Origin of the sequence: Agrobacterium sp. DSM 25558 (assembly GCF_900100825.1) — a bacterium.
Taxonomy (GTDB): Bacteria; Pseudomonadota; Alphaproteobacteria; order Rhizobiales; family Rhizobiaceae; genus Agrobacterium.
On record NZ_FMUD01000001.1, the window covers coordinates 223977 to 280816 of the forward strand.

54 protein-coding genes and 3 pseudogenes (2 of these 57 cut by a window edge) are annotated in these 56840 nt (G+C 56.5%); 21 read left to right on the forward strand and 36 right to left on the reverse strand.

The window, feature by feature from the left end; genetic code table 11:
* The 12 genes from lpxA to DSM25558_RS01215 form a co-directional block, all read right to left on the reverse strand.
* A protein-coding gene (gene lpxA, locus DSM25558_RS01160; RefSeq protein WP_077100981.1) for an acyl-ACP--UDP-N-acetylglucosamine O-acyltransferase crosses the window boundary here: on the reverse strand, positions 1 to 86 show its beginning. 727 nt of this gene lie to the left of the window's left edge; 86 of the gene's 813 nt are visible here — the first part of the coding sequence; it begins with the start codon at positions 84 to 86; its stop codon lies beyond the left edge, outside the window.
* Positions 83 to 550, reverse strand: coding sequence for a 3-hydroxyacyl-ACP dehydratase FabZ (fabZ, locus tag DSM25558_RS01165; RefSeq protein WP_077100982.1), 468 nt, complete (start codon positions 548 to 550; stop codon positions 83 to 85). The genes lpxA and fabZ overlap by 4 nt, the downstream gene beginning before the upstream one ends.
* Entirely contained in the window at positions 543 to 1607 is a 1065-nt protein-coding gene (gene lpxD / locus DSM25558_RS01170; protein ID WP_077100984.1) for a UDP-3-O-(3-hydroxymyristoyl)glucosamine N-acyltransferase, read from the reverse strand. Before lpxD ends, fabZ begins: the two co-directional genes overlap by 8 nt.
* A 49-nt stretch (positions 1608 to 1656) precedes the next feature.
* Positions 1657 to 4005: an outer membrane protein assembly factor BamA gene (bamA, locus tag DSM25558_RS01175; protein WP_077100986.1), complete on the reverse strand. Its 2349-nt coding sequence runs from the start codon at positions 4003 to 4005 to the stop codon at positions 1657 to 1659.
* Positions 4006 to 4206: 201 nt separating this feature from the next.
* Entirely contained in the window at positions 4207 to 5340 is a 1134-nt protein-coding gene (gene rseP, locus DSM25558_RS01180; protein WP_077100988.1) for an RIP metalloprotease RseP, read from the reverse strand.
* Between the two features lie 30 nt (positions 5341 to 5370).
* Entirely contained in the window at positions 5371 to 6204 is an 834-nt protein-coding gene (locus DSM25558_RS01185) for a phosphatidate cytidylyltransferase (protein ID WP_077100990.1), read from the reverse strand.
* Positions 6204 to 6947: an isoprenyl transferase gene (locus DSM25558_RS01190; RefSeq protein WP_077100992.1), complete on the reverse strand. Its 744-nt coding sequence runs from the start codon at positions 6945 to 6947 to the stop codon at positions 6204 to 6206. The genes DSM25558_RS01185 and DSM25558_RS01190 overlap by 1 nt, the downstream gene beginning before the upstream one ends.
* 61 nt (positions 6948 to 7008) lie before the next feature.
* Positions 7009 to 7566, reverse strand: a complete 558-nt coding sequence (frr, locus tag DSM25558_RS01195) for a ribosome recycling factor (RefSeq protein WP_077100994.1) — start codon at positions 7564 to 7566, stop codon at positions 7009 to 7011.
* A gap of 65 nt (positions 7567 to 7631) precedes the next feature.
* A complete protein-coding gene (gene pyrH, locus DSM25558_RS01200) occupies positions 7632 to 8354 on the reverse strand; it encodes a UMP kinase (protein WP_067644183.1) in 723 nt (240 codons plus the stop codon).
* Positions 8355 to 8556: 202 nt separating this feature from the next.
* The gene (tsf, locus tag DSM25558_RS01205; RefSeq protein ID WP_077100996.1) at positions 8557 to 9483 is read right to left on the reverse strand and encodes a translation elongation factor Ts; all 927 of its coding nucleotides are present in this window, start codon (positions 9481 to 9483) and stop codon (positions 8557 to 8559) included.
* A gap of 244 nt (positions 9484 to 9727) precedes the next feature.
* Positions 9728 to 10507: a 30S ribosomal protein S2 gene (rpsB, locus tag DSM25558_RS01210; RefSeq protein WP_067643195.1), complete on the reverse strand. Its 780-nt coding sequence runs from the start codon at positions 10505 to 10507 to the stop codon at positions 9728 to 9730.
* Between the two features lie 192 nt (positions 10508 to 10699).
* Positions 10700 to 11548, reverse strand: coding sequence for a cell envelope integrity EipB family protein (locus DSM25558_RS01215; RefSeq protein ID WP_077100998.1), 849 nt, complete (start codon positions 11546 to 11548; stop codon positions 10700 to 10702).
* A gap of 115 nt (positions 11549 to 11663) precedes the next feature.
* On the opposite strand from DSM25558_RS01215, the gene DSM25558_RS01220 reads away from it, so the two are divergent.
* From DSM25558_RS01220 to DSM25558_RS01235, 4 genes are read left to right on the forward strand one after another with little or no spacing between them, the layout of a single operon-like run.
* Positions 11664 to 12134 carry a RidA family protein gene (locus DSM25558_RS01220; protein WP_077101000.1) on the forward strand — a complete coding sequence of 157 codons (471 nt, stop codon included), beginning with the start codon at positions 11664 to 11666 and terminating at the stop codon, positions 12132 to 12134.
* Complete coding sequence (locus tag DSM25558_RS01225) at positions 12131 to 12871, forward strand: glycerophosphodiester phosphodiesterase family protein (RefSeq protein WP_077101002.1); 741 nt, start codon at positions 12131 to 12133, stop codon at positions 12869 to 12871. Before DSM25558_RS01220 ends, DSM25558_RS01225 begins: the two co-directional genes overlap by 4 nt.
* Positions 12868 to 14058, forward strand: a complete 1191-nt coding sequence (locus DSM25558_RS01230) for a GNAT family N-acetyltransferase (RefSeq protein ID WP_077101004.1) — start codon at positions 12868 to 12870, stop codon at positions 14056 to 14058. Before DSM25558_RS01225 ends, DSM25558_RS01230 begins: the two co-directional genes overlap by 4 nt.
* A gap of 23 nt (positions 14059 to 14081) precedes the next feature.
* Complete coding sequence (locus DSM25558_RS01235; protein ID WP_077101006.1) at positions 14082 to 14498, forward strand: HIT family protein; 417 nt, start codon at positions 14082 to 14084, stop codon at positions 14496 to 14498.
* Positions 14499 to 14507: 9 nt separating this feature from the next.
* Here the strand turns inward: DSM25558_RS01235 and DSM25558_RS01240 are convergent, their stop codons facing one another.
* From DSM25558_RS01240 to cckA, 7 genes are all read right to left on the reverse strand, one after another.
* Positions 14508 to 15320, reverse strand: a complete 813-nt coding sequence (locus DSM25558_RS01240) for a phosphatase PAP2 family protein (protein WP_244554083.1) — start codon at positions 15318 to 15320, stop codon at positions 14508 to 14510.
* A 205-nt stretch (positions 15321 to 15525) separates the two neighbouring features.
* Positions 15526 to 15867 carry an AzlD domain-containing protein gene (locus DSM25558_RS01245; RefSeq protein WP_077101009.1) on the reverse strand — a complete coding sequence of 114 codons (342 nt, stop codon included), beginning with the start codon at positions 15865 to 15867 and terminating at the stop codon, positions 15526 to 15528.
* A complete protein-coding gene (locus DSM25558_RS01250; RefSeq protein ID WP_077101011.1) occupies positions 15864 to 16619 on the reverse strand; it encodes an AzlC family ABC transporter permease in 756 nt (251 codons plus the stop codon). Before DSM25558_RS01250 ends, DSM25558_RS01245 begins: the two co-directional genes overlap by 4 nt.
* Before the next feature lie 69 nt (positions 16620 to 16688).
* Positions 16689 to 19199: an ATP-dependent Clp protease ATP-binding subunit ClpA gene (gene clpA, locus DSM25558_RS01255; protein ID WP_077101013.1), complete on the reverse strand. Its 2511-nt coding sequence runs from the start codon at positions 19197 to 19199 to the stop codon at positions 16689 to 16691.
* A gap of 10 nt (positions 19200 to 19209) precedes the next feature.
* A complete protein-coding gene (clpS, locus tag DSM25558_RS01260; protein ID WP_077101015.1) occupies positions 19210 to 19563 on the reverse strand; it encodes an ATP-dependent Clp protease adapter ClpS in 354 nt (117 codons plus the stop codon).
* A 187-nt stretch (positions 19564 to 19750) separates the two neighbouring features.
* A complete protein-coding gene (locus tag DSM25558_RS01265; protein ID WP_159442470.1) occupies positions 19751 to 20392 on the reverse strand; it encodes a helix-turn-helix transcriptional regulator in 642 nt (213 codons plus the stop codon).
* A gap of 172 nt (positions 20393 to 20564) precedes the next feature.
* Positions 20565 to 23156 carry a cell cycle histidine kinase CckA gene (gene cckA, locus DSM25558_RS01270; protein WP_077101019.1) on the reverse strand — a complete coding sequence of 864 codons (2592 nt, stop codon included), beginning with the start codon at positions 23154 to 23156 and terminating at the stop codon, positions 20565 to 20567.
* Between the two features lie 358 nt (positions 23157 to 23514).
* Here cckA and DSM25558_RS01275 point away from each other — a divergent pair, with 358 nt between their 5' ends.
* The 3 genes from DSM25558_RS01275 (at position 23515) to DSM25558_RS01285 (ending at position 26997) form a co-directional block, all read left to right on the forward strand.
* The gene (locus tag DSM25558_RS01275; protein WP_077101021.1) at positions 23515 to 24702 is read left to right on the forward strand and encodes a flagellar biosynthetic protein FliO; all 1188 of its coding nucleotides are present in this window, start codon (positions 23515 to 23517) and stop codon (positions 24700 to 24702) included.
* Positions 24703 to 24844: 142 nt separating this feature from the next.
* A complete protein-coding gene (locus DSM25558_RS01280) occupies positions 24845 to 25783 on the forward strand; it encodes a DMT family transporter (protein ID WP_077101022.1) in 939 nt (312 codons plus the stop codon).
* Positions 25784 to 25869: 86 nt separating this feature from the next.
* On the forward strand, positions 25870 to 26997 hold the full coding sequence (locus DSM25558_RS01285) for an S-(hydroxymethyl)glutathione dehydrogenase/class III alcohol dehydrogenase (RefSeq protein WP_077101024.1): 1128 nt from the start codon (positions 25870 to 25872) through the stop codon (positions 26995 to 26997).
* Between the two features lie 258 nt (positions 26998 to 27255).
* On the opposite strand, the gene DSM25558_RS01290 is transcribed toward DSM25558_RS01285, so the two are convergent.
* From DSM25558_RS01290 to coaD, 6 genes and pseudogenes are all read right to left on the reverse strand, one after another.
* Positions 27256 to 28404: an aminodeoxychorismate synthase component I gene (locus DSM25558_RS01290; RefSeq protein WP_143239975.1), complete on the reverse strand. Its 1149-nt coding sequence runs from the start codon at positions 28402 to 28404 to the stop codon at positions 27256 to 27258.
* 22 nt (positions 28405 to 28426) lie between these two features.
* Complete coding sequence (gene tgt / locus DSM25558_RS01295; protein ID WP_077101026.1) at positions 28427 to 29557, reverse strand: tRNA guanosine(34) transglycosylase Tgt; 1131 nt, start codon at positions 29555 to 29557, stop codon at positions 28427 to 28429.
* Between the two features lie 74 nt (positions 29558 to 29631).
* Positions 29632 to 30638 (reverse strand): annotated as a pseudogene (gene queA / locus DSM25558_RS01300) (tRNA preQ1(34) S-adenosylmethionine ribosyltransferase-isomerase QueA); the annotation flags it as partial.
* Between the two features lie 257 nt (positions 30639 to 30895).
* Positions 30896 to 31405 (reverse strand): peptidylprolyl isomerase, encoded by a 510-nt coding sequence (locus tag DSM25558_RS01305; RefSeq protein WP_077101028.1) that lies wholly within the window; start codon positions 31403 to 31405, stop codon positions 30896 to 30898.
* Positions 31406 to 31440: 35 nt separating this feature from the next.
* Positions 31441 to 32010, reverse strand: coding sequence for a peptidylprolyl isomerase (locus DSM25558_RS01310; RefSeq protein ID WP_077101029.1), 570 nt, complete (start codon positions 32008 to 32010; stop codon positions 31441 to 31443).
* Between the two features lie 27 nt (positions 32011 to 32037).
* Entirely contained in the window at positions 32038 to 32532 is a 495-nt protein-coding gene (gene coaD / locus DSM25558_RS01315; RefSeq protein ID WP_077101457.1) for a pantetheine-phosphate adenylyltransferase, read from the reverse strand.
* A 431-nt stretch (positions 32533 to 32963) separates the two neighbouring features.
* Here coaD and DSM25558_RS01320 point away from each other — a divergent pair, with 431 nt between their 5' ends.
* The 8 genes from DSM25558_RS01320 (at position 32964) to DSM25558_RS01350 (ending at position 39575) form a co-directional block, all read left to right on the forward strand.
* Positions 32964 to 33143 (forward strand): hypothetical protein, encoded by a 180-nt coding sequence (locus tag DSM25558_RS01320; RefSeq protein WP_077101031.1) that lies wholly within the window; start codon positions 32964 to 32966, stop codon positions 33141 to 33143.
* A 44-nt stretch (positions 33144 to 33187) separates the two neighbouring features.
* Complete coding sequence (locus tag DSM25558_RS29620) at positions 33188 to 33322, forward strand: hypothetical protein (protein ID WP_256387042.1); 135 nt, start codon at positions 33188 to 33190, stop codon at positions 33320 to 33322.
* Between the two features lie 243 nt (positions 33323 to 33565).
* The gene (locus DSM25558_RS01325) at positions 33566 to 35461 is read left to right on the forward strand and encodes a peptidylprolyl isomerase (protein WP_077101033.1); all 1896 of its coding nucleotides are present in this window, start codon (positions 33566 to 33568) and stop codon (positions 35459 to 35461) included.
* A 25-nt stretch (positions 35462 to 35486) separates the two neighbouring features.
* Positions 35487 to 36500, forward strand: coding sequence for an anthranilate phosphoribosyltransferase (gene trpD / locus DSM25558_RS01330; protein WP_077101035.1), 1014 nt, complete (start codon positions 35487 to 35489; stop codon positions 36498 to 36500).
* Between the two features lie 10 nt (positions 36501 to 36510).
* Positions 36511 to 37326, forward strand: a complete 816-nt coding sequence (gene trpC, locus DSM25558_RS01335; protein ID WP_077101037.1) for an indole-3-glycerol phosphate synthase TrpC — start codon at positions 36511 to 36513, stop codon at positions 37324 to 37326.
* A complete protein-coding gene (moaC, locus tag DSM25558_RS01340; RefSeq protein ID WP_077101039.1) occupies positions 37323 to 37805 on the forward strand; it encodes a cyclic pyranopterin monophosphate synthase MoaC in 483 nt (160 codons plus the stop codon). Before trpC ends, moaC begins: the two co-directional genes overlap by 4 nt.
* Before the next feature lie 61 nt (positions 37806 to 37866).
* Complete coding sequence (gene glp / locus DSM25558_RS01345; protein ID WP_077101041.1) at positions 37867 to 39084, forward strand: molybdopterin molybdotransferase MoeA; 1218 nt, start codon at positions 37867 to 37869, stop codon at positions 39082 to 39084.
* Positions 39085 to 39098: 14 nt separating this feature from the next.
* Positions 39099 to 39575 carry a pyridoxamine 5'-phosphate oxidase family protein gene (locus DSM25558_RS01350; protein WP_077101043.1) on the forward strand — a complete coding sequence of 159 codons (477 nt, stop codon included), beginning with the start codon at positions 39099 to 39101 and terminating at the stop codon, positions 39573 to 39575.
* A 63-nt stretch (positions 39576 to 39638) separates the two neighbouring features.
* Here the strand turns inward: DSM25558_RS01350 and DSM25558_RS01355 are convergent, their stop codons facing one another.
* The 6 genes from DSM25558_RS01355 to DSM25558_RS01380 form a co-directional block, all read right to left on the reverse strand.
* Positions 39639 to 40352, reverse strand: coding sequence for a DNA helicase (locus DSM25558_RS01355; RefSeq protein ID WP_077101045.1), 714 nt, complete (start codon positions 40350 to 40352; stop codon positions 39639 to 39641).
* A 242-nt stretch (positions 40353 to 40594) separates the two neighbouring features.
* Positions 40595 to 41101, reverse strand: coding sequence for a hypothetical protein (locus tag DSM25558_RS01360; protein ID WP_077101047.1), 507 nt, complete (start codon positions 41099 to 41101; stop codon positions 40595 to 40597).
* Between the two features lie 115 nt (positions 41102 to 41216).
* Positions 41217 to 42845 (reverse strand): CTP synthase, encoded by a 1629-nt coding sequence (locus DSM25558_RS01365; RefSeq protein ID WP_077101049.1) that lies wholly within the window; start codon positions 42843 to 42845, stop codon positions 41217 to 41219.
* Between the two features lie 157 nt (positions 42846 to 43002).
* Positions 43003 to 43452 (reverse strand): preprotein translocase subunit SecG, encoded by a 450-nt coding sequence (gene secG, locus DSM25558_RS01370; RefSeq protein ID WP_077101459.1) that lies wholly within the window; start codon positions 43450 to 43452, stop codon positions 43003 to 43005.
* 102 nt (positions 43453 to 43554) lie between these two features.
* On the reverse strand, positions 43555 to 44325 hold the full coding sequence (gene tpiA, locus DSM25558_RS01375; RefSeq protein WP_077101051.1) for a triose-phosphate isomerase: 771 nt from the start codon (positions 44323 to 44325) through the stop codon (positions 43555 to 43557).
* Between the two features lie 184 nt (positions 44326 to 44509).
* On the reverse strand, positions 44510 to 45391 hold the full coding sequence (locus DSM25558_RS01380; RefSeq protein ID WP_077101462.1) for a phospholipase: 882 nt from the start codon (positions 45389 to 45391) through the stop codon (positions 44510 to 44512).
* Between the two features lie 172 nt (positions 45392 to 45563).
* Between DSM25558_RS01380 and parE the strand changes: the two genes are divergently transcribed.
* The 4 genes and pseudogenes from parE (at position 45564) to DSM25558_RS01400 (ending at position 49763) form a co-directional block, all read left to right on the forward strand.
* Positions 45564 to 47630 (forward strand): DNA topoisomerase IV subunit B, encoded by a 2067-nt coding sequence (gene parE / locus DSM25558_RS01385; protein ID WP_077101053.1) that lies wholly within the window; start codon positions 45564 to 45566, stop codon positions 47628 to 47630.
* Positions 47631 to 47879: 249 nt separating this feature from the next.
* Positions 47880 to 47924 (forward strand): annotated as a pseudogene (locus tag DSM25558_RS29625) (hypothetical protein); the annotation flags it as partial.
* A 159-nt stretch (positions 47925 to 48083) separates the two neighbouring features.
* On the forward strand, positions 48084 to 48419 hold the full coding sequence (grxD, locus tag DSM25558_RS01395) for a Grx4 family monothiol glutaredoxin (RefSeq protein ID WP_077101464.1): 336 nt from the start codon (positions 48084 to 48086) through the stop codon (positions 48417 to 48419).
* A gap of 135 nt (positions 48420 to 48554) precedes the next feature.
* Complete coding sequence (locus tag DSM25558_RS01400) at positions 48555 to 49763, forward strand: multidrug effflux MFS transporter (RefSeq protein ID WP_077101466.1); 1209 nt, start codon at positions 48555 to 48557, stop codon at positions 49761 to 49763.
* 66 nt (positions 49764 to 49829) lie between these two features.
* On the opposite strand, the pseudogene DSM25558_RS01405 reads toward DSM25558_RS01400, so the two are convergent.
* The 5 genes and pseudogenes from DSM25558_RS01405 to DSM25558_RS01425 all read right to left on the reverse strand — a co-directional run bounded on the left by DSM25558_RS01405 (position 49830) and on the right by DSM25558_RS01425 (position 55550).
* Positions 49830 to 50653, reverse strand: a pseudogene (locus tag DSM25558_RS01405) (inositol monophosphatase family protein).
* Between the two features lie 23 nt (positions 50654 to 50676).
* The gene (locus DSM25558_RS01410) at positions 50677 to 51504 is read right to left on the reverse strand and encodes an inositol monophosphatase family protein (protein WP_077101055.1); all 828 of its coding nucleotides are present in this window, start codon (positions 51502 to 51504) and stop codon (positions 50677 to 50679) included.
* Between the two features lie 46 nt (positions 51505 to 51550).
* Positions 51551 to 52429 (reverse strand): tRNA 2-thiocytidine(32) synthetase TtcA, encoded by an 879-nt coding sequence (gene ttcA, locus DSM25558_RS01415; protein ID WP_077101057.1) that lies wholly within the window; start codon positions 52427 to 52429, stop codon positions 51551 to 51553.
* 71 nt (positions 52430 to 52500) lie between these two features.
* Positions 52501 to 53430 carry a glutaminase gene (locus tag DSM25558_RS01420; protein ID WP_077101059.1) on the reverse strand — a complete coding sequence of 310 codons (930 nt, stop codon included), beginning with the start codon at positions 53428 to 53430 and terminating at the stop codon, positions 52501 to 52503.
* Between the two features lie 218 nt (positions 53431 to 53648).
* Entirely contained in the window at positions 53649 to 55550 is a 1902-nt protein-coding gene (locus DSM25558_RS01425; protein WP_143239988.1) for a L,D-transpeptidase family protein, read from the reverse strand.
* Between the two features lie 288 nt (positions 55551 to 55838).
* On the opposite strand from DSM25558_RS01425, the gene DSM25558_RS28745 reads away from it, so the two are divergent.
* Positions 55839 to 55976 carry a hypothetical protein gene (locus tag DSM25558_RS28745; RefSeq protein WP_159442471.1) on the forward strand — a complete coding sequence of 46 codons (138 nt, stop codon included), beginning with the start codon at positions 55839 to 55841 and terminating at the stop codon, positions 55974 to 55976.
* Positions 55976 to 56840, forward strand: the 5' portion of a protein-coding gene (fumC, locus tag DSM25558_RS01430) for a class II fumarate hydratase (protein WP_077101470.1). Its footprint extends 527 nt past the window's final position; the window shows 865 of its 1392 coding nt (coding positions 1-865); the start codon lies at positions 55976 to 55978; its stop codon lies beyond the right edge, outside the window. Before DSM25558_RS28745 ends, fumC begins: the two co-directional genes overlap by 1 nt.

Sequence of the window (56840 nt, forward strand, 5' to 3'; positions counted from 1 at the left end):
CCGACGACGACGTTTTCACCGATGACCGCACCGTCTTCAATGAAAGACATCGGGTGAATTTTGGCCGAAGCCGCAATCTTGCTCATTGCTGATCCTCGGGGATCATCATTGCTCCGATATCGGCTTCGGCAACCAGAACACCGTCAACCTTGGCATCGCAGTGGAATTTCCAGACATTGCCGCGCTGGCGCTGCTTGACGACATAAATCTCCAGGCGATCGCCTGGCACGACGGGCTTGCGGAAACGCGCATTGTCGATCGTCATGAAATAAACGAGGTTGCCACCATCACCCTGCTTGCGCGCACAAATGGCACCAGCCGTCTGCGCCATGGCTTCCACAATCAGAACGCCCGGCATGATGGGTCGATCCGGGAAGTGACCCGTGAAGTGTGGCTCGTTGACCGTCACGTTCTTGATGCCGGTTGCCGAGTTATCAGCGTCGATATCAATGATCTTGTCGATCAACAAAAATGGATAACGATGCGGCAGCAGCTTCATCACCTCGAGGATGTCAGCCGCGCCAAGCGCCGTCTTTGTCTCTTCAGACATTCTTCTCTCCTGTCTTCTTGTCTCGCTCCTCAGCACGGGCCAGCAACTCGGCCATATCGCGCAGGAAATGTTTGAGCGGCCGCGCCGGCACGCCGCCATATTTCGCGCCCGCCGGCACGTCGGCGACAACGCCGCTCATTGCCGCAATCTGCACGCCGTCTCCGATGGTGATATGGCCGTTGATACCACTGGCACCGCCAATCATCACACCGTCGCCAATGCGCGTGCTGCCTGCGATGCCGACCTTGCTGACGATGCCGCAATGACGACCGATGCGCACGTTGTGACCAATCTGAACCTGATTGTCGATTTTCGTACCTTCGCCGATCACCGTGTCATCCATCGTGCCACGATCTACCGTGGTGTTGGCACCAATCTCGACATTGTCCTGAATGATGACGCGACCGATCTGCACGATCTTAATCATACCGCGCGGTCCCGGGGCGTAACCAAAGCCATCCTGACCAATGCGCGCACCGTTGTGAATGATCACGCCATTGCCGATCAAAGCCGAAAGAATGCTGGCACCGCCGGCGATCGTACAATCGCGGCCAATCTGGACGTCTGCACCAATGACCGCACCTGGTCCAATCCGAGTTCCTGCGCCGATATGGGTATTCGCGCCGATCACAGCGAACGGCTCCACCACAACACCCGCCTCCAGCTTCGCGGATGGATCGATATGAGCGGCGGCGGAAATTTCGGTCTCCTGCCCGGCGATCGCCGATGGCTTCATCGCGGAAGGATGCAGCAACGCTCCCGCCTGCGCAAAAACCATATGGGGATTTTTGGAGATAAGAGCCGGAATATGATCAGGAATGAGCCCTTTGAGAGCCGTATCACAAATGATCGCTGCAGCCTCACACGTCAGCAACTCATCCCGGTTTCGACGCGAGAGAATGTAGCAAAGCTGATCGGACTTTGCCCGGTAAACGGGCGCAATCGAACGCACCAGGCGATCACCCGCAGCCTCATCAGACAGTTCCGCCCCAAGACGGTCTGCGATGTCTCTCAATCGCATGCCATCATGGGGCGGAAAAAAAGCATTATATTCCATCAGCCGGATACTCCAGAACGTTCAAACTCGCAGTTCTGGACTGCCGATATCAGAAAGTGTTGGACATGCCAAACCGGAAATTCTGCACTTCGTCGTAGTCTTCCTTCATGAAAGGAACTGCGTAGTCTACGCGCAGAGGACCGAACGGCGAAGCCCACATCAGACCGATACCAGCAGATGCACGGATCGAGCTATCGTCCTGCACGTTTTCACCAGCAGCAGTACGAACCTTATTGCCATAAAGCGTACCCGCATCAACGAAACCGGCAAGGCGCAGACCGAAGTCTTCAGGAACGCCAGGCATAGGAGCCGTCACTTCAGCAGAGGCCGCAAAGTATGTCGTACCGCCGATTGCGTCGTCACCGATGCGCGGGCCGATACCATCATTTTCGAAGCCACGGATTACGCGACCGCCGATTTTGAACTGGTCGAACACGAGCAGATTGTCGCCAGTCGGGGCAACATAACCAGCCTGACCCGTGATCGAACCGATAATGTCGTACTCGTCAGACAGCGTGTGGTAGTAACGAGCCTTGGCATAAATCTTGTAGTATTCGGAGTCGCCACCGAGACCAGCAAATTCGTTGGTCAAAGCACCCTGCCAGCCTTCGCGTGGCATGTTGCGGTCGTCCAAGGAATTGTAGGCGAGCGTGTTGGAAATGATCGATTGCGTCCAATTGCCGCCATTGATCAGATCGACGTACGGGCTAGCCAGGTTCACATAGTTACCCGCACCATCGACATCGTCGAAACCGGATTTTCCATCATACTTGATCTGCTTGTACGTGTACTTGAACGTCGTCGCCAGATTTTCTGTGATGGGCGCCGTTACGCGAAGCGCAAAGCCCTGCTCATCGTAATCATAGTAGTCTTCGCTCGAGCTCTGGCTTTTGAACAGATCGAAACCTGCGGCAAGGCGATAGCCGAGGAAGTAAGGCTCGGTGAACGAAAGGTTGTACGTACGCGCGTCGTCCTGGCCGGCACCAGCAGCAATACGAATGTACTGGCCGCGACCGAGGAAGTTCTTTTCTTCGATCGACGCTTCGAGCAGCGCACCATCGTTCTGGGAATAACCAGCACCGATACCGAACGAGCCGGTTGCCTGATCTTCGACGTCAACCACGATCACGACGCGGTCAGGGGCGCTGCCCTGCGATGTGCCGATGTTGACCTTGGAGAAGTAGCCGAGTGCTTCGAGACGACGCTTGGCAGCGCTGACAACCGTCTGGTTGAAAGCATCGCCTTCGCTGATGTCGAATTCTCGGCGAATAACATAATCACGCGTACGTGTGTTACCGCGGATTTCGATACGCTCGACGTATGCACGCTCGCCCTGATCGACGATGTAGGTCACACCGATGGTGTTGCCAGCCATGTCACGGTCGCCACGAGGCGTCACGCGTGCAAAAGGATAACCTTCTGCGGAGACGCGTTTGGAAATGGCTTCGATGCTCTGCTGAACTTCTTTGGCGCTGTAACCAGCACCGGACTTGGTTTCGACCAGACCCTGCAATTCAGAACCATCGACACCTGGAACGGTGGATTCAACAGCCACATTACCGAATGCGTAACGCTGACCTTCGTCAACATTGATCGTGATCGTGTATTCGTTGGTCGCCTCATCCAGAACCGCGTCCGAAGACGTTACCCGGAAGTCGGCATAGCCGCGGTTGTAATAAAACTGGCGCAGCGCTTCTTCGTCAGCGCGCAACTTGTCCTCATTGTAGACATCCTTACGCGTCAGGAAGGACAGCATGTTGGATTTCTTGGTGTTGAGAACAGCAGCAAGACGGCCATCGCTATAAGCGTTGTTACCGACGAAATCGATGCGAGCGATCTTCGTGCGTTCACCTTCGTTGATCACGAAAGCAAGGTTGACGCGACCCTGACCGACATTCACGACCTGCGTCGTAACCTGAACATCGCTACGACCGATGGCAGCATAAGCGTCCTTGATGCGCGCAATATCGGCAGTCACGAGTGTCTGGTCGTAAGGACCGAGAGACTGGGTCTGAACGATACCCTGAAGCTTGTCGTCCTTGATCTTGCGGTTGCCGTTGAAAACGACCTGGTTGACGAGATTGTTCTCGCTCACCGTCACAACGAGAGTCTTACCAGAAACGCTCATGCTGACGTTGGAAAAATAACCCGTCGCATAAAGGCGCTTGACCGATTCATCGATGTCAGCGTTGGAAAAATTCTGACCGGGAGCGATCGTGATGTTGGACCGCACAGCGTCCGCGCCGGAGCGCTCAGCGCCACGCACGTCAACTCTGCTGATGACAGCCGCATTGGCAACTCCAGAAGAGACGAGCACTCCCAGAACTGCAACCGAAGAAACACCAGCAGACAGCGCAACCGCCGACACCGCGTTCAAAAACTTTGAACCAGCCTTCATTTTTAATTCTTACCTTTTCCCGTTGTCCCTCAGCGGGCGGAACCCGACTCCGGCCATCTGTCGTCGTTTTACCTGCTTTTCCTCTACAAGCAAGCCCGACCGTTAATTTCTGTTTACTTCGCAAGCTACCGTGGCTCAATCGCCACTTTGGCATCAAAACAAGGTAAACGCCCCGTTAAAAAATTAGCTCTAAAGCCCCATTCAGCCAATCAAGCTGCTGATATCATTCCAAGTCGCAAAAACCATTAGACTGAAAATCATTACCATTCCAATACGGAAAGCAAACTCCTGAGCACCCGGTCCTAGCGGTCTGCCACGCACGGCCTCGATGGCGTAAAACACCAGATGGCCGCCGTCCAGAATCGGGACCGGCATCAGATTAAGCAGGCCAATCGAAACAGAAAGCAAGGCCGCAAGCTGAATGACAGCTGCAAAACCGAGAGATGCCATCTGACCTGATGCCTGAGCGACACGCACAGGACCGCCGAGTTGATCCGCATTCATGCGACCGGTGACGAGGTTGCCGATATAGGCAAACGTGCCGGTGACGACGTGGCCGGTCTCACGCACACCTTCAACCAGCGCCTCGGTGGGCGAATAGGTGACGTGGCGGAAATTGCCGCGGGTCTGGTCAGTGACGATGCCGATAATGCCCAGCTCCATCTTGTTGCCGAACTGATCCTTCGTCTCGGTTCTGGTCGGCACCATGGGCAGAACGATATCCTGACCGTTTCTTTCCACGGTCACGGTAATGGGGGTGCCTGGACGAACAGCAACGTAGCGACGAACATCTTCGAATGTCTTGACGGCTTCACCATCGATGGCGACCAATCTGTCACCCGCCAGAACGCCAGCGGACTGCGCCACACTGTTTTCGCGCACTTCGGAAACGATCGGATCGGAAATCATCCGGCCATAAATGGCGAAAAGCGCCGCAAAAATCAGGATTGCCAGAATGAAATTCGCGATAGGGCCAGCAGCGACGGTTGCCGCCCTTTTCCACAACTTTGCACCGGCAAGTGTCTGCGCGCGCTCTTCCAGCGTCAGGTTGACAAGGCTGTCGCTGTCCGGCTTGCTGGCGACATCCTCGTCGCCGAAGAATTTGACATAACCGCCAAGAGGAACAGCCGAAATCTTCCAGCGGGTTCCGTGTTTGTCGGTAAAGCCGATCAGCTCAGGGCCGAAACCGATGGAAAAAGCTGTGGATCGTATGCCGCACCAGCGGCCCACCAGATAATGCCCCATCTCGTGAACGAAGACGAGAAGAGAAAGCACGAGAATGAACGGCACCATATAACCGGTCAAAAATCCAACCGTCGCCGTCACCATATCCATATTTTCCAAGCCTTTCGCTCAACGCTACAATCAGAATCCGGGCAGAATTCCGCTACCTGATCCTGGCACATCACCGGTTATCGCCGCGTGAACGACAGCAATGAGGAATACGGTAAAGCAGGCAAAAACAAGACCGTCAACCCGGTCCATGAAGCCGCCATGCCCGGGGATGAGATGGCTGGAATCCTTCACCTTGAAGCGGCGCTTGATAAAGGATTCGAACAGGTCGCCAATCTGGCTGAAAACGGACAAGGCCAGCGCCAGCGCCAAGACGACGACCCCGATCCGTCCATGGTAGATTGCCGAAACCGCGCCGCCCGCCACAACGCCCGAAACCGTGCCACCGATGGCACCGGACCACGTCTTGCCGGGCGAAATCGATGGTGCCAGTTTCGGCCCGCCAATGGCACGACCGACGAAATAGGCCAGAATATCCGTTGCCCAGACAATGGCGAAGACGAACACCATGGCAACGATGCCCGTTGGTTCCTCACCACGGATGGCCGCAAGCGAGATGCCGCTGAGCCCGGAATAGATCATACCGCCGACAAGCCACCAGTTTTTGCCGCGCAGGACAGGAAACAAGGCTGCGGTCAGCGTAAAGCCAGACAGCAACGGCAGATCGAGAGAAGGTTCACCGAAGATCGTGTTGCCGCTGATCACCGCAATGGCAAACCAACCCCAGGCATAGCCAGTCGGGTTGGTATCGGACAGTTTGGTGATGGACGTCCACTCGTAATAGATCAGCAGCGACAGAACGCCGGCAAAAAGGCGGAACATCATTCCGCCATACCATGTGGCGGTCAGGATAACGGCAGCCAGTACGAGGGCGGATATGATCCGCAGCTTGAGTTCGCGGCTCATTATGCGCCCGCCAGGGCGACTTGATCCGGCAGACCGCCGAACCTGCGGTCGCGCGTCATATATTGATCGATTGCGGAAAAGAATGTCTTGCGGTCGAAGTCCGGCCAGTAATCGGGGATGAACAGAAACTCCGAATAGGCAGCCTGCCACAACAGAAAATTGGACAGACGCTCTTCGCCGCTAGTGCGGATGATGAGATCCGGGTCCGGAATTCCCGCCGTATCAAGACGCGCCGTAATGGCGTCTGGGGTAACAGCGGAGACGTCGATCTTGCCAAGGGCTACGTCCCTGGCAAGGGAGGCCGCAGCGCGCGCAATTTCATCACGAGAGCCGTAGTTGAACGCAATGACCAGCGTCAGCGCCGTGTTGTCACGCGTTGTCTGTTCGGCTTCCGTCAGCAATGCGCTGATATCATCGTTCAGGCCTTCGCGATCACCGATCACGCGAATGCGAACATTCTCCTTGTGCAGATCGGCAAGGTCCCGGCGGATGAAAGCCTTGAGAAGCCCCAGCAGATCGCTGACTTCGGTAACCGGCCTGCGCCAGTTTTCCGAGGAGAAGGCGAAGAGTGTAAGATATTTCAGCCCGCATTCGCCAGCCGCCCTCACCGTTTCGCGCACGGCCTCAACTCCGCGCCGGTGCCCCATGATACGGGGAAGACCGCGCTGCTTGGCCCAACGCCCGTTGCCATCCATGATGATGGCAACATGCTCAGGCAGTGAGGAACGTGTAATGTCCGACATCTCGATCCAGTTTAAGCAACGCGGAAGATAAAATAATACACAGGGTTGGCGATAACGCCACCTACACCTGCATGATTTCTCTTTCCTTCTCGCCAAGCAAGCGATCAATGTCCGAAATCGTATCATCGGTCATTTTCTGAACCTTTTCAGACAGCGAACGGCTTTCGTCCTGACCGATGTCACCATCTTTTTCGGCTTTTTTCAGACCGTCCATACCATCGCGGCGAACGTGGCGGATCGCGACCTTGGCCTTTTCGGCATAATCATGCGCGACCTTGACGAGCGACTTGCGGCGCTCTTCATTGAGCTCCGGCAAAGGAATACGCAGGTTCTGGCCATCAACGATCGGGTTCAGGCCAAGGTTCGATTCGCGGATTGCACGGTCGACGGCGCCAACCATCGACTTGTCCCAGATGTTCACACCTAGCATGCGGGCCTCGGGAACCGTGATATTGGCGACCTGCGACAATGGTACACGCGAGCCATAGGCATCAACCGTTACGGGGTCGAGAATGTTTGCAGAAGCGCGCCCGGTGCGAAGCGATGCGATATCGCTTTTGAAGGCATTGATCGCGCCATCCATGCGACGCTTGATATCGTTGATGTCAGTACCACTCATATTCATACTCCGTCAGTTCTGGCCTTACCGGCCCAATTTCACACCGTGGAATCAGCGCCCGGCCATCATTTGTCGTGCACGATGGTCTTGCGACCGCCGCCCGTCAATATTGCTGCAAAACCGCCCTTCTCGTGAATGGAGAAGACGATGATGGGAATGTGGTTTTCACGGGCCAGCGCAACAGCGGCGATGTCCATGACCGCAAGTCCCTTGCCCAATACTTCCGAGTGAGTCAATTCGTCAAAGCGGGTAGCCGTCGGGTCTTTCTTCGGATCGGCAGAGTAGATGCCATCAACCTGCGTACCCTTGAAGATTGCCTCGGCACCCATTTCCGCTGCGCGAAGTGCTGCAGCAGAGTCAGTCGTGAAGAACGGGTTGCCAGTGCCGCCGGCGAAAATCACGACACGGCCCTGCGCCATGTGGGACAGTGTGGCGCGCTGCGAAAAGCTTTCGCAAATTTCCGGCATGGCGATGGCCGAGAGAACGACGGTGTCGATGTCGAGCTTGCGCAGAGAGGTCGCAAGCGCCAGGGCGTTGATGACGGTCGCCAGCATGCCCATATGGTCACCGGTGACGCGGTCTCCACCCTTGGAAGCTACTGCCACGCCGCGGAAGATGTTGCCGCCGCCAACCACCACGCCAACTTCGACACCCATGGCGCGCGCCTCGGCGATATCGGAGGCAATACGATCTGCAACAGCGACGTCGATCCCGAAACCCTGATCGCCCATAAGGGCTTCGCCCGACGCCTTGAGAAGAACCCGTTTATAAAGCGGCTTGGAAGACATCATGACTCCTTAAAGCATGTCGCGCACGGTCAAATGTTTGTTTGCAATGACACATGCGAAAACCAGAGGAAGCTACACCGGCCGGACAAATCCAAAAGACTGCCCTGCCCGCGCAGGATATATATAACCGGAACGCGGATACACGAAGGGCACCGCGTTGTCACGCGATGCCCCGTAGTTTTCCCAGGTTTGGGTAAAGAGATCAGCCCTTGGCGACCGCAGCAACTTCAGCAGCGAAGTCGGTTTCTTCTTTTTCGATGCCTTCACCGAGCAGCAGGCGAGCCATGCCGACGACTTCGATCTTGGCACCGGCTTCCTTTTCGGCTTCCTTGACAGCGTCGCCAACCGTGATGTCAGGGTTGATGACGAAGGCCTGCGACAGAAGCGCGACTTCTTCGAAGAACTTGCGCATACGACCGTCAACCATCTTTTCGATGATGGCTTCTGGCTTGCCGGATTCACGAGCCTGCTCGATGAAAACGTTGCGCTCGCGCTCTGCAACGGCTGCGTCGACTTCTTCAGAACGGATGGCCAGCGGGTTGGTCGCAGCAATGTGCATGGCAATCTGACGGCCGATGGATGTCAGAACAGCCTTGTCGCCTTCGGACTGCAGCGCAACCAGAACGCCAAGCTTGCCGATGCCGTCGCCAGCAGCGTTGTGAACGTAGGTCGCAACAACGCCGTGCTTGACTTCGAGCAGAGCAGAACGACGAAGCGTCATGTTTTCGCCGATCGTGGCAATCGCGTCCTTGATGGTGTCGGCAACAGTCTTGCCGGACGCTGGGTAGGTCGCAGCAGCAACTGCGTCAACAGAACCGTCAGTCGTCAGAGCAACCGAAGCGACGCCACGAACGATGTCCTGGAAGGCATCGTTACGGGCAACGAAGTCGGTTTCGGAGTTGATTTCAACGACAACAGCCTTGTGACCGGCAGAAGCAATACCAATGAGACCTTCAGCAGCTGTACGGCCGGACTTCTTGTCAGCCTTGGCAATACCCTTGGCGCGCAGCCAGTCGATTGCAGCTTCCATGTCGCCGCCGGTTTCAGACAGCGCCTTTTTGCAATCCATCATGCCTGCGCCAGACTTCTCGCGCAGTTCCTTTACCATTGCGGCTGTAATTTCGCTCATTGTGTGCCTCTTGCGGTTCGTCGGTCACGGCGCCATTGCGGCACGACCTAAATCGGATTTTGGGAACGAATGTACCCGGAACTGTGACAGCCTGATGAAGAGGCCATCACGAAACGTTTTAATTTCACGCGTTACCATGAAGGACTGCGTGATTGAAACGAACAAGGCCGCCGAACTTTTCTAGTCCAGAACGGCCTTGTCTCGTCTCATGGAGAAAGCGGCATATCCATGCCGCCTCTAAGCTTTATTCGGCAGCGGTCTCAGCTGCTGCTTCTTCAAGTGCTGGCTCGATCGGAGCTTCTTCAGAAGCGCCGATGTCACGACCGGAAGAACCCTGCTGACGTGCGATACCGTCGATGGCTGCACGGGCAATCAGATCGCAATAGAGCGAGATTGCGCGCGACGCATCGTCGTTACCTGGGATCGGGAAGTCGATCTGGTCTGGATCGCAGTTGGAGTCGATGATCGCAACGACCGGAATGCCAAGACGCTTGGCTTCTTCGATCGCGATCTTTTCCTTGTTGGTGTCAACAATGAACATCAGGTCAGGAACGCCGCCCATATCGCGGATACCGCCGAGTGCCTTTTCAAGCTTCTCGCGTTCGCGCTCAAGGTTCAGGCGCTCTTTTTTGGAATAGCCAGATGCGTCGGAGTTGAGGATTTCGTCGACCTTGCGCAGGCGCTGGATAGAGTTCGAAATCGTCTTCCAGTTGGTCATCATGCCGCCGAGCCAACGCGAGTTGACGTAGTACTGAGCGGAGCGCTTTGCGCTGTCTGCGATGATTTCCGAAGCCTGACGCTTCGTGCCGACGAACAGAACGCGACCGCCACGGGCAACCGTGTCAGACACGACCTGAAGGGCGCGCGACAGCAAAGGAACTGTCTGAGCCAAGTCGATGATGTGGATGTTGCTGCGGTCGCCGAAGATGTACGGCTTCATCTTTGGGTTCCAGCGGTGTGTCTGGTGACCAAAGTGAACGCCAGCTTCCAGAAGCTGACGCATAGTGAAATCGGGCAATGCCATGCCTAGTTATCCTTTTCCGGTTGAACCCCCGCGAAGCAAACAGCGCCATCAAGATGGCACCACCGGGCGGAACGATCCGGATTTCTCCCGGAACATCCCAAGCTTCGCGTGTGGAATGGTGTGCCGCATACAGGCAGATTCTTCGAAAAGCAAGCTTTTATGCACAAAATTACGAAAACAGATCGACCAGTTTCAGCGGATCGGCTTGTTATCGCAGTTTTCCGCCTGGAGAATATCGAGCTTGGCAAGCTTGCCCGTCAAAACAAAATCGCCGTAATCCATCGTCAGATCACGGGTGATTCCATTTTCATAGAGCTTGAACGACATACGGTAGATCGGCAGAGAATCCGTGCCTGCCTTGTCGTTATAATAGGCAATCGTGACCGGCCAGAAGGGCGTTTTGGCGAAGTCACCGGCCATGCCGACATCTGGATCCGCGTCGCCGTCCTTCGGCGTTTGCTGCTTGCCGACCAGTGTAGACGTGATCAGGCTTTCATCGCCATCGTCAGATCCATCGAACACCCGCGATTCGAAAATGCGCTTTCCAAGCTTGGCGTTTTCGATGACCTGGAACATATGTTCCGTTGGAAACTCGCCAGCGGCGAGATCGATCTTCCTGGCGTCTGGCTTGGTCAAATCGATTTTCATGGTGCCATTGGCGTCGGCAGCCGAGCCCGTGACTTCCTTGTCCAGCTTGTCATCGGTAAACGACTTGGTCTCGAACTTGAATGTCTTCGACGCAGCATCTTCGAATGTCGTCGTCTGCTGGTCGGTCATCCGCACCGCATCGCCTGTATTGATCTGCGTAACGAAGCGGAAATCCGTCTTGTAGCCTTTGCAGGAAGAACCGGTGAATTCGTACACCATTCTGCCCGTCATGCCCTCGATGCCGGAACGGTCTGATGCGTCCTTCAACTCCAGGTCATACACGGCGCGGTGGGAAATCAGGTTCGGAATATTGGCAGGCACGGCACTTGCGACCTCGGGAGCCACGATAAAAGCACCGGAAGCAAAAGCAACTGCGAGGTTCCTAACAAACATTCAATATCTCCTGTTGGACTCACTGCTCATATTGTACAAGCAACCGCCCGGCTTTTGGACATCATGATCTGTCTGCCGGATTTTTGAAAGATTTACAACAAAAGCGGAGACGAAAATGTCGGATGCCATCGAAGCTCGCCTCAAGAACCTTGGCTACACCCTGCCTGTTGCCGCAGCACCCGCTGCAAACTACGTCCCATTCACCATCAGCGGTAATCTGCTCTATATTTCAGGCCAATTGCCGATGGAATCCGGCAAGGTTGCGGTCACGGGCCATGTGGGTCGCGATGTCGACGTGCCAACGGCCCAACGCGCCGCTGAACTGTGCGCCGTCAACATTCTCGCACAGGTAAAGGCAGCCCTCAATGGCGATCTGTCCAAAGTACGCCGCGTTTTGAAGCTCAATGGCTTTGTTGCGTCCGTCCCTGAGTTCACCGAGCAGCACCTCGTCATCAACGGCGCCTCGAACCTCATCGCCAATGTTTTGGGCGATGCCGGCAAACACGCGCGTGCAGCCGTCGGCATGGCCTCCCTGCCCTTCAATGCCGCAGTTGAAATCGACGCCATCGTGGAAATCGACGTATGACTTTGAAGCTCTCATGGTTGACGGAAACGCCAATCGCCCATCGCGGCTATCATGACCAGAACAAGCTGGTGTGGGAAAATACGCTGACCGCATTTTCCCGTGCCATCGAAGCCGGTTTCGCCATCGAATGCGACCTCCAACTGGCGTCCGATAGCGTGCCCGTCATCTTCCACGACGACGAAATGACGCGACTGACAGGCATAAAGGGCGATGTGCGGGAACGCACATCCGGCGAACTCGGTCTGCTGTCTGTCGGCCAGACGAAGGACCGGGTACCGACGCTCAAGCAGCTTTTGAAACTCTGCGCCGGCAAGGTCCCGCTCGTTCTGGAACTGAAGGGTCGCGAAGCCGCTGGCATCGATGACGGGTTCGCCGAGGCGGTTCTGGAAGTGCTGGAAGGTTATGAGGGCCATGTTGCGCTTATGAGCTTCGATCATCATTTGCTGAGAGACCTGAAAGCCGCCGGCTCGCCCTGGCCTCTTGGCTTGACCGCGGAAGGTGCCAACCCGGAAAACTTCTTCAAGCATGACGAAGCCATGCAGATCGGCCTTGATTTCATCTCCTATGCTTGGGCACATCTGCCAAACAGCTTTATCGAAGCACAAAAAAAACTCGGTCTTCCCATCATTACCTGGACGGTAAGGGATGAAAATGGTCGCGAGACATCCTATAAATATGCTGACCAGATAACGTTTGAGGGTTTTGACCCGAAAGAAAGCGTTCCAACCAGCGCATGAGCGAAGAATATTCCATTCGCGTAGAGCAATCCTTTAGGGATATTGACCCGGAAAGCTGGAACAGGCTTTCCGGCACGTCGAAATCTACGCGAACGGAAGACTACAACCCTTTCATATCACATGCTTATCTGCTATCCATGGAGGAGTCTGGATCGGCGACCTCCAAGACCGGCTGGCGCGGTCATCATCTGCTTCTGGACAAGGGTGATGGTACGCTTTCCGGCGCAATACCCGCTTATTTGAAGAGCCACAGTCGCGGCGAATATGTTTTCGATCAGGGTTGGGCAGATGCGCTGGAGCGGGCGGGTGGAAACTATTACCCCAAGCTGCAATGTTCCGTGCCTTTCACGCCAGCAACCGGGCCACGGCTGCTGACGAATGGCATCGATAGCGCTGCCTTCAAACAGGTTCTGGCGTCCGGCCTGAGACAGGTCACGGAACGTCTGGGCGTATCCTCCGCACATGTCACCTTCGCGCCGGGAGATGACGTCAGCGCGCTGGAAGACGAGGGTTTTCTGACCCGCACGGATCAGCAATTCCACTTCATCAACAATGGCTACCGCGACCACACGGATTTTCTGGATGCGTTGTCATCGCGCAAACGCAAGAGCCTGAAAAAAGAGCGCCGTTCCGCATTGGAAACCGGCATCGAAATCGACTGGCTGACCGGTAGCGACCTGACCGAAGACATCTGGGATCAGTTCTACGCCTTCTATATGGATACCGGCAGCCGCAAATGGGGTCGTCCGTACCTGACACGCGAATTCTATTCGCTGATCGGCCAGCGCATGGCTGACGATATTCTGCTGGTCATGGCCAAACGTGAAGGCCGGTATATTGCGGGTGCCATCAACTTCATCGGCGGTGACGCTCTTTATGGCCGGCACTGGGGTTGCATCGAGGACCATCCGTTTCTGCATTTCGAGGTTTGTTACCACCAGGCCATCGACTTCGCGCTGGCCAAGGGCCTGAAGCGTGTCGAGGCGGGCGCGCAGGGCGAGCACAAGCTGGCGCGCGGATATACGCCGGTGACCACCCAATCAGCCCACTTCATCACCCATCCAAGCCTGCGCAGAGCCATCGCCGACTATCTGGAACGCGAAAAGAGCGAAGTGCAGGAAATCGGCGACTATCTCGATGAACACAGCCCGTTCCGTAAGGGCGACCGGCAGGAAACCGACGAATAATCGAGCAGACACGAGGACAATCCATGACCTACGACACCAACAATATCTTCGCCAAAATCCTGCGCGATGAAATCCCTTGCGTGAAGGTCTATGAGGACGACGATACATTGGCCTTCATGGATGTGATGCCGCAAGCGCCCGGCCACGTACTGGTCATCCCCAAGACTGGCTCACGCAACATTCTGGATGCCGACCCCGAGATTTTGGCAAAAACCATCGCCGTCGTTCAAAAGCTTGCGGTCGCAGCAAAAGAGGCATTCGACGCAGATGGCGTTTACATCGCGCAGTTCAACGAACCTGCCGCAGGCCAGACGGTGTTCCATCTCCATTTCCATATCGTTCCGCGCAAGGAAGGCGAGCAGATGAAGCCTCACAGCGGCGCGATGGCTGATGTGGCATTGTTGAAGGCGCAGGCTGAGAAGATCAAAGCGGCGCTTTGATCTCGACTGTCAGTCAGCCGCGACACCCACCAGTTTTCCGGGCGCCAGGCCGGATGCTGCGGTTTTCGAAAGCGCTTTAACGATGCCACGGGAAATCGGATACACAACAGCGAAACAGGCGATACCGCCCCATATATCCGCCAGATGATGCCCGCCCTGAACTAGCACAGCTGGCAGCATCAGCACATTCAAAATGCCGATCGTGAAGACAAAAAAGACATGTCGGGGCACGAATACGACGGACATCAACGCCATAAAAATGTGGAATGACGGAAAGCCGATCAATCCAAGAATATTGGACGGCGAGAGATAACCCGCACCTTCCGCGCCCAATTGCATCAACTCACGACCATACTCCGGGCTGACTGCCAGCGGAATGGCAAGCGCCACCCACTCTGGAAGCGTGTGGTAGGCTTTCGCCCCGAATGTGGGAAAGACGACCCAGAAACAGATGCTGACGATGGCACCAATCGTGCCTGTCAGAAGAAAACAATGCAGCATCCTTTCCTCACCCGTAAAACCCAGCACGACAAGGATGACGAGCAATTGCGGAAGTGTGGTCATGTAGACGACATAAAGCGCTGTCCCCACGATGGGATAGGTCGCAGCCCACGTGACGATGGCGGGCCAGCTGTAACCGACCAAAGCGTCAATGCGCATCAACATGTCATCGATCGGTTGAAATGAGATCGGCAGAAAAACATAATTGAAGATCGACGCGAAAATCGTGAAAAGCACGTAGAGTCCGGACGCGGTAAGCACTGTCGCCAGCCGTGGATCTCTGCTGTGATAGCGGTAATATTGCCCTATGATCAGCGGCAACAGGCCGATCGCCAAGCTTACAGAATAGCCCAAAACATCGACGTCAATAGATTTCTGATAAATGAGAACCCCATCGAAACAAGCCAGCAAGAAAATGATGGCGAGTAACAAACGTTCAATCGGCAAAAGAAACATTCGGACCACGTTGCTGTTCAAAATAATATTTAAAGTAAATCATTCGATCAATCGCCGAAATTCATCACCATTATATTAAGAACAACATTCCGGCTGCCAAAACGACAAGCGGCGCGACGACACCGACAAACACTTTCTGTCCGCTGGCCAAAAACGCCGCAAACCCTAGCGCCGCAGCCCCAATCCGCAACCACATCGGCGAATGTTCCAGCACGCCGGTGGGAAACACGATCAGCTTTGCGGTGACGGCCATGACGAGAGACGTGGCAACGGCGCGGACCCAGTTCAGGACTTCCGAACCCTCTTTCAGCCGGTTACCAGCGAGTACACCCAGCCAGCGCCAGAGGTCCGTTGCGATCCAGCCTGCGATGGCGATGAAGAGATAAGGTGCCCACCACGCGTCGGTTATCATGGCTCACCCTGCGCCGTTGCAGGTTCGATTTTGCGGCGGAACCAGAAGCGGTCGATGAGATAAGCCAGCGTTCCGCCGCCGATACCGGCATAGAGAATATCGAATTCCGGCTCGATGACGGCGAATAACGGACCGCCGATCACGCCGATGACGAATGCGACCTTGACGACAGAATGTCGTGCAGACGCCCAGATGGATGACACGAAATAAACCGGCGTCAGAAAGAAGAGAACGCCTGCAACGACCGGCGGAAAAGCGGCAACTACGCCGTAGCAGATGGCAACGATCAACGCATTGATCAGCGTCAGCGTCATGCCGAAGCCCGCAAACCAGGCCACTCTCGCCTCACGCGGCACCTTGCTCAGGTTCTGTGTGGCAAAGACCCATGCGGTAATGGCGACGAAATGCGAGAGAAACAGCAGCACCCATGTCGGCGTCTTTGCGGTGCGCATTTCCGGCACGATGGACGCCACCATCGGCATCATGCGGATGGATGACAACGTCACCACCAGAAAGCAGGTCGCCAGCCCCGCGCCGCTGGTCATGGCACCAATCAGGATCATTTTGGCCGGTAGCGCCCAAATCGTCAGCGTCATGAAAACGGCTTCACCTCGGGTGACGCCCGATTCGAGTGCAAAGGCACTGAAACCCACGAATGATGTCATGAGGATGAGAGAAGGGAGCGAAAAAATCCCCCTCATTCCTCGGATAAACCAAAGATAAAGAGGTTCTGCTTCGCTTTCTAAGGGCATGTCTGCTTCCGGTATCGACATAGAAAATGCCGGGCGCAAACCCAGCACTTATCTTAATTGAAAGTCATATCACTTCTTTTTAGGAACCTTGGGCACCGTGTTGGCCTTGCGACGCGGCTTGGCCGTCTCATCCACCTTGTCGGTTTCCGCCACGACGGTTTCGGCTTCTGCTTCCTGTTCAGCCTTTGTGGCTTTTGCCTTCGCCTTGGCTTTGCCAGGAGATTTGGCTGCCTTCAGCTCAGCCTCAGGCTTTGGCTTCACGGGTGCCGTTTCCGACAGAACATTCAGCTTCAAACCTTCCGAACCATCCTCGTTCTTGCCCATGGCAACGCTGACGACACCACCCTTTTTGAGCTTTCCAAAGAGAATCTCGTTGGCAAGCGGCTTCTTGATGTATTCCTGAATGACGCGACCGAGCGGACGCGCACCCATTTTCTCATCATAGCCCTTCTCTGCCAGCCAGGCGATGGCATCCTCATGCAGATCGAAGGTGACATTGCGTTCGGAAAGCTGTGTTTCCAACTGCATGACGAACTTCTGAACCACCTTGTGGATAACGGCAGTCGGCAGCGGCGAGAACGGAATGATCGCATCCAGACGGTTGCGGAATTCCGGGGTGAACAAGCGGTTGAGCGCCTCTTCATCCTCACCAGTGCGCTTGGAAGAACCGAACCCGATAGCGGATTTGGCCATTTCCGATGCACCAGCATTGGTCGTCATGATCAGAATGACGTTGCGGAAGTCGATCTTCTTGCCGTTGTGGTCGGTCAGCGAACCGTGGTCCATGACCTGCAACAGGATATTGTAGATATCCGGATGCGCCTTCTCGATCTCATCCAGCAACACGACGGAGTGCGGATGCTGATCGACACCATCAGTCAACAGACCACCCTGGTCGAAGCCGACATAGCCTGGAGGTGCACCGAGCAGACGCGATACGGTGTGCCGCTCCATATATTCCGACATGTCGAAGCGCAGCATTTCCACGCCGAGAGATGCGGCAAGCTGCTTGGCAACTTCCGTCTTGCCGACGCCGGTCGGGCCGGAGAAGACGTAGGAGCCAATCGGCTTGTTGGGCTCGCGCAGACCGGCACGGGCAAGTTTGATCGCCGTGGACAGCGCCTCGATGGCGATATCCTGACCGTAAACCACCGAGCGCAGTTCTTTTTCCAGATTGGCGAGAACCATCTCGTCATCCTTGGATACCGTCTTGGCCGGAATACGCGCCATCGTCGCGATGGTGACTTCGATCTCCTTTTCGGTGATCAGCTTGCGGCGCTTGGATGGTGGCAGCAGCATCTGTGCGGCACCCGTCTCATCGATGACGTCGATTGCCTTATCCGGCAGCTTGCGATCAGAGATGTAACGGGCCGAAAGCTCCACCGCAGCCTTGATGGCTTCGTTGGAATAACGCAGGTGGTGGTAGCTCTCGAAATAAGGCTTCAAGCCCTTCATGATTTCGATCGCATCTTCGATGGATGGCTCGTTGACGTCGATCTTCTGGAAACGACGAACAAGCGCCCGGTCCTTCTCGAAGAACTGGCGATATTCCTTATAAGTGGTCGAGCCGATGCAACGGATCGCACCGGAGGAAAGAGCAGGCTTCAGAAGGTTGGACGCATCCATGGCACCACCAGACGTCGCGCCCGCACCGATGACGGTATGGATTTCATCGATGAACAGAACGGCACCCGGAAACTCTTCGAGTTCCTTGACGACCTGCTTCAAACGCTCTTCGAAGTCACCGCGGTAACGGGTACCAGCCAGCAATGTGCCCATGTCCAGCGAGAAGATCGTATCGTTCTTCAACGCTTCCGGCACTTTGCCTTCGACGATTCGTTTGGCCAAGCCTTCGGCAATCGCCGTTTTACCAACGCCTGGGTCCCCGACGTAAAGCGGGTTGTTCTTGGAGCGACGGCACAGAATCTGAATGGTGCGGTTCACCTCGGCATGTCTGCCGATCAGCGGATCGATCTTGCCACCGCGCGCCTTGTCGTTGAGATTGACGCAATAAGCCTTCAGCGCATCCTGCTGTTTTTTGGGTCCAGCACTATCCTCTTCGGAACCGGTGTTACGGGCCGGCTTGGCTTCGTTTTCGTTCTCTTCCGCGCCACGCGGCGTGCGGGTCTGTGATGTCCCGGGGCGCTTGCCGATGCCGTGGGAGATGTAGTTGACCGCGTCGTAGCGAGTCATCTCCTGTTCCTGAAGGAAATAGGCGGCGTGACTCTCGCGCTCGGCAAAAATCGCGACGAGAACGTTGGCACCAGTTACCTCTTCGCGTCCCGACGACTGAACGTGAATGACGGCTCTTTGGATAACGCGTTGGAAACCGGATGTCGGTTTTGAATCCTCGTCGTAACCTGTGACGAGGTTGGAAAGTTCACTGTCCACATAATCGACGACGGTCTTGCGCAGCGCGTCGATATCGACATTGCAGGCACCCATAACGGCGGCAGCGTCTGCGTCGTCTATCAAGGCCAGCAACAGATGCTCAAGCGTCGCATATTCGTGATGACGCTCATTTGCGAAGGTCAATGCCTGATGCAGCGCCTTCTCTAGACTTGGGGAAAAAGTTGGCACGTTGCGATCCTCATTTCTTTTCCATGACGCACTGTAGCGGGTGCTGGTGCTGTCGGGCGAAATCCATGACCTGACTTACTTTTGTCTCTGCGACCTCATATGTGAATATGCCGCATTCACCGACGCCGTGCTGGTGCACATGCAACATGATGCGGGTCGCTCCTTCCCTGTCCTTCTGGAAGAAACGCTCCAGAATGTGAATAACGAACTCCATGGGAGTATAATCGTCGTTCAGCAAAAGAACACGGTAAAGATTAGGCTTTTTCGTTTTTGGTTTTGTGCGGGTGATAACGGAAGTTCCGCGGTTTGTGCCGCCATCTTCCCCTTCGCTATCACCTTGCATGTAGATCGACGTCGCGATCATCTTTCATCATTCTCCAGATCAAACTCGCACCAGTTTTTCGACGGCGAGCCAGAATTTCGCTAACCTTTATTTAGGTCGTTACAGAGTGATTTTAAGCCCCCCACACCGCACTGCAATCACTAATACGTTCACTCGCGATGAAAGTGTGAAGAGAAGCATGACCCAAAGGGATTTGTGCAAGCCCATCCTAACGCGCCAATCCTCGCCTCAGCGTAACTGCGACGGCATGTTCAAAGGTCGCAACCTCCATCTTGCTGCAAATCGAAGAGACCAGATAACTTATGGTAATACTGGAAAGACCTATTTTTTCTGCAATCACATCGAAACCGTCACCGTCTAGGGCAAGAAAAAGCACCTGCTTTTCAAGACCGGAAAGAGGTTGTCTCTCTTCATTTTTCGCATGATCGATGATCCCCAGTCGAACATGCAGGTGAAACACCAACACATTCAATTGCTCGATCTCATCGATATCGAGACATGCGCGATCTCCTAAAAAACCGATGAGGCGCGGCCAGGACGAAATACCGAGCGCAGGAAAGCTAATTCCCATCGTTATGCCGGAAGCACGAAACATCTCTGCGGTTTCCGCCGTAATTTCGCCTATGGCTTGCTTCTGTATTATATTCCATGGCATCGGCCCCAAAGTTCCTGGCAAATGCTGCGAAAGCTGGGCGACGAAATTCGTCAAGCGCTCTTCTATTTTACAGGAAACAGCTGCTGGAACATTCGATGGAAAAAGAAAGGAGATAGGCTCCCCTTCGTCCAGACGCGATGTATCGAACACGCAGTAATACTGAAAGCCGAACAACTGCTGGATTTCAGTCAGCATCAGGCCGACCTCTTCCACCGTGTTCGTTTTCTGCAGTCTGATGAGAAGGTCCTCGTGAATTTTAAGCCTCTGCATCAAAAGAACTGGCCATCCGCTAAAGGCAGGATGGCCGGGCGAACGAACAAGTCAGCTTGGCGTTCCAGTGGCAGAGTATTGTGACAGGCTTTGCCTGTCAATTTTCACTATCCAGCATCTCGCGTACCGCCACAGCCAGTTGCTTCAGCGAAAACGGCTTCGGCAAAAAGCCGAATTTTGCATCGGCGGGAAGGTTCTTCGCGAAAGCGTCTTCGGCATAGCCGGACACAAAAATGAACTTCATATCGGGGTAGGTTTTGCGCAGTTCGCGCAGCAACGAAGGTCCATCCATTTCCGGCATCACGACATCCGAAACGACGATGTCGACCTTGCCCTCGAGCTCCTCCAGCACTTCCAGTGCCTCCGTGCCGGAACCAGCCTCGTGAACCGTATAACCGCGCGTTTCCAGCATGCGCTTGCCGCCGCGTCGCACCGCCTCTTCATCCTCCACCAGAAGAACGACGGCTGAATTACCCGTGAGGTCCTGCGTCTCTTCCTTGACCAAAGCCTTAGCTGCAGCATCCGCGGCGGCCTGGGCCGCCTCGCCTTCAAGTGGTGCTACCACTTCGATGATGTGGCGCGGCAGGAAGATACGGAAAGCCGTTCCTCTTCCCACTTCCGAATCCGGGTAGATATAGCCACCGGACTGCTTGACGATGCCGTAGACCATGGAAAGACCAAGACCTGTACCCTTGCCGACTTCCTTCGTCGTGAAGAAGGGCTCGAAAATCTTGTCCATGATTTCGGGTGGAATACCCGTGCCGGTATCCGCAACCTCGATCATGACAAGATCTTCGGCTGGAATATCCGAGCGTCCAAGCGCGACAACGTCGTCCACGGACATATTACGGGTGATGATCTTGATCTTGCCGCCGGTTGGCATGGCATCGCGCGCGTTGACGCAAAGGTTGATCAGAACCTGCTCGAACTGCGAAAGGTCGGTTTTGACAGGCCAGAGATCGCGGCCGTAATCCACTTCCAATTTGACGTTGGTGCCCGATATCAACCGGTCGACCAGCATGCGCAGATCGCCAATGACGTCAGTCAGGTTCAACACCGCCGGACGCATGGTCTGCTTGCGGGAAAACGCCAGAAGCTGCCGCACGAGAACGGCTGCACGGTTGGCGTTGCGCTTGATTTCCATCAGATCGGCAAAGCTGGCATCCGCAGGGCGCGCCTGCAACAGAAGATGGTCGGATGAAAGCAGGATCGCCGTCAGCACGTTGTTGAAGTCATGCGCGATACCGCCCGCCAATGTGCCGACCGCATTCATTTTCTGCGTCTGCGCCATTTGCGTTTCGAGCGCTTTCTGCTCGGTCACTTCGATGGCGTAGACGATGGCAACCTCTTCCGGCGCCTCGTCGTCCTGATCGATGACCGCATGGACGTAGAAACGGAAATGCCGCGTCTCGTCGGTTGGGTGGCGTGAATCGAATGGCGCGATATCGCCCTGACGGTCCTTGGCGGCGTCGATGGCCTGCAACAATTTCGGCTTGTCATTATCCAGCAGAACCGCGTCGAGAACGACGCCATTGTCGATATCGTCACGCCCGACGACGCCGGAGAAGAGCTTCAGGAACGGCGCGTTGGTGCGCAGAATGCGACCATCACCATCCAGCGAAGCAATTGCCATCGGCGTATTGTTGAAGAAGCGTGTAAAGCGCATGGCCGATGCCGACTCAGCGGTTTCCTTGCCCTTGGAGCGCATCAGAACGATGGTGCGGCTTTCGCCCGGTGCACCGTCTCGTGTCGCGGTAACCTGATGCACCAGCCTGGCCGGCATGCTCTGACCGTTCACCCGGCGCATATCGAGATCAAGCATTTCCGTGCGGTTGGTACCCGCATGCGGCTGGACCGACTCGATCAGCGCCATGCCCTCACCCGCAACGATATCCGAAACCGTCAACGAACCGGGAGAGAACTGCGCAAGATCGATACCCAGCCATTGCGACAGCGTGGCGTTGAGATAGACGATCTCGCCTCTCTTGCCCGCGGAGAAGAAGCCGGCCGGGGCGTGATCGAGATAGTCGATGGCGTTCTGCAATTCGCGGAAAAACCGTTCCTGATCTTCACGCTCCGTGGTGATGTCGGCGATCTGGAAAACATGAAGATCATTGCCGCTGGCATCCTTCAGCAGCCGTGCCTTCAGGCGATACCAATGCGGGCCGGACTGCGACGTGGTTTCGCTCAATGGCTTCAGAAGGCGAAACTCTTCGTAGCCGTCCTTGCCTTCGCGTAGCGCGTTGATCAGCCGGTAAAGCGCCTCGGTCGATTCCCGATCGCGGGAAAGCAACGCTTCCAGGCTCTGAATTTCGGTGGCCTTCGTCGCACCCGTCATCTGGCAATAGGTCGCGTTGGCATAGACCAGCCGACCCTTCGGATCGGTGATCAGCGTTCCATCCGGATGGGACGACAGAAACTGCCGCGCCATGCCATCGGATTGAGATTGCGGCATGACCTCGATGAAACCGATGGCCGATGACACCAGAAAGAAGATGCCGAGCATGGCCAGAACGCCGAGAATGCCGAGGACGACTTCGTTTTCCAGCGAATCCTTGAAATACACGAAAGCGACGGCTGCTGCGACGAGAACAAGTGCCAATAGCAAAATGCGCAAAAGGGTGCCCGATCTTGCCCGCCTGTCCACCAACGGGAAGTCATTGTCGCTGGCTTGGCTCACCTTGGTCATAGAGGCTCTAACCCTTGCAATTTTGCCGACCCATGGACATTCGAAGACAAATACTCCGAACGGAATCGCTTTTGTCTATCCCTTGTAGCAATTTGCCGAAATGTCAAAAAGCTCCGCCGCACCATAAACCTTTGCCAATACACAACGAATACGGCTGATTTCATGCGATATCGGTGTTTGCGTGGCCGCTTTGCCACGCCAAAAGACGCCCACCTGCCCAACACGGCAGCATTTTCATGACGGAATGCTGATAAAAACTTGTGCTGAGCGCAAAAAAATCGTCTTTTCGCATCAAACCGCTTGAAAAAATCAGGTACGGCAATCATTTGCCCTCCAAAAGACCAAAGGGACTGGCTCAATGATGGAAGAATTTATCGGCACTTATGGCAACAACCTGATTGTTGCTGTCGTCGGTGTCGGCGTAGCACTTCTGGCAATGGCCATCATCATGTGGCTCATTCGCAGACGCGGTGGTTCTTCTCCCTTCATTCGCGGCGGCAAGAACCGTCAACCCCGTTTGCAAGTGCTGGACGCCACGGCCGTCGATGCCCGCCGCAGGCTGGTTCTGGTGCGTCGCGATAATGTCGAACACCTCGTCATGATTGGCGGCCCGACCGACATCGTTATCGAAAGTGGAATCGGTGCCATCCCGATCATGCGAGACGTGCGCGATCCGCAGGACGACCTGCTTCAGGTGCCGCCTTCGGAAAAATCCATCGCTTCGAACCGCCCAAGAGCTTTGACGTCTGGCCGAGAAGAAGAGATTCGTACAACGGCACCCATCGCCACAGCTGCTCCGGCTCCGGCCGCAGCAGCTGCACCGGTCGCTCAGCCAAGGCCAGAGCCAAAACCTGCGCCGAGCGTTGCGCCACCTCGGCCAATCGCTGCAGCTCCGCCCAAGCCCATGGCTCCTCCCATTGTTGCTTCACCACCAGCTACTCCCGCCCCGCGCCCCGTTCAGCCGGCATCGCAGCCTATGCCAGAGGTCGCGCCCGCTCCAAAGCCGGTCCCCAGAGAGCCCATTTCCCCACCTCTGACTGCCGCTGTCGTTCCCGCCGTGACAGCCGCCTCCTTGCAACAAGAACCGGTCGCAAAACCCAGCGCGCCCGAACCTGTTGTCGTTCAACAACCAGCACCGCCGCCCGTCGTTGTGACGCCACCGCCCGTAGCTGCGCCGGAACCTGTCATCGATCAACATAACGCGGTCGATTTCCTCGATGCAGCGCGGGAGCGCGTGCTACCGACGTTCCGGACTGCGACCCCGCTAACCGTCACCGCCAATATCGCAAAACCGGAACCTCTGGCACCCGGCGAAAGCGGTGCGGTCTTTGGCGATCAATTGACGAGCGATTTCGAAAGCTTTCTCGAAGCCGAAATCGCCAAGAACAATGCCGCAGAAGCACCCGATGTAAGCCTGGAGCCAAGACAGCAGCGGGAGTTTACAGAACCCGTTGCCCCGCCAGCACCGGGTACATCGACCGACCAGGACGTCCAGAAGGAAATGGCGCGCATTTTCGGTGAGATGGCAGTCACCCGCGACAAATAATCCATGCCGCTATGGCATCACCTTCGAACTGCCTGACGGCCTGCCGCTCTCCTCGGCGGGCCGTCGGTTTTCGCAGTCCCCAAGCGTTGTAATTGTCCCGCGACTCTGATCAACGTCGCTGACGGGAACAAAGGGTGATCGCATGACCGCGTCGGCAACAAGCGCAACGGCATTAAAGGGCATGCTGATCATGGCGGGCTGCATGATCGTGCTACCGGTTATGGATGCCATCGCCAAATACATGGCTGTTTCCGAAGGCATGTCGCCTGCTCAGGTCACGTTCTACCGCTTCTTCTTCCAGCTCGTCTGCACTCTGCCCCTGCTGCTGATCATGTCGCCCCGTGCGCTGCTTTCTGCAAAACGGCCATGGCTCAATCTGTTGCGCGGGGTTTTGCATGCGGCGGCGAGCCTGGCCTTCTTCGCTGCGGTCAAATACATGCCGCTGGCGGACGTATTTGCTATCTACTTTGTCGAACCCTTTCTGCTGACAATGATGTCGGCGCTGTTTCTGGGCGAGAAAGTCGGTTGGATGCGCTGGAGCGCTATTGCCGTGGGTTTCGTCGGCGCGATGATCGTCATCCAACCGAGCTTTGAGGTCTTTGGGTGGACGTCGCTTCTGCCGGTCGCCTGTGCCTTTCTCTTCACGCTCTACCTCTTCCTCAACCGCGCGATGGGCGATGCGGACAGTCCGCTGGTCATGCAGACCATGGCGGGCATCGCCGGTACTGTGTTCATGGGCGCAGCGCTATTGCTCGGTCATGGACTGGGAGATGTGAACTTCGAAATGTCGCTGCCTGGCTGGGGCCACGGCCTGGTGCTTCTGGTTCTGCTCGGCTCGATATCCGGTTACATGCACCTTCTCGTCGTCAAGGCGTTTCGCCTTGCGCCGGTTTCGCTGCTGGCACCTTTTCAGTATTTCGAAATCATTTCCGCGACGGTTCTCGGTTACGTCCTGTTTTCAGACTTCCCAACCGCGTCGAAATGGCTCGGCATCGTCATCATCGTCGCGTCCGGCCTTTTCATCATCTGGCGCGAGCGCCGGGCCGCAAACAAGACGATCACCGAGGTCGCAGAAGTTTGACGAATATGGGCTCTTGCCCTTGTTCCAGCCGTTGAGGTCGGGCAAAAGTCTTCTCGACTTATATGCATACAATCATGGAGACGAAAATGGACGTTCGCGCCGCAGTCGCTGTTCAGGCAGGCAAGCCACTGGAAATCATGACGGTTCAGTTGGAAGGACCTCGCGCTGGCGAAGTGCTGATCGAGGTCAAGGCAACCGGCCTTTGCCACACGGACGATTTCACGCTCTCCGGTGCAGACCCGGAAGGTCTGTTCCCTGCCATTCTCGGCCATGAGGGCGCAGGCATCGTGGTCGATGTCGGCCCGGGCGTCACATCCGTCAAGAAGGGCGATCACGTCATTCCGCTCTACACGCCGGAATGCCGCGAATGCCCATCATGCCTGTCGCGCAAGACCAACCTCTGCACCGCCATCCGCTCTACCCAGGGTCAGGGCGTGATGCCAGATGGAACCAGCCGCTTTTCCATCGGCAAGGACAAAATCCACCATTACATGGGTTGCTCGACCTTCGCGAATTATACGGTTCTGCCGGAAATCGCCGTCGCCAAGATCAACCCGGACGCGCCATTCGACAAGGTCTGCTACATCGGCTGCGGCGTAACCACCGGTATCGGTGCCGTCATCAACACAGCCAAGGTCGAGATCGGCTCCACGGCCATCGTGTTCGGTCTGGGTGGCATCGGCCTCAACGTCATTCAGGGCCTGAAGATCGCCGGTGCCGACATGATCATCGGTGTCGATCTCAACAACGACAAGAAGGCCTGGGGTGAACGCTTCGGCATGACGCACTTCGTCAACCCGAAGGATGCGGGCGACGATATCGTGCCTTACCTCGTCAATCTGACGAAGCGCGGCGCAGACCAGATCGGCGGCGCAGACTATACATTCGATTGCACCGGCAACACCAAGGTCATGCGTCAGGCGCTGGAATCCTCACATCGCGGTTGGGGAAAGTCGGTCGTCATTGGCGTCGCCGGTGCCGGTCAGGAAATCTCCACCCGCCCCTTCCAGCTGGTCACCGGCCGCACCTGGATGGGCACCGCTTTCGGCGGCGCACGCGGCCGCACCGATGTTCCCAAAATCGTGGACTGGTACATGGAAGGCAAGATCCAGATCGACCCAATGATCACCCACACCATGCCGCTGGAAGACATCAACAGAGGCTTTGAGATGATGCATTCAGGCGAGAGCATCCGGGGCGTGGTGGTTTATTGATTGATTGATCAATCAACACCGTCCTTCGGCGGAAGCGCCGGGGGACAATACTATTCGAACTAGACGACTCTAGACATATCACAGTCCCCCAGCTCCCTCATTCCTGTGCTTGTCACAGGAATCCAGTCGATGCGCGTCTGCGCATCGGGAAGACTCTTTGCAGCCCAAAGACTTGGGCTGGCTGGATTTCTGTGACAAGCACAGGAATGAGGGACGATAGGGAAGTGGCGGAATGGTATGTCACGGCAGTTTAGAAAGCTAAACCAGCCGCTTGTCACCCGTCGCGAACTTCGCCTTCAGCAAGCATTCGTCATATTCCGCATCCGCCGTCGAATCGAACACGATCCCACCGCCGACATTGAAGGTAGCCCCGCCACCCTCGAACAACGTTATCGTGCGGATCGCGACAGAAAAGCGCATGTCACCATCAGGTGAAATCATCCCAATGGCACCGCAATAGGCGTTACGCGGGCCAATCTCCAGATCGTGCAGTATTTCCATCGCCCGCATCTTCGGCGCACCCGTCACCGAACCGCAGGGAAACAAAGCCGCGAAAACATCCTCTACCGTCATGTCGGGCAAAAGCTTCGCGCGGACATGGCTGACCATCTGGTGAACGGTGGGATAGGTCTCGATCTCGAAAAGCTTGGGGACATGCAACGTGCCAACTTCGGCAATACGCGAAATGTCATTGCGCAGCAGATCGACGATCATGCGGTTTTCGGCAAGCGTCTTTTCATCCTTCCGCATGCCGGCAACCAGCGCGGCATCCTGCGCAGGTGAAGCGCCGCGCTTGATCGTTCCCTTCATGGGATGCGTTTCGATCCAGCCGTCCTGCACTGCGAAAAACAGTTCTGGCGATCGCGACAGTACGACGGGGCCGCCGAGGTTGACGAGCGCACCATATTTGACCGGCTGCCGCTCGATCAGCGACCAGAAGGCCGTGAGCGGATCGCCGTTCCAGCGGGCGTGGACAGGCATGGTGAGATTGGCCTGATAACAGTCACCCTGCCGCAAATGTTGGTGCAGCTTTGAAAACTGCTTTCGATAATTTTCCAACGTCCATCCAGGTTTGATGTCGCTTAGAAAATCATCCGCATTGATGAGTGGGCCGGGGCTCGCCCGCTCAACATCACCCGCTGGTGATGCGAACACTCCAAAGCACAGCAACGGCACATCGCGCTTGGCACTCGCCAGCGGTGCCAGCTTTCTCTCGAAGAGATAGCCCGCCTCATAGGACATGTAACCCGCAAGGTATTTGCCTGCGGTCCGCGCAGCCTGCATTCGGGCAAGAGCCGGGAAAAAATCTTCCGCCTCATGCGCAAGGATCATCTCTTCCGGATCGGTAAACAACGTTACCGAGCCGGTCGTGTCATCGCGAAAAAGCACATAAGGCGCGGTCAGCAAATCCGTTCAATCCCTCAAAACGTCAGATGGGATCGATATCGCCTTTCGCCCACATTTCAATGGTCTCGGCATAGAAATCCGCAAAGCGGCCTTCCTCGATGGATTTGCGGATGCCCTGCATCAGTTCCTGATAATAGGCGAGATTATGCCAGGACAGCAGCATGCCGCCCAGCGCCTCGTTGGAGCGGGCCAGATGATGCAGGTAGGCGCGGGAGTAATCACGGCTTGCCGGGCAGTTGGACTGCTCGTCCAGCGGGCGCATATCTTCCGCATGGCGGGCGTTGCGAATGTTGACGCGGCCGCGCCGGGTAAAGGCCAGACCGTGACGACCAGAGCGGGTCGGCATGACGCAGTCGAACATATCGATGCCGCGCGCGACCGATTTCAAGATATCATCCGGCGTACCGACGCCCATCAGGTAGCGCGGCTTTTCGGTCGGCAAAACCGGCAGGGTGATGTCGAGCATGCCGAGCATCACGTCTTGTGGTTCGCCCACGGCAAGACCGCCGACGGCGTAACCCTTGAGGTCGAGTTGCTTCAAACCTTCCGCCGAGCGGATACGCAAATCCGGCTGATCTCCGCCCTGCACGATGCCGAACATGGCTTTGCCCGGTTGCTCACCAAATTGAACGCGGCAGCGCTCGGCCCAGCGCAGCGACATTTCCATAGCGCGCTCGATTTCCTTGCGCTCGGCTGGCAGCGCGATGCACTCGTCCAGCTGCATCTGGATGTCCGAATCGAGCATGCCCTGAATTTCGATGGAGCGTTCCGGCGACATGTGGTGCAGCGAGCCATCGAGATGGCTTTTGAAAGTCACACCCTTTTCGTCCAGTTTGCGCAGGCCGGACAGCGACATGACCTGAAACCCGCCGCTATCCGTCAGGATCGGATGAGGCCAGCGGATCAGCTCATGCAGACCGCCAAGACGTTGAACGCGCTCCGGGCCGGGTCGCAGCATCAGGTGGTAGGTGTTGCCCAAAATGACATCGGCACCCAGTTCGCGCACCTGCTCCAGATACATGGCCTTGACGGTGCCGACCGTGCCGACCGGCATGAAGGCCGGTGTATGGATGGTGCCGCGCGGCATGGCCACTTCGCCAAGGCGCGCGCCGCCGCTGGTTGCTTTGAGGGTGAAGGTGAAGTTCTCTTGCATCAAATTTTCCGGAAAAGCAGGCTGGAATCGCCATAGGAATAGAAACGGTAACCGGTCTCGATCGCGCGGCGATAAGCCTCACGCATCGTTTCCAGCCCGCAGAACGCCGACACCAGCATAACAGCGTGGATTTCGGCAGGTGAAAATTCGTCATCAGAATATCGACTGCCTTGAAGCGATATCCCGGTGTTATGAAGATGCCGGTCGGTCCAGACCACGGCACGATCTGACCATCATCAGCCGCTGCACTTTCGATCAGCCGCAACGACGTTGTACCGACGCAAACGATGCGCCCGCCCCTTGCCTTGACGGCATTCAACTTGGCCGCCGTCTCCTCGGTAACAGTGCCGATTTCGAGGTGCATCTTGTGCTCCTCGGTATCGTCGGCCTTCACGGGCAAAAACGTGCCAGCGCCGACATGCAGCGTCACGAAGTGCCGTTCGATCCCGGCTTTATCCAAGGCTTCGAAGAGCGCGGGCGTAAAATGCAGGCCTGCGGTGGGGGCCGCAACGGCACCTTTCTCGCGGGCGTAAATCGTCTGGTAATCGGTCTGGTCCTGCGCGTCTTCCGGGCGCTTGGCCGCGATGTAAGGTGGAAGCGGGATATGACCGACGGAGGCGATCGCCTCATCTAGCACCGGGCCGGAGACGTCGAACAGCAGGGTGATTTCACCCTCCTCGCCCTTCTCCTCAACCGTAGCTTCCAGAAAAGCCAAGCCGCAGGCATTGTCACGCTCGTAACCGAAGCGGATCCTATCACCCTGCTTGATGCGCTTGCCTGGACGGGCAAAAGCCTTCCAGCGGCTGGCATCTGCGCGCATGTGCAGCGTGGCGGAAACGGCAGTCTCCGGCGCACCCTCACGCAACCGCACGCCCTCAAGCTGGGCGGGAATGACGCGGGTGTCGTTGAAGACCAGCGCATCGCCGGGTTTCAGGAAGCTCGGGAGATCGAAAACATTATGGTCCGTCATGCTGTCCGCATTCGGATCGACCACGAGCAGACGCGCACTGTCGCGCGGGCTCGCCGGGCGAAGCGCGATGTTGTCGTCAGGAAGGTCGAAGTCGAACAGGTCTACACGCATGATGGGACTCTCGAAAACATCAAAACCCGCCCTCCATTCTCATGTGGGGCGGGTAATTTGGGTGACAAGGCGCTCTCTCTACACTCGCCGTCATCCTCGGGCTTGACCCGAGGATCTAACGATCCACAACGTCAGACGTGGTTAGATCCTCGGGTCAAGCCCGAGGATGACGGCGGATAGGCTTGATACCTGTGTCAACCAATCAAAACCCGCCCCGCAGTTGCCTGCGAGGCGGGCCAAATGTCTATATCCTACGCTCAGGCTGCAGAAGCAAGGCGGATGGAGACGATGGAATCGGGATCCTTTACAGGCTCGCCGCGCTTGATCTTGTCGATGGCTTCCATGCCTTCGATGACCTGGCCCCAAACGGTGTACTGCTTGTTCAGCCATGGGCTGTCGGTAAAGCAGATGAAGAACTGCGAGTTTGCAGAATTCGGGCTCTGCGAACGGGCCATGGAGCATGTGCCGCGAACGTGGGAAATGGCGGAGAATTCGGCCTGCAGGTCAGGCTTTTCAGAGCCGCCCATACCGGCACGTGCCGGGTTGAAGCTTTCAGAACCCTTCTTGCCGAACTTCACGTCGCCGGTCTGCGCCATGAAATCGGTGATGACGCGGTGAAAAACAACGCCGTCATAGGCCTGCTCGGAAACCAGTTCCTTGATGCGCGCAACGTGGCCTGGGGCCACTTCCGGCAGCAGCTGGATGACGACTTTGCCAGTCGTTGTTTCCATGATGAGGGTGTTTTCCGGATCCTTGATCTCGGCCATGGTATCTCTCCTTCTAGTGTGGCTTTCGCCCGGTTTTATTTCTTGCCGACGGTAACTTTGATCATGCGGTCAGGGTCGGTCACTTCGCCGTTTCCACCCTTGCCACGCTTGATCTTGTCTACGAATTCCATGCCGGACACGACTTTGCCGACAACCGTATATTGTCCGTTGAGGGACGCGCCCTTGTCGAACATGATGAAGAACTGCGAGTTGGCGGAATTCGGGTCCTGCGAACGTGCCATGCCGACCGTGCCGCGCTCGAACGGAACCTTGGAGAACTCGGCTGGGATATCCGGCAGATCGGAACCGCCTGTACCGGCGCGCTGGGCGCTGAAGGACTTGGCCATGTTGCCATACTGCACGTCACCGGTCTGGGCCATGAAGCCCTGGATCACGCGGTGGAAAGCGACGTTGTCATAAGCGCCCTTTTCGGCCAGCGCCTTGATCTGCGCGACGTGCTTGGGGGCGACTTCCGGCATAAGCTGGATGACAACAGGACCGTCCTTCAATTGAATGGTCAGAAATTCGGCGGCAGACGCCAGGCTGCTGGCAGCAATCGCGCTGATGAACAGGACGCCAGCAAAGGCAGATCGAAGCAGTTTCATTGGATGGGCTCCAGATAAAGGGCTGAATTATCTCTTCAGCTTGCTGTTAAGGGCTTCAAGCACGGCTTGCGGCACAAACGCTTCCACATTGCCGCCCATGGAGGCGATCTGGCGAACCAATGTGGCGGTAATGGGCCGCGATGCCGTTCCGGCGGGAAGAAAAACGGTCTGGATGTCGGGTGCCATCTGCCTGTTCATGCCCGCCATCTGCATTTCGTAATCCAGATCCGTGCCATCCCGAAGGCCACGAACCAGAAGGCTGGCACCATGCTCACGGGCGGCATCAACGACAAGATTTCCAAAGGAAACGACCTTCAGACGGGACGCGGCATCTGGCACGACGTCATTCAGGGAACGACGAATGAGGTCTGCACGCTCTTCGAACGTAAACAATGGTGCTTTGCCCGGATGAATGCCAATCGCGACGATCACTTCGGACGCGACGTTCAATGACTGAATCAGAACGTCGAGATGTCCGTTGGTCATCGGATCGAAGGATCCGGGATAAAAGGCAATCGTCATATCGCTCTCGATATTTCCGCGCGGCGTGCAAATGAATGTGCCGCCTTTTGTCATGGAAGACCAGGCTTCGCAAGACCTTGGGGTAGCAAGCCTCCCGTGGTGCACCCATTCCAGATGCGTGAACAGCGTATGAATGCACCATTCAGGGTGGCTTCAAACCGCATCGCTTATAACGGTCTCATCGAATGGCAACGGGCGTCAAACCCCAATCGGAGACGGAAATGCTGGTTTTCATGATGGTCCTGGCAATCGCGACATCCCTCGTCGTTGAATATGTCTTTATGGATTGACGTGAACTGCCGATTTTCTGAACGCCAGATGAACGAAGCATTCAAGCAAGCTTCACAGGCGCAATGCTAATCGATTTTTAACAATTTAGCGGAACTGGATTCAGTATCGCGCGTTCAAATCCCAGGTAAAGGAACAGACAGATGTTTATCAAAGAAAAACAGTCTACTTCGGCTAAGATCGGCGTGATTAGCACAGCTTGGACAATGTTGGTTATTGCGATGCTGGCAACGACGTTCAGCCTTTACGGACAAAAGACACAGCAGAACGGCCCGGACTATCCGCAGCTTACCGCCCGCAGTCAGTATATGAACTACTACTGATCCGTTGGGAGTGATATAGCTATCACCTCTGGAGTTATACTTCTATGCTTACATTCTTGACAGTGCTCATAGCCCTCATCAGCGTCATGTTTGTTGGATCAGTCATCTCGGTGGTGACGGAAAGCCGCAAGGAAGAAGAAGACTTCAGAGAGATGATGGAACGCAACAAGGCGTTCTGATCGCACCAGAGTGCCCCTATATCACCAGTTTTCGACACCAAAACAGCCGCCCATTCGTGAGGCGGCTTTTTGATGTCGTCGTCATCCGCATCGATAACACGGCACCTCAAACCCGCTTCCTCACGCCATCGTTTGCAAACAGGCGCTTTTCAACGGAATTTAGCCTTCAATTTCAAAGTGGATTGATTTAAGGAAGCCCCATAGACCCGGCTAATGGGCAAATATTGTGAGGTTTGCATAACGATGCTCGATTCCCTGAGAAATGCTTCTCGAACTTTGGCGGCAAAGATTCTTCTTCTCCTCCTCGTCCTTTCCTTTGGCGTGTGGGGCGTTTCCGCTTCTCTGGTGTCGACAAACTCGCATGCCGTGATGACGGTTGGCGACCAGACGGTGACGCCGAACGAGTTTCGTTTCGCCTATCAGCGCCAGTTGGCAGATGTCGGTCGCCAGTTCGGCACGCGCCTGACGACGGAGCAGGCGAAAGCATTCGGCATCGACCGCCAGGTGTTCAGCCAGCTTTCTGCGGGCGCCGCATTGGACGAACTCGCATCCAAGATGAACCTAGGCCTCTCAGAAGACCGTCTGGCAACGTTGATTGCGGAAGACCCCGCCTTCAAGTCGCCCAGTGGCCAGTTCGACCGCAACCTGTTCAGCCAGCGTCTTCGTGGCGCGGGCTTCAATGAAGATGATTACGTCAAGGAACGCAGCAAAGTTGCCGTGCGTGGCCAGATCGTCGATGCCGTTTCGGATGGCTTCAAACCTCCGCAGGTCTTGGTCAATGCGCTGAAGCAATATCGTGATGAGCAGCGCTCCATCGAGTACGTGCTTTTGTCCAACGCCAATATCGATCCGGTCAAGGCACCGGGTGACGATGTGCTTGCCGCATGGTTCGAAAAGAACAAGGCGCAGTACCGCGCACCGGAATATCGCAAATTCACCTATGTGAAGCTAGAAGCGACAGACATTGCCGATCAGGGCGCAATTACCGATCAGCAGATTTCCGATTACTATGAGGCCCACAAGGATAGCTTCCGCACGGCCGGACGTCGCACCATCGAGCAGCTGACATTTGCCGATAAGGAAATGGCGGAAGCAGCGGCCGCACAGATTCGCGCCGGTACCACGACCTACGATCAGGTCGTGAAGGATCAGGGCAAGCAGCCCGCCGACGTAACGCTTGGCGAATTCACAAGAGATACCGTTCCAGACCCATCGATTGCCGATGCGGCTTTCGGCATCCAGAAGGATGGCGGCGTGTCCGCGGTTCTCGACGGTGCCTTCGGCCCGGTTATCCTGCGCGTTACCGGCATCAAGAACGAAAGCATGAAGACGCTGGATGAGGCGAAGGAAGAAATTCGCACCACGCTTGCCACGACAAAAGCTGCCGAAGAACTGAACAACGTTCATGACCGCTACGAAGATTTGCGTGGCGGCGGCGCTTCGTTGACGGATGCGGCGACGCAGCTCAACCTGAAGCCAGTGACCGTCAACGCCATCGATTCCAACGGCGGCGACGAAAAGGGCAACCCCGTAGAAGGTCTGCCGACCCCTGCCCTGGTGGCCGAAGTCTTCAAGGCCGAACAGGGGGGCGATGCGCCTTCCGTCAACATCGGTCGCGATGGTTACGTCTGGTTCGATCTTCAGCAGATTACCGCACCGCGTGACCGCACGCTGGATGAAGTCAAGGAACAGGTCGTTGCCGACTGGACCGCAGAGCAGCAGCGCACGGCGTTGACCGCAAAGGCGGATGAGTTGAAGGCTCGCGCGGAAAAGGGCGAGGCACTGGCCGCGATCGCCGGTGAAATGGGTCTTGGCGTTGAAACCAAGATGGGCCTTCGCCGCACCAGCGAAGATGCCGTTCTGGGCCAGCAGGCCGTGTCTGCCGTCTTCGCCGGCGCGCAGGGCCTCGTCGGCGCAGCGCCGGATACGGAAGGCTCCAGCCGCATCCTGTTCAAGGTCACCGAAGTCAACACCACGACGCCAACAGATGCTCTCGACAACAGCGACCAGCAGATTACCGCCATGGCAAATGCCGCTGGCGACGATATGCTGGACCAGATGGTCAACCGTCTCCAGAACGATTACGGTGTGACCATCAATCAGGCTGCGGCCGATCAAGCCATGACCGCTGCTTACTAAGCCACTATCCGGGGGACATGAGGACATGGCTGAGTTGAAGCCGCTGATTGCCAAGGTTGCCAATGGCGAAAGCCTGAGCCGGGACGAGTCTCGTCAGGCATTCGACATTCTGATGTCGGGCGGGGCAACGCCATCGCAGATCGGCGGCTTCCTCATGGCTTTGCGCGTGCGCGGAGAAACCGTGGATGAAATCGTCGGTGCCGTGTCGTCCATGCGTTCGCGCATGCTTCCCGTCACCGCGCCTGCCGACGCTATGGATATCGTTGGCACGGGCGGAGACGGTCTCGGCACCTACAATATCTCCACGCTTGCTTCCATTATCGTGGCGGGCACGGGCGTACCGGTTGCCAAGCATGGCAACCGGGCTCTAAGTTCTAAGTCGGGCACGGCGGATGCGCTTTCAGCACTCGGCGTGAAACTCGATATCGGACCGGAGCTGATCAGCCGCTGCGTCAGCGAAGCCGGTCTCGGTTTCATGTTTGCTCAGCTTCACCATTCCGCCATGCGCCATGTTGGCCCCAGCCGGGTGGAGCTTGGCACACGGACCGTCTTCAATCTGCTCGGTCCTCTCTCCAATCCCGCGGGCGCGAAGAAGCAATTGCTTGGGGTCTTTTCGCCACGCTGGCTCGTGCCACTGGCAGAAGTGCTGCGTGATCTCGGCTCCGAAAGCATCTGGGTCGTCCACGGTGACGGTCTGGATGAAATCACCACCACCGGCACCACGCATGTGGCAGCACTTGAGAACGGCACCATCAGAACCTTCGATCTGACGCCAAAGGATTTCGGCGTTGATGTCGCCAGCATCGAAGACCTCAAGGGCGGCGATGGCATTGCCAATGCGGCTGCACTTCGTTGCGTTCTGGGCGGAGCGAGGAACCCTTATCGGGATATCTCGCTTTGCAACGCCGCCGCCGCTCTGGTGGTTGCGGGCAAGGCCGAAACATTGTCCGATGGCATGAGGATCGCAAGCGCCTCTCTGGAGGATGGCAAGGCCGCTGCTGCCCTCGACAGGCTGGTTGCGGTTTCGAACGAGGAGTAGGGGCTAGCCCATGAGCGACATTCTGAAAAAGATCGAAGCCTATAAGCGCGAAGAGATCGAGGCTGCGAAAGCCAAGGTATCCCTGGCCGATCTCAAAGCCATGGCCGCCGATCAGACCGCACCGCGCGGGTTTTATAATGCGCTGAAGCGCAAACAGACGGATGGCACATTCGGCCTCATTGCAGAAATCAAGAAGGCCAGCCCATCCAAGGGCCTTATCCGCCCGGATTTCGATCCGCCCGCTCTGGCAAAGGCCTATGAAGCCGGTGGTGCCGCCTGCCTTTCGGTGCTGACGGATACGCCGAGTTTTCAGGGCGCGCCGGAATTTCTGACGGCGGCGCGTGATGCCTGCGCCCTGCCCGCGCTACGCAAAGACTTCATGTTCGAAACCTATCAGGTCCATGAAGCTCGTGCCTGGGGTGCCGATTGCATTCTTCTCATCATGGCATCGCTTTCCGATGACGAAGCCAAGCGTCTGGAAGACGAAGCCTTCTCGCTGGGCATGGATGTTCTGGTGGAAGTGCATGACGAGGAAGAAACCGAACGGGCGCTGAAGCTCGCTTCTCCGCTGCTCGGCATCAACAATCGCAACCTGCGCACCTTCGATGTCAGCCTGGAAACCAGCGAGCGACTGGCCTCGATGGTTCCTGCCGATAAACTGCTGGTCGGCGAAAGTGGCATCTTCACCTTCGAGGACTGCACGCGCCTCCAGACATCAGGCATAACGACATTCCTCGTTGGGGAAAGCCTGATGCGCAAGGATAACGTCGCAGCTGCCACCCACACGCTGCTGACAGGCCGCAACGGCATTCTGGCAGCAGAATGAGCGACGACCCTAAACTCACCCATATCGGTGCGTCCGGCGAAGCGCATATGGTCGATGTCGGTGACAAGGCCGAGACCATCCGCGTTGCGGTCGCTGAGGGTTTCGTGAAGATGAAGCCGGAAACGCTGACGCTGATCCGCGATGGCAATGCCAAGAAGGGCGACGTCATCGGCACGGCGCGTCTGGCCGGCATCATGGCCGCCAAACAGACATCCAACCTCATTCCGCTGTGCCATCCCTTGATGCTGACCAAAGTCTCGGTGGATATTTCCGAGGACGACGCCCTGCCCGGCCTGCGCGTTCAGGCCACCGTCAAGCTGTCCGGCAAGACCGGCGTCGAGATGGAAGCACTGACTGCGGTTTCCATTGCGTGCCTCACCATCTACGATATGGCGAAAGCCGCCGACAAAGGCATGGAGATCGGCTCCATCCGCCTTTTGGAAAAAACGGGCGGAAAATCCGGGCACTTCAAGGCCTGAACAGAAGAGTGAACGTGGCGCTGCCGGATTTATTCAGGCGGCCACAGGAAGAGGAAACGCCATGAAACCCCTCTTGCCCGTTGCCGAAGCCCAAGCGCGATTGCTGGGTGCCGCAACACCCGTCACGGCCATTGAACTCGTGGCGCTGGCAGATGCAGATCAGCGCGTTCTCGCCCGCGATCTGCACGCCCGGCTTACGCAGCCGCCTTTCGATGCTTCTGCCATGGATGGCTATGCGCTGAGAGCAGCAGATGCCCCGCAAATCGGCTCGACTTTGACCGTCATCGGCACGGCAGCAGCGGGTCATGCCTTTTCCGGTACGGTCGGCACAGGTCAGGCCGTGCGCATCTTTACCGGCGCGCCATTGCCTGAGGGTGCGGACGCGGTTCTCATTCAGGAAGACGCCGAGCTTCTCGACGCCGGCAAAATACGCACCACCTTCGACGTCACCGCAGGGAGACATATTCGGCCCCGTGGCCAGGATTTCCTGGAAGGCGAAGCGGTACTGAAGGCGGGAACGGAACTGGCTTTCACGGACATCACCGTCGCGGCCGCCATGAACCATGCGGAGCTCGCCGTCTATCGCAAGCCACTCATCGCCATTCTGGCAACGGGTGACGAACTGGTGCCGCCGGGCGGTGCACCCAACTCCGCGCAGATCATCGCCTCAAACACCTTCGGTGTTTCGGCCCTCGCCCGCAGAGCCGGTGCCGACATTCTCGACCTCGGCATCGTGCCAGACGACGCGACCCTCATCCGCGCCGCAATCGACAAAGCCGTAACCGCCCGTGCCGACGTTCTCGTCACACTGGGCGGCGCCTCCGTTGGTGATCACGATCTTGTTCAGGCGGCATTGAAGGCGCAAGGCATGGTGCTGGATTTCTGGCGCATCGCCATGCGCCCCGGCAAACCGCTGATCGTCGGCTCTATAGGGGAAATGCAGGTGCTGGGCCTGCCCGGCAACCCTGTCGCCAGCCTGGTGTGCAGCCTGCTGTTTCTGGAACCCCTCATCCAAAAACTAAGCCACCGCCCAATCGCCCCCCGCGAAACAATCGCCAGAACCGCCACTACACTCAAAGCCAACGACATCAGGCAAGACTATCTCCGCGCCAGAATCATCGCGCACGAAAACGGCCAACCAATCGTCGAAGCTTTCACGAAGCAGGATTCGGCTATGATGAAGATCATGGCGCAGTCAGATTGTTTGATCGTGCGCGCGCCGTTTGCGGAGGAGTTGGAGGCTGGTGGAGAATGTGTGGTGGTGCGGTTGCGGGCGTAGTCTGGAGAATTCCCATGACCACAATCAATGAAGCGATGCGAACCGACATAGATAACTCTGTCCTATGTTGGCTTGCCACCGCAGATACATCGGGCGTTCCAAACGTAAGTCCAAAAGAGATTTTTTCGAGTTATGGCGAGGATCGTATCATCGTCGCTGATATTGCTTCGGCCAATTCCGTCCGGAATATTCGTGGCAACCCCAATGTCTGCGTCAGCTTCATCGATATCTTCCGCCAACGTGGATTCAAGATTGTTGGAACGGCTGTTATCATTGAAAAGGACGATGCAAATTTTGCGATCGTCGGCGCACAGGTGCTGCAAATGGCTGGCGGCGATTATCCAATCCAGCGCATCATCTCAATTGAAATTAAGAAAATTTCACGCATTTGGGCTCCAAGCTACAAGCTCTTTCCCGACAGATCGGAAGCAGACCGTATGCAAGGTACATATGACACCTATGCCGTTACGCTAAACGCCGTGGCAGAATGATGCCACCCACATTATGGGGCAGGCCGTCGCAACTTTTCGATACTGCCACGACGGCCCTTGGCACTAAGCTACCTTTTTAAAATCCATCTCGTTTCCATGCAAAAAGCATGTTTTGGTGAAGAGACCCAGATCAATATCATTGGGTAGACGAATGTCGTTGATGTCAGGAAGTCGCTTCGCATCCGGGTCGAAAGACCGGTCGATTTGAGAGATAAAGACCAAGATCACCCCAGTCCTTCTCGCAAATTCAGCAAAAGCCAAAACCTGTGCAGAAAGCGGTGGCTTGCTTCGGTCTTGGTCAAGAATTTGGAGGAAGTCGATAACGACGACACTTCCTCTTTCCACGTCTGAAAGATGCTGGACGATGTAATCGGCACTGATAGCATTGGATGTAATGATTTGCAGCGAATCGGCAACCTCAGAATTGGCGTTACTGATCGTACGGATGTGCTGCCGGGCCTGTTGTTCCGTAAACTCGAGCGTGAACAAAATGGCTCGTCTTTTATCATGAAGCGCATCCACTAAAAGGCGCAAAGCAAATCTTGTCTTGCCCTGCCCGGGGCGACCAGCCACCAGCAGCAGGTCGCCATCGTGTAACCGATCAAGGGCTTTCTCCGGTTCTTTCAGTGCCATGTAATGTGAGGACAGCAGGCTCCAGCTTGCGAAGCCTTCTTCACGAGCTATCGCGTCCAATGTCGTGTGCAACGGCATTTTCTGATCGCGGGCCATAAGCTTTGCCCGACGTTTCAACTGAAATATGGGTGCAGATAGTGTCATCAATTAACCTCCTCTACGAGCCGTACACGCAACCCCTCCTTATGCGTCGCTCGAACAGGTGGTTCGATGATAGTCAGGTCACCCCATACGGACAGTACTTCCCCAATAGGAGGGAGGAGGCGTGGGTTAAGCCTGGACCAATGCTAGCGCTCGTGGTGATTCGGTTCAAGCACGTGTGTGGGTCGTGACGGGAACGTTACGATTATCATCTACGCAGCGTAGCCAGCGTCTCGCTCGAGAAGCTACTTCGCTATCTCATTTTCAGTAAACAGTAAGCAGAACGTATTGGCCCCGTCATAGAACAAAACTGGCGTACAAGAACCGCCTGTTTCCCTGCCGCACATCGATACTGCTTTAAGAAAAGAATTGACGTTGGCCGGTCGTTCAAATTTCACAAGCGCCACATGAGCTTGGTTTTCCGAGATGAGAACAGCACTTTCCACCCCTGCCTCAAACCGGTCATACAGTGACTTATTGGCCATAATTTTTGAGTAACCGTCACCATCACGACGTAAAGCATATGACAGCATAGTCTCGTATTCTGATGACGAGCTTTTTGCCTTTTCTTTCTCTATTTTCATCTGCAGCTCTTCTCGACTGCAGTGGAGATTTAGGGTCTCAGCTGGCAATTGCTCCACGGAAATCATGTCCACTTGGGGCGCTGAGTTCGCATATTGTACAACGAATATTGCAATGAGCGAAGCCGCAACAATCGATGATAATACTGCAATATTTTTCATTTTAGACATGGAAAATTGAAAGAACCCTATCTGGTAGCAATAAATCGACTGAACAACTTATATATGCAGAGTTCTACTAAAAAAAGGCCGCAGCGATGCGGTCCTTTTCATTCAACAACTCGGTCTAAACCAACCGGCTTCGCTCCACAGCGGCCTCAATAAAACTCGCAAACAGCGGATGCGGATCGAGCGGGCGGCTCTTGAGTTCGGGGTGGTATTGCACGCCGATGAACCATGGGTGGTCGGGGTACTCAACGGTCTCGGGCAGAACGCCGTCCGGGGACATGCCGGAGAAGACGAGGCCGCAGTTTTCGAGGCGGTCCTTGTAGTCTACGTTGACTTCGTAGCGGTGGCGGTGGCGTTCGGAAATATCCGTGGAGCCGTAGATTTCGGCGATCTTGGTATCTTTCTTGAGCGATGCCTTGTAGGCACCCAGACGCATCGTGCCGCCGAGATCGCCGGCTGCGTTGCGCATCTCAAGCTCGTTGCCCTTGACCCACTCGGTCATCAGACCGACGACCGGCTCCGGCGTGGTGCCGAATTCGGTGGAGGATGCTTTTTCGATGCCAGCCAGATTGCGGGCCGCTTCCACGACCGCCATCTGCATGCCGAAGCAGATGCCGAAATAGGGTACCTGACGTTCGCGGGCATATTGAGCAGCGCGGATTTTACCTTCAGAACCACGCTCGCCGAAACCGCCAGGAACGAGGATGGCATCGACCTTTTCGAGATAGGGTGCGGGATCTTCCTTTTCGAAGACTTCCGACTCGATCCATTCCAGATTGACCTTGACGCGGTTGGCAAAGCCACCGTGATGCAGGGCTTCGATCAGCGACTTATACGCGTCCTTGAGGCCGGTATATTTGCCGACGATCGCAATCGTGACTTCGCCTTCCGGCGTGTGGATGCGGTTGCAGACCTCTTCCCACTGCTCCAGGCGTGGCTTTGGCGCAGGCTCGATACCGAAGGCTGCCAGCACTTCGTTGTCGAGGCCTTCCTTGTGGTAGGCAATCGGCACGTCATAGATGTTGGCTACGTCAAGCGCCTGAATGACGGCGGATGGGCGCACGTTGCAGAACAGCGAAAGCTTACGGCGTTCGGCCTCGGGGATTTCACGGTCGGCACGCACCAGCAGGATATCCGGGTGAATACCCAGCGCCTGCAATTCCTTGACGGAATGCTGTGTCGGCTTAGTCTTCAACTCACCGGCTGCCGGAATATACGGCATCAGCGTCAGGTGAACGAAGATGGCCGTGCCGCGTGGCAGGTCGTTCTTGGCCTGACGGATCGCTTCCATGAACGGCATGGCTTCGATGTCGCCCACAGTACCGCCGATTTCGCAGATGACGAAGTCGTATTCCTCATTGCCTTCGGTCACGAAATTCTTGATTTCGTTGGTGACGTGCGGAATGACCTGCACCGTCGCGCCGAGGTAATCGCCGCGGCGTTCCTTATCGATGATGTTCTTGTAGATCCGACCCGTGGTGATGTTGTCGGTCTTGGTGGCCGAACGTCCTGTGAAGCGTTCGTAGTGACCAAGATCGAGGTCCGTCTCCGCGCCGTCATCGGTTACGAACACTTCACCGTGCTGGGTGGGGCTCATCGTGCCGGGGTCGACATTAAGATAGGGGTCAAGTTTGCGAAGTCGCACCCGGTAACCACGGGATTGCAACAACGCTCCGAGTGCTGCAGCGGCAATGCCCTTACCAAGAGAGGAGACCACGCCGCCTGTTATGAATACATATCGCGCCATGGGATTCACCGGTTACCTTTAATTGAGTGATTCCGCCAGCCAAAATTTATGTCAGAGCGCATTCATCTGTTGATGACGCGACGCGGCGTGGCCGGAATGTGAACAAAAGAAAACCGGCAGGCTTTTGGCCTGCCGGAGTGTTATGCGTCAACCGGGTTTATTGGCCGGTCGGAACTGCGTTCGAATTGGCCGGGGCTGGTGTTGCCGGAGCGGGTGTCGCTGGTGCCGGCGTCGTTGTCGACGGGGCGGCAGCGCCGTTGGTCGATGATGGCACACCGTTCTGAGCCGGAGCAGCAGGCGTCGAAGACGATGGTCCAAGCGTATCGAGAATGCCGTTACCCTGACCCTGTGTCGCCGGAATGCGATCCAGAATATCCGTTGGGCGCGCTTCGTAGCGTGTCAGAAGACCAAGGCCGAGAGACGTGACGAAGAACAGCGCCGCAAGGATGGCCGTTGCACGTGTCAGCGCATTGGCAGTGCCGCGCGCGGACATGAAGCCGGAGCCGCCGCCGATACCAAGGCCACCGCCTTCTGAGCGCTGAACCAGAACCACACCGACGAGCGCCAGCACGATCATGAGATGAATAACAATCAGTACGTTCTGCATGACAATCCATTCCATGCCCCGTTTGGAGCACAATGAAGAAGTTTGCGGCTCTTTACATGAGGCGAAAGCGTATTCCAACCCCCTGCGAGACGAAAGACGACATCAAGCCGTCAATTGCTCATATGCCGCGTAGATGGAGAGAAAATCGGATGCTTTCAAGCTGGCACCACCAATCAGCGCGCCATCGACATTCTCGACGCCCATCAGTTCCAGCGCGTTGGTTGGCTTGACGGAGCCGCCATAGAGAATACGCATGCCCTGCCCTTCTGCACCAAAGCGCTTGACCAACTCGTCACGCATGAAGGCGTGCGCTTCCTTCACGTCCTGCGTGGTTGGCGTCAGGCCGGTACCGATTGCCCATACCGGCTCATAGGCAATCACGGTGTTTTCTGCCACAGCCTCGTCCGGCAGAGAACCGGAGAGCTGGCGCTTGAGAACATCGAGCGTCTGGCCGGCCTTGCGTTCATCCGCCGTCTCGCCAATGCAGATGATGGCAACCAATTCCGCCGCATAGGCCGCAGTGGCCTTGGCGCGAACCAGATGGTCGGTTTCGGCATGGTCTGTGCGGCGTTCCGAATGGCCGACGATGACATGGGTGCCGAAGCAATCGGCAATCATTTCAGCGGAAATATCACCCGTATGGGCACCCGACGGGTTCTGGTGGCAATCCTGCGCACCGATTTTCAACGGGCTGTCATCGCACAGCGCTGTCGCGACATAAAGCAGCGTGGAGGGCGGGCATATCAGTGCATCCACCTTGTCCGAAAGCGCACCTTTGACACCCTCGGCCATCGCTTTGATCTGATCAAGCGAATCGCGCGTTCCGTTCATCTTCCAGTTTCCAGCGACGAGCGGGCGAACATCAGGGGTCATGGGCGATCTATTCCTCTTAACTTCAAAAGCGCTCAACAAAGTGCAAGCGCTCATAGCGGCCAGTTTCCATTATGTCTTAAAGGCTAGCGATTGTATTTGGTACAAAAAAGAATGCTTTTGGTTCATAACATTGGTTAAAATCGCAGCATTTCGGCCTTTTTCGTCGTTTTGACGCCATCCCTGCTCAATGCGTGATCAAAAAATTCAGCGCTGCGCGCCAATCCGTCATGCGTACCGGGGTACCGTGGGTGCCGGATTGATAGAGCGTGAAGCGTGTCGGCTGGCCAGCTTTCAGCAATGTACGGAAAATACCCGCCTGCTGCTGCGCCGAATAAACCTTATCTTCGCTACCATGCGTAAACCAGACGGGCTTTTTGGCCTTCGCAAAAACGCTTTTGGGAAAGTCCGGGTCAACCGCACCGCCAAGGATTGCCATGCCCTTCAGATTCGACACAGCCTGCGCATCGCGGCTGATACCATAACAAATGAAGCTGCCCATGGACGCACAGGCGAGAATGACGGGACGCCCGCCGGACTTGACGTTTGCATCAGCAATCAATGCGGCAATATCCGCCACGCCCTTCTCATCGAAACTACGCACGCTCGGCGCATAGTAGGTGCCGCCATTGGCAACCGCCAAATTCTTCAGCCGGTTGAAATTGCCGCCGAAGGTGTAGTCATTCATGCCCAGCCTGCGATCGCCGCCGCGACCGTGAATGAAGATTACCGTGAAGGCCTGACCGGTTGCCGCACCAACGCGACCAACCTCCAACGTCCTGCCCCCAACCGCGATTGTTTCCAGTTCTTGAAACTTCTTAGGCGCAAGGTCGACATATTGGCGCTTCACCCGTCGCTCCGGCGTATCGTCGCGCCCGTTTATGTCACGTATTTCCTGGTAGTCGATGATGTCAGACGCGCCATTATCGCTTGTGGACAGCACCGGCTGGTTGGAAAACAGCTCGTCCTTGAAGGGTTTCAGCGGCCCGCTGCTGCTTTGTGCAGAGGCTGGCACGATGGCAACAGACAGGCAAAAAAGAGTACAAAAGGTGAAGATAGCTGTGGACATGCCTTGAGGAACCATTTCATTTGAGCCAGAACACTTGCCATCCGGGCAAGCGCGGCGCAATCCTTGGACGACGCGAAAACCGATCATCCGTGCTTGAGTAGCAACATTGGGTTGCCGTTGTGGCAAATCATATGCCTGCTCGCATGGCCAAATTCTGACTGAACTGGGCACAATGGACGACAGCAACGATCTTTTTTCAAGCCAATCCGCTGCAAAGCAACAGGAGCCGGAGCCGCGTGAACCCGCACCTGCGCCTGTGGTGAAAGCTGTCGCCAGTGCGCCAAAGCCTGCGGTCGCGACCACCTCGTCCGAGCAGGAATATGGTGCTTCGTCCATCCGCGTGCTGGAAGGGCTGGAGCCCGTGCGCATGCGTCCCGGCATGTATATTGGCGGCACGGATGAAAAAGCGCTGCACCACCTGTTTGCCGAAGTCATCGACAACTCCATGGACGAGGCCGTCGCCGGCCACGCCAATTTCATCGAAGTCCACCTGGATACCGAAGGCTTTTTGACGGTCAGCGACAATGGTCGCGGCATTCCCGTGGAAAACCACCCGCAGGTGCCCGGCAAGTCGACGCTCGAAGTCATCATGACCAAGCTGCATGCGGGCGGTAAGTTCGATGGCAAGGCCTATGAAACATCAGGCGGTCTGCACGGCGTCGGCGTATCCGTGGTCAATGCTCTGTCCGACCTGCTCGAAGTGGAAGTTGCGCGAAACCGCAAGCTTTATCGCCAGCGCTTTTCACGCGGCATTCCCATGGGCGGTCTCGAAGAACTGGGCGATGTGCACAATCGTCGCGGTACGCGCGTTCGTTTCCATCCCGATCCGCAGATTTTCGGCGACCACGCCAAGTTCGACCCAGCCCGCATCTTCCGCATGGCGCGTTCCAAGACCTATCTTTTCGGTGGTGTAGAAATCCGCTGGAGCTGTGATCCCGGCATGGTGCCACCGGACGGTGATATCCCGGAAAAGGCTGTTTTCCACTTCCCCGGTGGCCTGAAGGATTATCTCGCGGCAACGCTGGGCAAGGACTTCACCGTCACCCGCGAAATCTTTTCCGGCAAGACGGAAAAGACTGGCGGTCACGGTGCCATGGAATGGGCCGTGACCTGGTATGGCGGCGATGCCCAGCTGCATTCCTACTGCAACACCATCCCCACGCCTGAAGGCGGTACCCATGAGGCTGGCCTGCGCATCGCGCTGACCAAAGGGCTCAAGAACTATGCCGAACTGACGCAGAACAAGCGCGCCCGCGAAATCACCACAGATGACGTAATGATCTCAGCCGTCGGCATGCTGTCCGTCTTCATTCGCGAGCCAGAATTCGTCGGTCAGACAAAGGACAAGCTGGCAACCGTCGAAGCCCAGCGCATCGTTGAAAACGCGCTGCGCGACCCGTTCGACCATTATCTCGCCGGCAACCCCAACGAAGCGGCAAAGCTTCTGGATTGGGTCATCGAGCGCTGCGAAGAGCGTCTTCGTCGCCGCAAGGAAAAAGAAGTCAACCGCAAGACCGCCGTTCGCAAGTTGCGCCTACCCGGCAAGCTGGCGGATTGCTCGCAGAACACAGCAGAAGGTGCCGAACTTTTCATTGTCGAAGGTGATTCGGCTGGCGGTTCGGCCAAGCAAGCGCGCAACCGCGCCAATCAGGCCATTCTGCCGCTGCGTGGTAAAATCCTCAATGTCGGCAGCGCCAGCCGCGAGAAGCTTTCCGCCAACCAGCAGATCGCCGATCTCATCCAGGCACTCGGTTGCGGCACCCGCACCAAGTACCGCGACGAGGATTTGCGTTACGAGCGCATCGTCATCATGACCGATGCCGACGTAGACGGCGCGCACATTGCCTCGCTGCTGATCACCTTCTTCTATCAGGAAATGCCTGAACTCATCCGCGGCAGCCATCTCTATCTGGCCGTGCCGCCACTCTACGTCATTCGTCAGGGTGCCAAGACGGTCTACGCTCGTGATGACGTGCATCGTGCCGAGCTGATGGAGACGGTCTTCAAAGGCAAGAAGGTCGAAATCGGCCGCTTCAAAGGCCTTGGCGAAATGATGCCGGCGCAGCTGAAGGAAACCACCATGGACCCATCCAAGCGCACTCTTCTGCGCGTGGAAATCGATGACGTGGATTTCGAAGGCACCCGCGAAGCCGTGGACAATCTGATGGGCACCAAACCCGAAGCCCGCTTCCGCTTCATTCAGGATCGTTCGGCATTCGCGGAAAATCTGGATATTTGAGGGTAGAGAATCGCCTCAAAGAACGCGTCAATATTCTGCTCTGCGTTTCTTCTCTCCCTCATTCCTGTGCTTGTCACAGGAATCCAGCCAGCCCAAGTCCTTGGGCTGAGAAGATTCTTTTCGCCGCGTAGACACGCGTCGACTGGATCCCTGTGACAAGCACAGGGATGAGGAGAACGCTTAGGTCGCGGCGCAAAATTACTCGAGAGATGCGGTACTCCACATTATAAAGCGACAGGGCCCGGCTGGCAGGCGCGCATTGACGACGTCTTGAAAAAAGCTGCCGGTCTCTGATCGGTCCAACTCGTTCTGTCTCGTATACCGACCAACGCATAGACGATATGCGCAACCCGCTTGGATTTTTTGCCATTCATGGCTGGAAATCGCCCGCCACCATGTTATTTAAGAACAAACGAAGCAGCGGCCTTGAACCGCGTGTGAAAGGAAATGGCCATGAGCGGCATTCACGAAATGATCGACGGCGAAGTGAAGAGCAACGATATCGTGCTTTTCATGAAAGGCACCCCGCAGTTCCCGCAGTGTGGTTTCTCCGGGCAGGTCGTACAGATCCTCGATTACCTTGGCCTGCAGTATAAGGGCATCAACGTGCTTGCCGACGCCGATCTGCGTCAGGGCATCAAGGATTACGCCAACTGGCCCACCATTCCGCAGCTTTACATCAAGGGTGAGTTTGTTGGCGGCTGTGACATCATAAAAGAGATGTTCCAGTCGGGCGAGCTTCAGGACCAACTTCAGGAACAGGGTATCAGCGTCCGCGGAGCGGCCTGATTCCGGCCGGGATAACCCGGCCCCCCTACTTTTAAAAACATGTCTAGGCGTTGCCCCAAGCAACGCCTTTGCCGTTCTTTTGGGACAACGTCTGTGACAAATCTTTCACAATCTGATCCGGCGCGCACCATCTCCATGGGGCGCACGGAATTTATCGGTCTCGCAGCCGCACTCATGGCGCTGAATGCGCTCGCCATCGACATCATGCTTCCTGGCTTGCAGGAAATCGGCGCGTCGCTGGGTGTCGATAATGAAAACCATCGGCAATATGTCATCTCGGCCTATCTGTTGGGCTTCGGCATCTCGCAACTGTTCTACGGCCCGATTGCAGACCGCTTCGGTCGTCGCAAACCTATGCTGTTCGGCCTCGGCATCTATATTCTTTCCTCCATAGCCGTGATCTTCGTTCCGTCCTTCGCAGGCCTTCTGGTCTTGCGCTTCATTCAGGGCATCGGTTCGGCGGCAACACGCGTCATCACCATTTCCATCGTTCGTGATATTTACGGCGGACGACAGATGGCGGAAGTCATGTCGCTGATCATGATGGTGTTCATGGTCGTGCCGGTCATCGCACCGGGAACCGGGCAGATCGTGCTGTTCTTCGGCGATTGGCATTTGATCTTCGGCTTCATGGCTGCAATTGCTGCCATCGTCACGGTCTGGATGTATCTGCGTCTGCCCGAAACTCTGCACCCTGAAGACGTGCGTCCGCTCACTGTCGCATCTGTCCTGCAGGGCTTCAAAATCGTCCTGACGAACCGCGTAGCGCTTTGCTACACCATTGCAAGCACCGTCATCTTTGGCGCGCTGTTCGGCTTCATCAACTCGGCAGAACAGGTCTATAAGGGAATCTATGGACTTGGTGCGTGGTTCGCGGCTGCCTTTGCTGGCGTAGCCCTGTTCATGGCGCTGTCATCCTTCCTCAATTCCCGCCTCGTCGGTCATTTTGGAATGAGAAAACTCTCGCATGGGTCGTTGATCGGCTTCATCGTCATCACATTCGTGTGGCTGATGGCGCAGATTTTCGGACCGCAGCCCATGCCGTTCTTCCTGTTCATCGTGATGTTTGCCTTGGCGATGTTCCAGTTCGGCCTCATTGGCTCGAACTTCAACTCTCTGGCCATGGAACCACTGGGTCATGTCGCCGGCACGGCCTCATCGGTCATCGGCTTCATGAGCACAATCGGCGGCTCGATGATCGGCGCAGCCATCGGCCAGGCTTTCGATGGCACCGCCCTGCCGATGGTGGGCGGCTTCTTCATCGTTTCCGTCGTGGGCCTCGGCTTCGTTCTGCTTGGCGAAAAAGGTATCCTGTTCCATCCACAGAACAAACCGACACACTGAAAACTCATAGAACGCAAAAGGCGCGGATGGAAACATCCGCGCCTTTTGCGTTTCAACAAGCTCCGCTTAGACCGTAAAAATCTTCTCGCGCAACAGTTCCCATGTCTCTTCATTGGGTGCCAGCAGAAGACCGCCGCTGGTGTGGTGCGGAAGATAGGGAGAACCATCGAAGCGCGCAGCGTAAGCGCCAGCCTCCTGCGAGATCAGCGTGCCGGCCAGATGATCCCATGGCATCAGCTTGTTATACATCAGGAAGTGCATGTGGCCGCCGCAGAAGGTGCGGTACTCGTGTGCTGCACAACGGTAGCTGGTGAACAGGCGCACATCGGCCAGATTGTTCAGCAAACGGCGGCGCACATCGCCGTCGAAATAACCGGTATTGGCAATTCCGACCATTTGCGAAAGTTCCGGCGCAGGCACGACATTCATCTGGCTCTGCGATCCGTCGGCGCTGCACATCCATGCGCCGGAGCCCTTTTCAGCGATGACCCAGTCATTGCCCATGGGATCATAGATGATGCCCGCGACCGTCTCACCCTTCGAAACAACGCTCAGCATCCGCCAAACAGCGGCAGACCGGCAGCGAAGTTGAAGGTCCCGTCGATGGGATCGACCACAACGGCAAGATCGGCCTCACCCAGTTTGGTCAGAAGCGAAGGGTCGGCCGCAACGGCTTCTTCACCCACGAAAAGCGCGTCCGGCATGAATTCGGCCACCCGGTCACGAATCAGGCGCTCAGCAGCCTCATCGGCCTCTGTTACGAGATCGATGGCTTCCGTCTTTATGCGCACGTCACCCTCGCCAAGATTGCGAAACCTCGGCATGATTTCTACACCTGCCGCCTCCTGAAGGGCATTGGCAAGCGATGCGATGTCGAGTTCAACGGTCATGGGTGTTCCTTCCTAGTATCAAATCAAAGGCCGACGATTTCGCGCCGTATCATCTTCCAGCTGTCCTTATCTGGGGCGGACAGAATGCCGCCTGACAGATCGCCGGGGCGGTAGGGGGTGCCATCGAACTTGGCAGTGTATCCACCCGCTTCCTGATGCGTCAGCACACCGGCCAGATGGTCCCACGGCATCAGCTTTTCATGGCCGATGAAGTGAATCTTGCCGCTGGAAACCAGCCAGTATTCATGCGCCGAGCAATTCAGCGAAAGCGCCATCTTGGCCTTGGTCATATTGGCGGCAATCACCGGGCGGCGCTCTTCGAAACTGTGGCCCCAGGAAAACACGCCAACCATCTGAGAGAGATCGACAGGCTTTGCCGCCGTCACTTTCGCTTCGCTGCCGTTCTTGCGTTTCAGCGTTGCGCCTGCACCTTTGACCGAGACAATCGTATCACCCATGACAGGGTCGTGGATGATGCCCGCAACCGTCTCACCTTTTATGGTAACGGCAAGCAAGGTACCAAATGCGGGCAGACCGGACGCATAATTGAAGGTGCCGTCGATCGGGTCGATCACGAAGGCAAGCGGTGCTTCGACGAGTGCCGGAATAACCGAATGGTCGGCATCATAGGTCTCTTCGCCAACGATATGGGCTTTTGGAAAACGCTCCAGCAGCGCAGCTGTGATGCGTTTTTCCGCCAGAATATCCGCCTCGGTCACAAGATCGATGACGGAGGTTTTTTCGGAGATGTCGGAAGCGCTCAAATTACGGAAGCGCGGAATGATGTCGTTCACCCCGGCGTCTGCAACGGTCGAGACAAGGAACTCAAGATCGGAATCGGAAAGTGTCATGAAGCATTTCTTTTAAAAATGGGAAGAGCTTCCACGACCTAATCTCCTAGCATGACGGATCGGTGACAGTCAGGCCTGCAAAATCGAAAAGCTTGGTGTCGAGCAGATGAGAAGGGTTGACGTGCGCCATGGCGCGCAACATCACATCCTTGCGGCCCGGCATTCGTCGCTCGATATCGGCCAGCATGTCTTTCATGGCATTACGCTGAAGACCATCCTGCGAACCGCACAGGTCGCACGGAATGATCGGAAATTCCATTGCAGTCGCAAACTTCGCCATGTCCTCTTCCGCGCAATAGGCCAGCGGACGCAGCACCATGACGTCGCCTTCGTCATTCATCAGCTTCGCCGGCATGCCCGCAAGCCGCCCGCCATGAAACAGGTTCATGAAGAAGGTTTCGAGAATATCTTCGCGGTGATGGCCCAGCAACAGCGCATCGCAACCCTCTTCACGGGCGATACGGTAGAGATTACCACGTCGCAGCCGCGAACAGAGCGAGCAATAGGTGCCGCCCGCAGGCACCTTTTCCTTCACGATGGAATAGGTATCACGATACTCGATACGATGCGGCATGCCGATCTTGGTCAGATAGTCCGGCAAAATGTGCTTGGGAAAATTCGGCTGGCCCTGATCGAGATTGCAGGCAATCAGTTCGACGGGCAGAAGGCCGCGCCATTTCAAATCCAGCAGCAGCGCCAGCAGTCCGTAGCTGTCCTTGCCGCCGGAAAGGCCCACCAGCCAGCGCTTCTGGCCTTTCAGCATGTCGAAATCATCAAAGGCCTGACGCACATTGCGCAACAGCCGCTTGCGCAGCTTGTTGCACGAGACGGAGCGTGGCGCGTTGGCGAACAGCGGATGCGCGCCACTCTGCTCTTCAGGCTCGACGCCCTCTGGCATGTCATCGATGTCTGCGGCAATGTTCATGGCAATCTCGCTTGGTCCTGAACGCGCGTCAGCGTTCCAGGTTCAGGGAATGCCCGCATATGCCGTGAAGATCAAGCCCCGAATACGGACCAGCCCATTTCGTTTGCCAGCATTTCCAATGCAACAGAGCCCAGAGCCGAATTGCCGACTTCATTGAGACCCGGCGACCAGACAGCGATGGATGCCTTTCCGGGCGCCACGACCAGAATGCCGCCACCCACGCCGCTCTTGCCCGGCAGACCGACATGATAGGCAAAATCGCCCGAGCCATCATAATGGCCGCAGGTCAGCATCAGCGCGTTGATGCGCCGTGCGCGCTTTTCCGAAACCACGGAGTGGCCGGTCACGGGGTTGCGGCCGCGATTGGCCAGAAACAGCCCTGCCCGCGCCAGTTGCACGCAATTCATGGACAGCGCGCACTGGTGAAAATAAACGCCCAGCGTATGGTCGACGGGATGGTGCAGATTGCCGAAACTGCTCATGAAATTGGCCAGAGCGAAGTTTCTATAGCCGGTCGTCTGCTCGGATTTCGCAACCTTGTTGTCTATGGAAATCGTCTCGTCATCGGCCAGATAACGCACGAAGCGCAGGACCTCGCCAATCGCTTCACGCGGTTGGTGGCCCGCCAAAACCATATCGGTAACGACGATGGCACCGGCATTGACGAAGGGATTGCGTGGGATGCCCATCTCGCGTTCCAGCTGAACGATGGAGTTGAAAGCAGAACCGGAGGGTTCGCGCCCTACCCGCTTCCACACGCTCTCTCCCGTCTTGCCCAGCGCAAGCGTCAGCATGAAGACCTTGGAGATACTCTGGATCGAAAACTGCACCTTTGCATCGCCAGCCACAAAGGTTTGACCGTCCACGGTGGTTACGGCAATGCCAAACTGCTTTGGATCGACCTTGGCAAGCTCAGGAATATAATCGGCCACCTTCGCGGCACCCAGGCGCGGCTGCATTTTTTCGGTGATGGAATTGATAACCGTCTGAATGTCCCGCATTGCCCTGCTCAAATATGATGAATTGTGTCAGTAGAGGCGGTGGATAGGTCGCGGCAAGCGCCCCTCCTACTCCGTCGTCATCCTCGGGCTTGACCCGAGGATCTAACGATCCACACCATCAAACGTGGTCAAATCCTCGGGTCAAGCCCGAGGATCTGACCACGGAGAGGTTTGCGGCCTTGTCGCGAAGCATTGCGACAAGGAAACCCGAATGCCACTTATATAGACGACGCACGCGCCTTCGTCGTCGTGTCGAACGCCTTCATCACATAGCTGTCGCGATCATAGACGTCGTCGAAATACTGCACGTGGCCGTCCTTGTCCGGCCATGCCGTGAAGTAGGACACGTAGACAGGAACCTTGCCCGATACCTGAACAGCGCGGTTCTGGCCTGCGGCAATCTGCTTGTTCACATTGTCCATCGTCGTGCCGAGAACGGCAGCAGCCATGCGACGAGGATCGACCAGACGAATACAGCCGTGGCTCAGCGCACGCATATCGCGGTTGAAGAAGCTCTTCGCAGGCGTGTCATGCATATAGATGGCATGAGCGTTCGGGAACAGGATCTTCAGGTCACCCAGCGCATTGTCGCTGCTCGGTGGCTGGCGAACAGAAACTGCATTGGTGGAGCCGTACCAGTTCACCTCGGAAGACGAGACCGAACGACCGTTGACCTGAACTTCGTAGCCCAGACGGTCCAGATAGGACGGATCGCGGCGCAGCTTCGGCAGCATCTCGTTGATGATGATCGACTGTGGAACGCCCCAGTAAGGGTTGAATTCAACCGTCTGGATTTCATCCTGGAAGAAGTAGGTCTGGTTCGCCTTGGAACCGATGACCACCTTCATGCCGAAGTCCTCGACACCCTCATTATGGTAATAAGCCATGAAAGCGGGCTGGTTGATGAAGACGAACCGGTCGCCCAGATCGGCTGGCAACCAGCGAACCTGTTCCATGGCCACTTCCAACTTGGCGATCTTGGCTTCGTTGCTGTCGCCGGTCATGGCGCGCACGGTTGCACGACCGATAACGCCGTCAGCCTTCAGGCCGTTTTCGCTCTGGAATGCCTTGACCAGATCAACCAGATCAGGCGTGTATTCCGGCGTCTGCTGATAGCCGGACAGCGTCGAGGCATGGCCAGTCTTCAAGGTGGCGGAAGAGCGATGCTCGATGGCCTTCACGACGCTTGCCATATCGGCGTTGTTTTCACCGGGCTTGAGAACGAGATCGGCAGGCACGACGACCTTGTTCCCGCTGTCCTTGTCTTCATCCCGCAGCTTTGCCAACTCTGCCTTCAGCGCCTGATATTCAACGTTGGATGGCTCGCGGCTGCGCAGATAGGCAGCAACATCCGGGCTGAGGCTGGCGAGTTTCAGCACCGGCGTCAGATTGACCGTCTTGCGCTTGAAATCATGATAGCCGGACAGCTTGTTCGGATCGACGCGACCGCGGGTCGTGTCCTGCACATAGGCGAGAACCTTGGCCGAAAGCGCCAGCTCGAACTGCATCATGGCGGGAGGAATGGACTGCTGCTCGGAAACGGATGCGTTCTGCACCTGAGCTGCCGGCTCTGCCGAAATGCTGGCTGTCACGTCCTGCGATGGTGCGGAAATGCTGTAGTCGGCTGGGTTGAGACCGCTATCACCGACTTTTTCGAAAAATGCGAGAACGGCGCTGGCGCGCTCGTTGAGATCGCCGTTCGAAACCCAGATCGGCTGTCCGCCTGCGTTGTAATAGGCTTCCAGCGCCTTGGCGATTTCGGGCGTTGCCGAAAGCTTCACGCCTGCAAGACCAGCGGAAAACTTCGACGTGTCGACAGCGCGCGCGCCATCGGCCTTGTACGTATAATAGCGAGGGCCGGAAACACGCGGCAATGGCTCAGGGTCCACATCGCGTGTGGATGCGCTGCCCTGCATTGTTGTCGTAACACCCGGCAGACCGCGATCCTGACGCTCACGCTCGACCTTGCCTGGTCCACCACGCAGAAGGTCCATGAGGGTCACTGCACCGGCCGAGCCGGGCATCGCCGCCGAAACGGAAAGTCCGAGAGCCAGTATGAATGCTGCCGATGATTTTCCTGAAGTGATTTGCAATTTATTCCTCGCCGCATCCCGCGCCATCATTCATCGAGGCGCATATAAAGAGTATGTGTCTGTCTAGCTGATTGGTCTGCTTTTGGAAAGAAAACGCACAAAGTCCAATCAAGTGCCAGACATGAGTTTCCGTCACGAAAAAATCGCTTCGGCATGGTGCCCACGTTTGGCGAGAATAGTTAAATTTCTCTTTAATTTCCTAACATTGCGCAAACAAGTTTTCGACAGCGGCACCAATGACGGCATAAAATCCACGCATTCGAACGACGTGACAGAAAAGCCACGCACCCGGACTTTCGGGCCGGATGTCAGCGTTTGAAGTCCCTTGGGAAATATGGTGCCGCACCGCAGGACAGGCTTTCCATGCTTGCGCTATCGCTTTATATGTCTGCGCGCGCAAGGCTGGCGGAGAAGCTGTCTTGGCGCTGGACCGCACAGGAGAGGCAGGACTGATGACAGCCACACGCACCGAAACCGACACATTTGGCCCTATCGACGTTGCAAGCGACCGTTATTGGGGCGCTCAGGCACAGCGTTCACTCGGCAACTTCAAGATCGGCTGGGAAAAGCAGCCCGCCTCCGTCGTTCGTGCGCTCGGCATCGTAAAACAGGCTGCGGCCCGCACCAACATGGCGCTGGGCGGACTGGACGCACAGCTGGGCGAGACCATCATCAAGGCCGCGCAGGAAGTCATCGATGGCAAGCTCAACGATCACTTCCCGCTCGTCGTCTGGCAGACCGGTTCCGGCACGCAGTCGAACATGAATGCCAACGAAGTGATCTCCAACCGGGCGATTGAAATGCTCGGCGGCGAGATGGGCTCCAAGAAGCCGGTCCACCCCAACGACCACGTCAATATGAGCCAGTCGTCCAACGACACCTACCCCACGGCCATGCACATTGCCTGCGCTGAGCAGATCGTTCACCACCTGCTGCCAAGCCTCAAGCACCTGCATGCGGCACTCGACACCAAGGCCAAGGGCTTCGCCCACATCATCAAGATCGGCCGCACCCATACACAGGATGCGACACCGCTGACATTGGGGCAGGAATTTTCCGGTTACGCAGCCCAGGTTGCTTCCGCCATCAAGCGCATCGAACTGACATTGTCCGGCCTGTATGAGCTGGCGCAGGGCGGCACTGCGGTCGGCACGGGGCTCAACGCGCCGGTCGGCTTTGCCGAACAGGTTGCAGACGAGATCGCCAAGATCACCGGCCTGCCCTTCATCACCGCCCCCAACAAGTTCGAAGCGCTCGCAGCCCATGACGCCATGGTCTTCTCGCATGGTGCGATCAATGCAGCGGCAGCAGCGCTGT

Excerpts from the sequence above, each read along its gene's own strand:
- fabZ (WP_077100982.1), bottom strand. The coding sequence starts at position 550 with ATGTCTGAAGAGACAAAGACGGCGCTTGGCGCGGCTGACATCCTCGAG.
- lpxD (WP_077100984.1), bottom strand. The coding sequence starts at position 1,607 with ATGGAATATAATGCTTTTTTTCCGCCCCATGATGGCATGCGATTGAGA.
- bamA (WP_077100986.1), bottom strand. The coding sequence starts at position 4,005 with ATGAAGGCTGGTTCAAAGTTTTTGAACGCGGTGTCGGCGGTTGCGCTG.
- rseP (WP_077100988.1), bottom strand. The coding sequence starts at position 5,340 with ATGGATATGGTGACGGCGACGGTTGGATTTTTGACCGGTTATATGGTG.
- DSM25558_RS01185 (WP_077100990.1), bottom strand. The coding sequence starts at position 6,204 with ATGAGCCGCGAACTCAAGCTGCGGATCATATCCGCCCTCGTACTGGCT.
- DSM25558_RS01190 (WP_077100992.1), bottom strand. The coding sequence starts at position 6,947 with ATGTCGGACATTACACGTTCCTCACTGCCTGAGCATGTTGCCATCATC.
- frr (WP_077100994.1), bottom strand. The coding sequence starts at position 7,566 with ATGAGTGGTACTGACATCAACGATATCAAGCGTCGCATGGATGGCGCG.
- pyrH (WP_067644183.1), bottom strand. The coding sequence starts at position 8,354 with ATGTCTTCCAAGCCGCTTTATAAACGGGTTCTTCTCAAGGCGTCGGGC.
- tsf (WP_077100996.1), bottom strand. The coding sequence starts at position 9,483 with ATGAGCGAAATTACAGCCGCAATGGTAAAGGAACTGCGCGAGAAGTCT.
- rpsB (WP_067643195.1), bottom strand. The coding sequence starts at position 10,507 with ATGGCATTGCCCGATTTCACTATGCGTCAGCTTCTGGAAGCTGGCGTT.
- DSM25558_RS01215 (WP_077100998.1), bottom strand. The coding sequence starts at position 11,548 with ATGTTTGTTAGGAACCTCGCAGTTGCTTTTGCTTCCGGTGCTTTTATC.
- DSM25558_RS01220 (WP_077101000.1), top strand. The coding sequence starts at position 11,664 with ATGTCGGATGCCATCGAAGCTCGCCTCAAGAACCTTGGCTACACCCTG.
- DSM25558_RS01225 (WP_077101002.1), top strand. The coding sequence starts at position 12,131 with ATGACTTTGAAGCTCTCATGGTTGACGGAAACGCCAATCGCCCATCGC.
- DSM25558_RS01230 (WP_077101004.1), top strand. The coding sequence starts at position 12,868 with ATGAGCGAAGAATATTCCATTCGCGTAGAGCAATCCTTTAGGGATATT.
- DSM25558_RS01235 (WP_077101006.1), top strand. The coding sequence starts at position 14,082 with ATGACCTACGACACCAACAATATCTTCGCCAAAATCCTGCGCGATGAA.
- DSM25558_RS01245 (WP_077101009.1), bottom strand. The coding sequence starts at position 15,867 with ATGATAACCGACGCGTGGTGGGCACCTTATCTCTTCATCGCCATCGCA.
- DSM25558_RS01250 (WP_077101011.1), bottom strand. The coding sequence starts at position 16,619 with ATGCCCTTAGAAAGCGAAGCAGAACCTCTTTATCTTTGGTTTATCCGA.
- clpS (WP_077101015.1), bottom strand. The coding sequence starts at position 19,563 with ATGATCGCGACGTCGATCTACATGCAAGGTGATAGCGAAGGGGAAGAT.
- DSM25558_RS01265 (WP_159442470.1), bottom strand. The coding sequence starts at position 20,392 with ATGCTGACTGAAATCCAGCAGTTGTTCGGCTTTCAGTATTACTGCGTG.
- cckA (WP_077101019.1), bottom strand. The coding sequence starts at position 23,156 with ATGACCAAGGTGAGCCAAGCCAGCGACAATGACTTCCCGTTGGTGGAC.
- DSM25558_RS01275 (WP_077101021.1), top strand. The coding sequence starts at position 23,515 with ATGATGGAAGAATTTATCGGCACTTATGGCAACAACCTGATTGTTGCT.
- DSM25558_RS01280 (WP_077101022.1), top strand. The coding sequence starts at position 24,845 with ATGACCGCGTCGGCAACAAGCGCAACGGCATTAAAGGGCATGCTGATC.
- DSM25558_RS01285 (WP_077101024.1), top strand. The coding sequence starts at position 25,870 with ATGGACGTTCGCGCCGCAGTCGCTGTTCAGGCAGGCAAGCCACTGGAA.
- tgt (WP_077101026.1), bottom strand. The coding sequence starts at position 29,557 with ATGCAAGAGAACTTCACCTTCACCCTCAAAGCAACCAGCGGCGGCGCG.
- DSM25558_RS01305 (WP_077101028.1), bottom strand. The coding sequence starts at position 31,405 with ATGGCCGAGATCAAGGATCCGGAAAACACCCTCATCATGGAAACAACG.
- DSM25558_RS01310 (WP_077101029.1), bottom strand. The coding sequence starts at position 32,010 with ATGAAACTGCTTCGATCTGCCTTTGCTGGCGTCCTGTTCATCAGCGCG.
- coaD (WP_077101457.1), bottom strand. The coding sequence starts at position 32,532 with ATGACGATTGCCTTTTATCCCGGATCCTTCGATCCGATGACCAACGGA.
- DSM25558_RS01320 (WP_077101031.1), top strand. The coding sequence starts at position 32,964 with ATGTTTATCAAAGAAAAACAGTCTACTTCGGCTAAGATCGGCGTGATT.
- DSM25558_RS29620 (WP_256387042.1), top strand. The coding sequence starts at position 33,188 with ATGCTTACATTCTTGACAGTGCTCATAGCCCTCATCAGCGTCATGTTT.
- DSM25558_RS01325 (WP_077101033.1), top strand. The coding sequence starts at position 33,566 with ATGCTCGATTCCCTGAGAAATGCTTCTCGAACTTTGGCGGCAAAGATT.
- trpD (WP_077101035.1), top strand. The coding sequence starts at position 35,487 with ATGGCTGAGTTGAAGCCGCTGATTGCCAAGGTTGCCAATGGCGAAAGC.
- trpC (WP_077101037.1), top strand. The coding sequence starts at position 36,511 with ATGAGCGACATTCTGAAAAAGATCGAAGCCTATAAGCGCGAAGAGATC.
- moaC (WP_077101039.1), top strand. The coding sequence starts at position 37,323 with ATGAGCGACGACCCTAAACTCACCCATATCGGTGCGTCCGGCGAAGCG.
- glp (WP_077101041.1), top strand. The coding sequence starts at position 37,867 with ATGAAACCCCTCTTGCCCGTTGCCGAAGCCCAAGCGCGATTGCTGGGT.
- DSM25558_RS01350 (WP_077101043.1), top strand. The coding sequence starts at position 39,099 with ATGACCACAATCAATGAAGCGATGCGAACCGACATAGATAACTCTGTC.
- DSM25558_RS01355 (WP_077101045.1), bottom strand. The coding sequence starts at position 40,352 with ATGACACTATCTGCACCCATATTTCAGTTGAAACGTCGGGCAAAGCTT.
- DSM25558_RS01360 (WP_077101047.1), bottom strand. The coding sequence starts at position 41,101 with ATGTCTAAAATGAAAAATATTGCAGTATTATCATCGATTGTTGCGGCT.
- DSM25558_RS01365 (WP_077101049.1), bottom strand. The coding sequence starts at position 42,845 with ATGGCGCGATATGTATTCATAACAGGCGGCGTGGTCTCCTCTCTTGGT.
- secG (WP_077101459.1), bottom strand. The coding sequence starts at position 43,452 with ATGCAGAACGTACTGATTGTTATTCATCTCATGATCGTGCTGGCGCTC.
- tpiA (WP_077101051.1), bottom strand. The coding sequence starts at position 44,325 with ATGACCCCTGATGTTCGCCCGCTCGTCGCTGGAAACTGGAAGATGAAC.
- DSM25558_RS01380 (WP_077101462.1), bottom strand. The coding sequence starts at position 45,391 with ATGTCCACAGCTATCTTCACCTTTTGTACTCTTTTTTGCCTGTCTGTT.
- parE (WP_077101053.1), top strand. The coding sequence starts at position 45,564 with ATGGACGACAGCAACGATCTTTTTTCAAGCCAATCCGCTGCAAAGCAA.
- grxD (WP_077101464.1), top strand. The coding sequence starts at position 48,084 with ATGAGCGGCATTCACGAAATGATCGACGGCGAAGTGAAGAGCAACGAT.
- DSM25558_RS01400 (WP_077101466.1), top strand. The coding sequence starts at position 48,555 with ATGGGGCGCACGGAATTTATCGGTCTCGCAGCCGCACTCATGGCGCTG.
- DSM25558_RS01410 (WP_077101055.1), bottom strand. The coding sequence starts at position 51,504 with ATGACACTTTCCGATTCCGATCTTGAGTTCCTTGTCTCGACCGTTGCA.
- ttcA (WP_077101057.1), bottom strand. The coding sequence starts at position 52,429 with ATGAACATTGCCGCAGACATCGATGACATGCCAGAGGGCGTCGAGCCT.
- DSM25558_RS01420 (WP_077101059.1), bottom strand. The coding sequence starts at position 53,430 with ATGCGGGACATTCAGACGGTTATCAATTCCATCACCGAAAAAATGCAG.
- DSM25558_RS01425 (WP_143239988.1), bottom strand. The coding sequence starts at position 55,550 with ATGGCGCGGGATGCGGCGAGGAATAAATTGCAAATCACTTCAGGAAAA.